Consider the following 54,718-nt stretch of genomic DNA (forward strand, 5'->3'; position numbering starts at 1 on the left):
AGGAGTAGGAGCAGGAGTAGGAGCAGGAGTAGGAGTAGGAGCAGGAGTAGGAGTAGGAGCAGGAGTAGGAGTAGGAGTAGGAGTGTCTGGGAAATATACTGGAGAAATATCTTCTACCGCCCCACCTGAACACCCCGAAATGATGAGACAAAGTGCCGCTACGATGACAAGAAGGTGAGATTTCTTCATAATATACGGACTCTATGGGATGCAACAGTAATTAAAATTTTATCCCTGGATCTTAGAGATTTGAATTCAGGGGTTCCAAATTATAGATAGTACCAATAAACCGTTATTCTTCCCCCGGCGATTTCAATATGATCTGTCTCTCCCGAACCATCCCTTCCCACCTGTTATACCTGCCCATATTGCTGTTATGACCCAACTAAGAAGAAATAGCACAACCAAGCCACCAACTATGAAAATAATGGAGGTGACAGGATTGCTCATATAGAGATAGAAATATGGCAGATGTGGGAATAAATACGGGGCTATAACGTACAACACGTACAACAAAGCCGGAAATGAGATCAAAAACACAAATGGATGTTTCCGAATAATTGATGGATCTTCAGTTTGGTATGGATCTGACTTTGTCACCATTTGCTGCCTCCCAACTTCTTCTCTATCGTGATTTCCATTGGATGGAATAGTTTTCCCTGGTTTATAATTTTACTCCCAACAAGTTGTTGCAGGGGGTTTATCGGTCACATCGATAACAAAAGAACCAACACCTTCAATCTTTGAAATTTTTTCCTTTATGTCACCTAGATCTTCCCTTATATTTTCTGTTGCCTTCTTTATGTACCGTTTGAAAATTCCTTCTTCTATATCGTCTATTTGCGACGCAAAAATTGTGTGCTTACAGTGCTCTGACCATGTTTGTGCGATTGACTCTAGTTCTATGTCTGTAGGTTTTCGTCCTTCCTTTTCATAATATTCTTTTATAGCTTTCAAATAATCTATGCTCAATGCAAGTGGACCTCTTCTCACATTTGTTTCAGGATCGAATATTCCTTTTTTCCCCAACTCTCTCAATTCCTCTTCATCCACGTCTAGATCTATCTCTAAAACTCCCATACTTTGTTTCAGATGAACTGTTGGAATTGTTTTGTCCATTCCTCCGTCTTCAAAATATGTTGTATGTGACTTGATGTGGTGCCGCTCGGTCAGAACGTTTGTGAGTCCTAATGCAATTTTTTTTATATTTTCTTTTGTGACGTTTCCTGATATAAACAAGAGTTTAGATGAGAAGACTTTGTTTCTCCCAATTTCGGTCTTGAACAAATCATTTATTATTTCAGTAGTAGTGTTCGCGACGTTATCTGTTACTCCCGGTAGTAATCCCAATTCAAGCACAAAATCAAACTTCTTGTCTGCAGGCTCATTTATTCGTGGAAACTCTGTAATTGGGTTGTGAAGGGCCGCAGCTATCTGTTTAAATTGTCCCTCTGAAAAATCATACTCAACCGTGTAAACCTTGGAGGTTTCTATCGAAACTTCATGCCCCTCTATTGCAAGTGCATTCTCCAGTACTTTTGCTTCTGGACTTTTTTTCGTCGAGTCAATTTCTATTCTACAAATGTTACTCATTTCTATTCAAAAAACCCTTAACTTTTTACTTATAGTATCGCAGAGGGGAAAAATCATAATATTTGGAAAATCATAAGAGTTAACCTCGCGACTTTTTTAAGTGAAAGTAATATGTCTCAAAAAGCATTATTTCTTTCTGGCAAAGATGTTGCCGGATTAGCAACAATGGAAGAATTTATTGAAGCCATTCGGGATGGATACCGTCAAAGAGGAGAAGGTGCGTCTGCAAAACCATCGCAAGTAATCTCAAGCGATGCCGGTCCAACACCTCGATATGGAAAAGCAGCTAGTCTTGTCACATATGGGGCTAGTATGCCCGACTCGAATGTCATGGGTATGTACACAATGTGCCCTTCCTCTGCAACCGAGGGGTGGTATTTAAATCAATTGTATAGCAGTATTGGAGAACCACTAGCAGTAATTGATGGGGCTAGCTGGAATCCTCTCAAAACAGGTGCAGTTGGTGCAGTTGGTGTGGATGCTTTAGCAAGAGAAGATTCTTCAGTTGTTGCCCTAATTGGAAGTGGAGAACAATCAAAAGGTCAACTAGTCGCCATCGAACACGTTCGTGATATCGAACATGCATATGTCTATTCTCCCAACAAAGAGCATAGGGAAAAGTTTGCTAAGACAATGCAAGATTTCGTTAAATGCGATATAATTTCCGTAGATTCTAGCGACGCGGCAATTGAAAATGCTGATATTATTGTCACTGCAACAAAAGCGTCAGATCCTGTATTCGATGGGTCCAAAATGAAAGAAGGTGTTCATGTAAATGCAGTAGGGCAGGGAAGTGAAGCCGACAAACGAGAAGTAGATGAGGTAACTGTCAAACAAGCCAAGTGGGTCTCTGATATAAAAGCAAGAACTCTACGATCCCAAGGTGCCTATATCTATGCCGCAAACCACGGATTCATTGATTTTGATACCCACTACTATGCAGAACTGGGTGAAGTTCTAGCAGATAAATATCCTGGCCGAGAATCTGAAACTGAGGTAACTCTATTTGATTCAACAGGATCTGGACCCGAAGCGGTCGCTGGTGGAAAACTATTGTATGAAAAAGCTGTTAAAGCAGGAATAGGAACTGAGATCGAGTTCTACTCTGCAGAAGAATCATTTGGATTCACCGATTACATCGCAACCGACTGGTAATCTTATTTATATTTTTCCAGTTCCGGGGGTGGCATTTTTATAGGATGTCATTGGAAGCTCAATGCCCAATCCCTCTTTTATCGCCTTTTCATATAACATGGCCGCAGATGCAACAGTTTCAACACCCACTCCTGTACTGTCAAAAATTGTAATTTCTTCTGCACTTGTTCTTCCTGGAATACGCCCTGAAATTATATCTCCTATTTCTGCATATATGTGATTTTCACCCACTCGACCAGCATTATATGCTGCCAGAAATCCCCCTGCCATTCGAAGTCGTTCTTGTACACCATGTGCAAAAACTCGCTCTCTAAGATCTGGGACATATTTATCCGCTTTACAAATCGCTTCTATATCCAGCTCTCTTTCGTGCCCCGATTGACCCATTGCATTCACATGGATTCCTGGACTGAGCCTTGATCCATCAAAAACGGGATCAGAAGCAACCGTCGCCGTAACCAAAATATCCACATCATCAACAGCACCATCACTGGAATCGACAGGTTTTGCATCAAACCCCATGTCCTTTTCAATTGTTTTACAAAATGCTTCTCGATTGTCAGACTTTCTAGAATATACTTTCACACTAGTGATATCTCGAACGACAGCTAGTGTTTGGAGTGCACCATATGAAACACGACTAGTCCCGATTATCCCCACACTTTCAGAATCTTCTCTTGCGAGCACTTCAGAAGCAATTGCACTTGATGCCCCTGTTTTAAGAGGATTCCAATACGATCCATCTAATATAGCGAGCATTTTTCCAGTTTTTATGTCCCATAATGGGCATGTGAACCAACCATCTCTCTCAGGACCTCCAACAGAGTACACATAGTACCCCATGTATCCCATTTCTGGCAACATAGACATATACCCAGTTAAATCCGTATTTGGATCTTCTGTTGCTAGTGCTGAAGGCGCATTCGACGGGGCACCATGCCCACGTTCTCTGTAGGCATCCCTTGTCGCATTAACATAATCTTCTGGATCTGCCAAATCTATCAAATCTTCTGTGGTCAAATACAATATCGTATCAATCATTATTATTCCTTTTTAGCAGTAAAAGTAGATAATTGTCTTGATCATTAACCACTAGCAATTTCGACATCAATTTCTACCAAATATGCCTCCTGAACTAGCTGATGCACTCCAATTAATGTGTGGCATGGATATGGTTCTTCTGTAAAAACTTCTTTCCAAACATCACTATACTCTTGAAGATGTTTTCGAGGCTCGATTAAATAACTAGTTACCTTTGAAATGTCACTTAAATTTTTATCCATTTCTGCCAATATAGTTTCAATATTTGCAAATGCCTGCCTGGCTTGACTCGTCATGTTTGCCCCAACTGGTTTAAATTCCCCAACTCTTCCTACCATTCCCGAAATGGATATGTGTCCTTTATCTATTCTAGCCTGGCTATAGCCCCTTGATACGGTATCTGGCATATTTTTTGGATGTATAACTACAGTCATACTATGAAAGTCCACTTCAGAGAAAATAGCACTTACCAATAGTCCAATCCGAACTTATATCTTGGGCAACTGCGTTTTCTTAGTTATAATGTTATACGACCTAACACTTCCTCTCAATGATGACACGATATTAATTCCTGGTGGGGGAAATGCATTTAAAGCAGAAACAATACTGAGCATAGAACAAGGACATGCAGCTGCCGTTCATAGTTTCAGCCAAAGTACACACGTCGGTACTCACATGGATGCTGCAGCACATTATATTGGAGGTGGGAGAACCATCGACCAAATAGAACTTGATGTGCTTATCGGCCCTGCACAAGTAATAGATCTTCGTGAGTATTCGGGAGAATATATTACTTCAGATATACTCGAAAAAGAGGCATCCCATATTGAAAAAGGAGACCGACTTCTTATGATTACGGGAGACGTTGACAAATACTTCCACCGTGCAGAAAATCCCCAAATTAAAACTTTATTCGAAGAAGGAGCCTGTTTCTCTGTAGATGGGGCAAAATGGTTAGTTGATAAAGGGGTCCGAATGGCTGCAAATGATTTTGTAACCGAATCAACTAAAGATGCAAAAACTAAAACATTCGACGCCGACCGACCAGTACACAATCTCTTGTGCGGTGCAGACATAGCCATACCCGAGTATCTGTGCAACACAGACAAGGTTGTTGAAGAGAAATCAATTGATTTATTCTGCTTGCCGCTTCCGATCACTGGATTTGAAGCAGCACCTACTCGGGTCATTGCTAGGACTTACGACTAGTAAAATCCCATATAGCATTATTTTGTTTATATGTTTTAAATAAAACAAATGAAAAGCCTATTTGTATTCAGACGGGACTTGAGATTGGAGGATAATACTGCTTTAATCCAAGCACTTTCAGATAGCGATGAAGTAATTCCTTGTTTTATACTCGACCCCCGGCAATTAGAATTCAATGAATATCGGAGCTTAAATGCGATTCAGTTTATGTTTGAAAGTTTACGAGAACTCAATTCTGAACTTTTAAAAAATGATTCTTTATTATATTTATTTAAAGGAAATGGCGAACAAGTAATTTCTCAATTATTGGCTCACGTGGATGCAGTATATCTCAATAGAGACTATACACCTTTTAGCATTAATCGGGACAATTCGATTCAAAATTTATGTTTAGAATCTGGTAAAAAATTTGTTCTCTGCGACGATTTGTTGTTACACCGTCCTGAAAATGTATCTACTAAAACTGGAGGAACTTATCAAGTTTTCACTCCATTTTATAAAAATGTAATTCAAAAGAAGATACCAATTCCCATTTCTAATAACCATTCCAATTACTCTAAAATAGACCTTGACAATCTCCCTATCACCACGTTAAAAACTAACAATAATGAAGATATTTTCGTTAGAGGCGGTCGAAAAAAAGCTATCCGTATACTTGACGGTATAACTCAATTCAAAAACTACTCCGACAAACGTAATTATCCATTCTTATCTTGTACTACCGGCCTCTCTGCACACAATAAGTTCGGCACAATCAGCGTCCGAGAACTTTATCACGCCATTAAAAACCAATTTGGAAAAAATCACGCATTGATAACTCAATTAATATGGCGCGATTTTTACACCCACATAGCATTTCACCACCCCCACGTTTTTGGTAGCAATTTCCGTAAAAAATATGACCAAATCCAATGGTCAACCAATGCAGACCACTTTGAAAAATGGTGCACTGGGCTTACTGGATTCCCAATAGTGGATGCAGGAATGAGGCAGTTGAACACCACTGGGTGGATGCACAACCGTATGCGAATGGTAGTTTCTAGTTTCCTAACAAAATCACTACGTATCAATTGGCAATGGGGTGAAAAATATTTTGCACAAAATCTAATTGATTATGATCCCTGTGTAAATAATGGAAGTTGGCAATGGGCTGCCAGCACCGGATGTGACGCACAGCCTTATTTTAGAATATTTAATCCCTGGAGGCAGCAAGAACGATTCGATAAAGAATGTAAGTATATCAAAGAATGGATTCCAGAACTTAGGGATTATTCTTCTAAAAAAATACATAACTGGAATGGGTGTTCTACTTACCCTGAACCTATCATAGACCATAAAAGCGAAGTTAGAAGAACATTGGAGCTCTTTAAATCAGCATCATGAAGTTAACAGTAGGATGTAAAGATTACGAATGGCTAGAACCACTTATTCATGGTTATGTAAAATCTGACGATCTAGAGTTGCAATTTTTTACAGATGCACCTAGCAACCGAATACACGATCGAACAGTTGGGGGAGATTTTGATGTCGCAGAATTTTCTCTAGCTAAACATATCATAGGGTATCCCAATTGGGAATTCATTGGGTTACCCGTGTTCCCTCGTCGCTTTTTTCCACATTCTCATATCTTTGTCAATCAAAATTCAAATATAACTGAACCAAAAGATCTAGAAAATAAACGGGTCGCAATATATCAATACCAAAATACATTGGCACTCTGGGCAAGAGGAATTCTTTCAGAATATTATGATGTTGATTTAGAATCAATTGAGTGGGTCACTTCGCGCCCCGAAACATTTGAAGTTCCCTACGATCCGGAAATTGTTGACCATAAAACATTACCAGAGCAATTATCTCAAGGAAAAATAGACGCCCTATTTCTACCAACAACAAATAGGATCTACCCACTTCCCAAAAATGTAGCTCGGATGTATTCGGATCCTCGTGAGGCAGAAAAAATATATTTTCAAAAATCAGGTTTCTGTCCACTTATGCACGATATAGTCATTAGAAACGAAATTGTTGAAAATGATCCCTGGGTTGCCACTGAATTATATGAGCTATTTCAAAAATCGTATGCTTCATATTTAACTAGAATCACTGACGATACTAAATGGCCCTTGGCCTGGTGGACTATGTATATCGAAGAAGAGTTAGAGGTGTTCGGAGATATATGGGCCAGATCCTTTGATTTTAATTCAAATGTGAAAGCTGAATTAGAAACCATGATTCAATATGCCTATGATCAACATTTGATATCTGATATCTTCGATCCACAGGATTTGTTCTATAAAGTTTAGTAAATCTATTTATTATCGTTGAATATAATTTATAAATATACTTATCAACGAATTTAGATAAATAAAAGAAAAATATACCTGTATAAAAAACGATAAATATTATTATCGTCAAATTTAAGTTATTTGGGAATATATCCTGATAAGATGGAACTTGAAACCTCAAACGATACTCGTGTGACAATCAATACATATGTCCCAGAATATCAACGGGATTTATGGAAACAGCACGCAGGACTTTTAGACATGAATCTGAGTGAATTTGTACGGGCGATGGTTCAGGCAGGTAGGCGTGATTTTGACATTGGAACTAAAAATAATGAAAATATATTGAAAGTCAATTTTGATAACAAAACCCCCGGGGTATCGGGAGTAAAAATACAACTTCTAAATTTTCTCCAAAACGACGAGTGTTTGGGTTGGGACAAACTAGTGCAAAAACTCACAGTAGATTTGGAAGATGAAATGGAACTTGCATTAACACAACTCCAAGAAGAAAATATAATTAGGTATAATGGGAGGCTAGGTGGCTATACACTTTTGCGAGATTAACTATGGTAAAACCAAATCTCAATCGTAGTGATCCTATTGCCTATTTCATACAGGACATGGAATACCATGGTAGATCTAAAAGAACTCAAGATGCATATTTTCGAGTACTCACCGACTTTCAATTGTTTTTGAACAACGAATGTGGTACTAAAATCAATAACGCTACTCATAGAGATTGCATGGCTTGGCTACATGGCATTCGTAAAATATCTTCTCCAAGTACTATTGCAACATATGCGTCGTATGTCAATCGATTCTATAGGTATATGTCCAATGTAGGGATATTAAATTCAAACCCCATGCTGCTAGTCGTTGAAGAGTTGACAGAATCAATAGAATCAAACCCAATACGAAGGGATATTTCATTAAAAAGTATGCAGAAATTTTTAAAAAATATTTCACACCCTTTGGATCGGGCAATTATTGTTACTTTACTAAAAACAGGAATGAGGGTTGGAGAGCTTTGTAACCTAGACTTAAGAGATTTAAATTTAGTGGACCAAGATGTAACTTTCACATATAAAATAAAACCAAGAGGTGCAATTGGGGACCGATCAAAGACTTTGTATATCTCAAAAGAACCCACTCGAGGAGAAATCTACAACGGCGAGGTAAGAACTGCATCAAATAAACGGAAACGTGACACCATAGTGCCTATTGATAATGAATTATATCATACTTTAAAAGTATGGCTTTCCATTCGGCCAGATTCCAATTCTCCGGCAGAACCTGTGTTCCTTAGCACTTCAAAATGGGGGCATAGGATCACCCCTAGTATCGTTCGTTCCAGACTTTTAGAATATACTAAAACCACCGGATGGCATTCCCCTGGGGCAGGGGCAGAAGAGAATGTAACTCCTCATTATTTCCGTCACTTTTTTACTACCAATTTAAGAAATGAAACAGGAGACCGAGGTATTGTTAAATATCTACGTGGAGACGTCGCAGACGATATTATTGAAACTTATACTCATAATTGGGGCGATAGAGTTAGAATCGTTTATGAAAAAAATATTTATTCATTGTTAGTTTAAAAAAAAATTCTGTTTTATTTGAAACAGACAAACAAAATATTGCAATATGCCAATTCACAAATTGTTTAATATGGAACATTTAAACAAAATACTGCTATACGCGTATATTTATGTTTTATTTGGAACAGATAAACAAAATACTGCTATACTTTCAAATCCACTTATATTTAATCGATATGAGTAGATGGGAACCAGGCCAATTTCCCTTCAGATTCTATTGACACACACACAAATGAGTTAAGAGGCATGTTCGAATTGGTCGGGGCAGAACATTGTATTATCTCTCCGTTCAACAAAGCCACTTTGTACAGTACTTTCTCACCTAGATAGCGTTGATATGTAATGGTCCCATTGGCATCTTTTGGATTGCACAAGTCTATTTTAAGATCTTCTGGTCGAAACAAAATTTCCATATTTAGATTATCATATTCTTTAGAAAGCCCATATATATTTTCTCGATTGATATCACCTACCATTGTCGAAATAGTATCTCCGTCTAGGAATCCCGAAATGAAGCTTGCATGTCCCAAAAAACTTGCCACGAATCTGGATCGGGGATAATTAAATAATTCTTGGGGGGATCCAGATTGCTCTATTCTGCCGTTTTTGAGGATTAGAACTCTATCTGAAATGGATAATGCCTCCTCTTGATCATGAGTAACAAATATAGTGGTTGTCCCCGTAGTTTTTAAAATCGTTCTAAGTTCTTCTCTCATTTCAATTCTAAGTCCTGCATCAATACTAGAAAATGGCTCATCTAAAAGTAAAATTGAGGGGTTGGGTGCCAATGATCTTGCAAGAGCAATCCGTTGCTTTTGTCCACCAGAAAGCTCGTTTGGGTAACAATCCTTCTTGTGAGAAAGGCCCACCAATTCTAATAAGTCATCTACTTTTTCGGGGTATAATTCTAGGTCGTATTTGTTTATCCCAAAAGAAACATTTTGGCTAACAGTCAAATGAGGAAATAGGGCCAAATTTTGAAATACAATCCCAACTCCTCGTTTTTCGGGAGGAACTAGTACTTCGGGACTACTCACTAATTCATCATGGATCTTAATTGTTCCTCCGTCTATTTCTTGTAATCCTGCTATGCACCTTAGTATCGTGGTTTTTCCACTTCCTGAAGCACCCAAAAGTGTTAATAATTCCCCTTTTCCAACAGAAAAAGATAAGTTTGAAAGTATTCGGTTTTTTCCAAAGTTTTTAAACATATTTTCTATTTCTAGAATTGGATTTTTCGGACCTTCACCTCGAAGGGGGGGCCATACATCAAATGACTTGGAATTATCCATGGCCATTTGAATCCTCCTGCATCAAGAGTAGGACCATCGAAAGGCCAGATACTATTAACAGCATTACTATTGGTAATGCGGCATCACCATAAAAATTTGCGTCTTCTGCCATCCAAATCAATGTGACCAGCGTTTCAAACCCCGTGGGTCGTAGCATCAATGTTATCGGAAGCTCTTTCATAACTGTCAAAAATACCAAACAAAACCCTGCAAGCCAACTCGGGGTAACCAAGGGGAATGTAACTTTAAGGAACGATCTTATTGGACCCACACCTAGTGTTCTCGATGCGTGAACCAATCCAATGTCTACACTAGAAATTGCAGCGGTATTGGATCCAATTGAAAGTGGGAAGAAACGAATGGCATATGCAAAAATTAAAAGAGGTAATGTCTGGTAATAAGAGCCAAGGTATCTAGATCCAAAGAAAATTAAAGCCAGACCTATGACCACGCCGGGCATCGCATAGCCAATATAGGAGGATTTTTGAATAATACCATACCAAGGTGGTATCTTTCTAACAATGAGATGTGACACAGGGGTACTAGCCAATGTTATCACCGTGGCCGCTGCAAACGATACTAAAACCGAATTGAATATGTGCTTATACGGGATCGTGAAAACACTTCCATAAACGGGATCTAAACTAAACCAACCAAAAAATGTTATTAGGGGGATGGCAATTCCAAAAAAAGCCACTAATAGTGGAAATACCGTAGATAAACCTTTCCACTTTCCTAATTGGATCTGAAGTGTCCCTTTAAAATCAATGGTTTTTCGATCGATAACTGACTTATGAGCTCTAGATTCCATCGACAAGATCACAATTGCAAACAATAATAAGATCAATGACAATATCGCGGAGAACCCCAAATCAAACCTTTTGATATATATCGCACGTGTAAATACATCATATCTCATTATTGCAGGAGTTCCAAAATCGGATAGACAATAAAGCGAAACTAATAGTGCCCCTGCAATCACTGCAGGGTATATTTGTTTCCAAATAACTCTACTAAATGTTATCCACCGATTGACTCCAAGGGTCCTAGAAACATCGATCGTTTGAGGATCAATGGTTTTTAACGCAGCCCTAGTGGTAAGGTACACGTAAGGGTAGGTATACAATGTGAGTACAATTACAGTCCCAGAAAGGCCATATATGGATGGCAATTCTTCCACCCCTATGGGCAAAAGCATCTTTTGGAGCGTACCATTTGGGCCAAATGTCGAAACATAGGCGAATGCACCTATGTAGCTTGGAATTACTAGTGGCAAACAAACCATGGCGGTCCAAAACCGTTTGTATGATATGTCTGTACAAGTCGTTATGAATGCAAGAGGGACTGCAATCAAAATAGTGCACAGGGTTGTCAATGACACCATCACAATGCTATTAATCAGTATTTGAATCGTTTTTCCCCGGGAAAGTATAGTAATTAAGTCTGCAAATGGAACTGTTATCGCAGTTATCACTAACCACACTGAAGGTATTAGGATTAAACCTGCAATAGTTGAGGAAGCAATTATGGAAAACAGTATCGTCCGGGGATATTTTTTCACGTTAGATGTATGCAGTACGGATTGAAATAGTCATTGAACAAAATTGAAATTAAAGATATTATCGCTGTATATTATCTTTAATAATTTTAGAGAGTGTAGATACCCATTCATCATCATCATTTAAACAAGGAATCAGTGTGAATTCCCTACCTCCATTTTCTATGAAAATCTCATTTCCCCGGATCCCAATCTCCTCCAATGTTTCCAAACAATCTGCTATAAACGAAGGGCAGCAAATGGCTAGTTTTTGTACTCCATTTTTAGCCAGGCGTTTAATTTCATCTTCTGTCGAGGGACCAAGCCATTCATCAAATCCAAGTCTCGATTGAAAAGACCAACTCCATTTATCCCTTTCCAACGAAAGTGCATTCGCAACGCATTCTGTAGTCTGTTTGACTTGATGCGGATAACAAATGGAGTGACATTGCGGATTTGGGATATGGCAACAATCTTTATATTTAAAACAATGATCTTTGTTGGGATCCATCTTTTTAACATGTCTAACGGGAATTCCATGGTAACTAAATAATAAATAGTCTGAATCACCAAGATTTTTTTCGATAATTTTGGATAGGACTGAGATATAGTCTGGGTGATTATAAAATGGACCTACATATTGCAAAGTAAGTCTCGGGAATCTATCCCGAATTATTTGATTTGCATGCTCTATAACCGATTTTGTACTAGCCATTGCATAATGCGGATAAAGTGGACAAATGATTAGATCTCTTAAATCGGAATGCTCTAAAACCATTTTCTCAATGGTAGATTCCATACTAGGAGATCCATAGCGCATGGCAAGTTCCACCGGAATTTCTGATATGCGGGACAATTTGTCTTGAACCTTTTCGCTGATATCTATTAGTGGGGATTTATCAGTCCATATTAACGAATATGCTTCTGCACTTTGCTTTGGCCTCACATTTAAAATAATTCCTTTTATGAGGAGGTATCTTAACAAATATGGTAGGTCAATAACGTGTTTGTCCATCAAAAATTCATCTAAGTATTTCTTAACGTCAGAAGGTTCGGGCGACTCTGGAGATCCTAAATTAACTAATAAAATTGCCTCATCCATTTAAGTCTGATATGACGTTTGTATACCTCCCACATAAGCATATCTTATTTGATTCAGACGCTCCTTCCTCACAAGTGCACATTCGATCTTTCTGATTAAAATTAATTTTATGACGGTTTTTATATAGGTCCATTTTGGTTTCCTAAAGTTTGTTGATATTTTTCAGATTTTTATATGTATTATCTACCAATAAGACCCTATTGGGACCACTCGGGTTCGAACCGAGTAACAGCATTCTGCTCATGTCAGAAGCTGGTGCCTCAGGTGACACATACTATCAAATTGCACAGGTCCCTTGATATGGTTTTAGATTGATGATTTAAATTACAAAGAGAGACGTTCTCACATTTAAGTGAGAATTCCCATTTTAAATTTAAAGTACTCCTGCTTCCTCTTGCAAGGCAACAGTTTCGTTAATGTCCTGTGAAGCAAACTTAACCAGATCAACTTTAGGTGTTTTTTGTTCTGATAGTTTTGGCAGACGTGGATCTGCTTCTAGTCCAGGGATCATCGGATACTCAAATTTCATATTCCCAATGAAGAATTGTTGTGCTTCAATGGAGAGAAGATGCCTAATGAAATTGGATGCGAGTTCATAGTTTTGCCGTGGATTCTTGACGATCGTTGCTCCTGCAACATTCATGAATACTCCTGCATCGTTTTCCGTAAAGGCCAATTCTATGTGATCTCCAGATCCATAGCTATGTCCTGTTGGATCGTTCTTTACCCTCATAGGGTAGTAGTGGTTTACAGGACCAGCATGAATCTCCCCAGCTAGGATCGCTTCGGTCACATTACTTTCCTTTGCATAGTTTTTGACACCAGCTGCTTTCATGTCTTTTAACCATTGCAGCGTTTTGTCTTTTCCATGTAAATATCTCATGCATGTGATGAAATCTGCGTGGGACCCATATGTTGGTGCCCATCCCATCTTGTCTTTGAGTGCCTCAACTTTGGGGAGGTCAAAGATACTTTTAGGGATTGTAGATGCATCGACTTCTTTTGTGTTGTATGCGATGCAACGAAGCCTACCAGATGTTCCGATCCAATGTCCCTCGGGGTCGAGATAGCCTTCTCGCCCGGCACTGATTACATCTGCATTAACGGGAACTGTCATTCCTTCGTTCTTTAATAAACCAAGGGCACCTGTACTAACTGTGTAGAATACATCTGCTGGTGTGTTTTTACCTTCAACTCGTATTTGATTTGCCAAAGCTGTGGATTTGTCATATCGAATATCTAGGTTAAGTTTAGGATATTTGTCCTGAATCATCACAAATAACTCACCAACGAGCGATTCTTTCCTACCAGAGTACATCGTTAGGTCTCCTTCCAATGGAGGGAGGGCAGCCATAGATACTCCTACAGGTACTGCAGGTGCTGCAGGTGCTGCAGGTGCTGCAGGTACTGCTGCTGGTTCTGAAGCGGCAGGAGCTGCTGCTTCTTGTTGTGTTGTACAACCTGCGATAGTCATTAGTCCAACGGACCCTGCGGTCGCAAGTAATTGTCTTCGAGAGATATTTTTCAAACTCATCGAGTAGACTAAACTGCCTCTATATATAACCTAGCTTATTTAACTCTAAGATAATATTCAACTATTAATGGTTAATATTAATTCCAGGGAGTATTATTCACAGTTATTCCAACAGGTATGCCGGTAAGTAGCTCCCATATGGAACTTTCAAATGAAGTCTCCAAAGGAGGTGTTTGAATCATGTCAGACAAAATATCGTTTGTGGCTTCATGTCCACAAGTATAGTAATGTTCACCAGGGCTTGATGCGGAAATCCCTACAATCTCTTGACTGCAAATAGGGCATTTTGATGTGGGTTCTATTTTTGCCGTTTGAAGAGTCATTGTTATGCTCATGATTCAACAGTGACAGCACTGCTATTTAGACGGCCGCCTAGCATGGTGAAAGTAAAACGGCAGACTGGAGGCAGACGAGGGGCATTCTTTGGTCCTCTGATTTTACACCATTCTATTAAAAACCAACCTACCGCCGTGTGTCCGACCCAGGGCATATGGGTTCACAGACTTTGCGAAAAACTAAAGTTATGGCTAACCATCTCGCAGGTATGGATCGAATTGCAATAATAGGGGCTTCTATGACGCAATTTGGAGTTCGGGAAGGCTCTTGGATACGCGATTTACTCTCAGAGGCTGCAATGAGTTGCATAGAAACTACAGGCGTATCGCCCAGTGATATTGATCATGTATATGTTTCTAATATGGCCAGCGGGGAGTTCGAGGGGCAGACGGGAATTATGAATGCGCTGGTCCAAGATATAGGGGCAGTTCCTGCATATACTGCCCGAATTGACCAAACTAGTGCATCGGGGGGAGCGGGCATCTACGCGGCGTGGCAATCCGTAGCTAGCGGTCAAAGTGATATGACATTACTTGTAGGTGGTGAAAAAATGACTCACACATCCACTTCAAACGCAACAGACATAATCTCGACACTCACTCATCCCGTAGAATACAAACACGGAGTTACATTACCTAGTTTTGCAGGCCTCATCACTCAACTTTACTTACACAGATATAATGCATCTCGTGAATCACTTGCCAAAGTCGCCGTTAAAAATCATAAGAATGGGGTTGACAACCCTCATGCACACTTTAGAAAAGAAATAGATATAGAAACTGTACTATCTTCACCCATAATCGCAGACCCACTTAGATTGTATGATTTTTGTCCGATAACAGATGGGAGTGCTGCCTTGATGGTTTGTCCTGAATCTCGCGCAAAAAAAATTACAGACGATTACGCAGTGATTACTGGAATAGGAGGTGCAACAGATACCCACGTGGTCCACGAACGAAGAGAACCCACAACATTAGATGCAGTGGTGATTAGCTCAAAAAAGGCATACGAAATGGCAAACAAAACACCCGAGGATATAGATGTTGCAGAATTGCACGATATGTTTACAATACTTGAAATTTTGCAGTCGGAAGATTTAGGGTTTTTCAATAAGGGAGAAGGGTGGAAGGCAGTAGAAAAAGGCCTCACTGACCGGGATGGAAAACTGCCAATAAACACATCGGGGGGGTTAAAATCAAAGGGACATCCACTAGGTGCTAGTGGTGTTGCACAGGCACATGAATTATACCACCAGTTAATGGGCACTGCAGGTAAGCGGCAAGTCGACGCAAAAACTGCACTGGCATGTAACATTGGGGGATTTGGAAATTGTGTTATTACTACTATTTTGGAGTCTATATGAGTGATAAATTAATTGTGTACAAATGCTCTAATGGCCATCTTTGTTATCCAAAGCATAGCATATGTTCTGAATGTGGAGTTTCAATAGGAAATGAGATGGTAGACATATCTAATTTGAAAGGTACGGTTGTCACTTGGACAAAAAGCACGGTCCCCCCACCCGGAGTACGAAAACCAAATATTATTGCTATTGTTGAATATCATATCGAAGGTGAAACAGTAGCATTATTAGGAGGTATCGAGGGAGAATCTGTGAGTATAGGTGATATTGTCAACGCCATACCTGTTTCAAATCTCAGAGATACTGAATATTGTCAACGAGAGAAAGGAAGTCAAACCTGGTCGGGCCATCGATTTAAAATAGTGGAATAAAACCCAATCAAGAATCACTTTGCATAAGTTTTGATGTTTTTCCAAACAACTTGCATTTTCTCTCCAGTCAGCTTGACTAATTGGTCAAGGGAATCCTCGGAATCGGGAGATACCAATCCCAAGTCCCGAATGGCTTTTGTTGCAGAAACGTGGTGAACATGCACCAATCCATCTTCTGGAGACTCATATACGACAGTAGTGCAGGGTAGCATTCCTGCGATCTCTGGATCAATTTTTAAAGCACCATATGCAATTTGTGGGTGACAAACTATTATCAATGCGACCTTTGATACAGTTTCGCCCAATGTCCCTTTTATCATTTTATCGAGATGGCTAACATTTATCGTCTCAAAGTCAGCCAATTCGTGTTCTAATTGTATCGCAAGAACTGCATCTTCAAAATCCATATCAACCGTGGTGTGTAGTACTTCTTTTGCCGTGGCAGTTTCATCCATATGAATAGGTAAAAACCACTTTAAAAAACACTTGTGGTTAGCAGATGGAAAATAGTTTATCAAAAGTCACATCCGAAATTGTTTAAAGCCCGGGTGAAATCAAATAGAATATGAGTGCAGCAATGGAGAAAATGCTTTTCTGCGTTTCGTGCGGTATCAGTATTTCTGGAGTGAATGCAACATCTTTTGAATGTCCTAACTGCGACACCAACATTTCTAGATGTTCCAAATGTAAAAGACAGAGTAATAGATATCAGTGCCCGGGCTGTGATTTCGAGGGACCATAGCTACCATGGGGACTGTAGCCGCAAAAATCAAGATCATGCCAGAAACTTCAGAAATTGATATTGAAGAGCTAGAAAAAAATATTGAAGGTGCAATCCCCGATGGGGCTGAGTTAAAAGGAATTGAACGCCAGCCCATTGCATTTGGACTAGTTGCACTATATCCTACAGTTCTAATCCCCGATGGGGAGGGTGGAACTGATAAGATCGAAGAGGCTCTTTCCAAGGTAGAAGGTGTTGGTAGTGTTGCTGTTGAGGCAGTGGGGCTAATATAGAGAGTTTTAAGCTGCTTAAATTAACATTTCATATATAAGATTATGCCAAGTTCAAAGGGACCACGTAGCAAAACTCGACGAAAGTTGACAAATAAACTTCGAGATAGAGGAACTTCCCCACCTCAGCGAATAGTTCAACAGTTTGAAAATGGACAAAAAGTCCACCTCAGAATCGACCCAAGTGTACAAGATGGGAGGTTCCACCCTAGATTCAATGGGCACACAGGAGAGGTGGTTGGAAAGCAAGGATCTGCCTTTAAAGTCCAAATAACCGATGGAGGAAAGACAAAGGTTTTAATTTCAGTTGCTGCCCACCTGAAAGCCCAAAAATAACAATTATGACAATATTCCAAGAAATTATTTCAGAAGATTATTTGACCGTATCTGAGGTGAAACAACATCTGCAGAAAATAGAAAAAGAACGAGTAGAGGATGAGGAGCGGGAGTTGCCCTATGAACTTGCGAGAACAATTGAGCATGTAAATCGTTTTTCGGTGTTAAGTGCAAAAGACGCGAGAGCATTGGTGAAAAAATTGTTAGAATTAGAAAAGGTAAGTCCACAAAATGCATGTAAAATTGCGGATTTACTCCCTCAATCCCGAGATGAAGTACGTTCAGTATATGCACAAGATCGCCATAATCTGGATGGCGACGAATTGGACAAAATTATATCAATAGTGGCCGAATACGTCTAAAAAATAATTGAATTTATTGGCATTATCTATTTAAGTGTTTAAATCTATACCCATGTAGTGATAGGTCTATGTTACACGATATTCAGTTGGTAACAGTTTTGGACTATTTGGCACATGGACGGGAGGGGGACGAATCTCCACAATATCGAAAACCACAATTATTGCAAGTAATAAAAGAAGAGGGCTTTGTCTTGTGTGAACTTGTTCTTAAACAAGGTCCATTGGGAACTATAGGAGATCCACTGAATGTAAACGAGTATCCCGAATATATTGAATTCATTCGAGAGATTGGATATGAGGACCTATCTGTTGGGGCGAAAACTGAATTAGAACATATTATCCGTGAAATTATCCAAAATGATAGCCAAAAATTTGTCGACTTTTTCAACAATTCAAATCCAATAAGCATCAGATTACATCAACTAAATCTGCTCCCCGGGATTGGGGGGAAAATCAGGGACAGGATCCTCAATTCGAGAAAATATTCTTCTTTTGAAAGTTTCGAGGACCTAGAAGAGAAAATCGAGGGGTTGTACAACCCTCAAGAGATAATACTCAATCGAATTCTAGATGAACTAAAAAATCCAGATATCAAATATCATATATTCGTCAATACAAAATGAATAACAAGGTAGTTATTGGATATAATGCGGAAACCGAAAGATCTATTAAAAAAAGCAAGAACCAAAGGAAATCAAAATTTAGACCAATATTTTTTGATGGACGAAGGGGTCCTCAATAGATTGCAATCATATGCACGTGAATTTGATTGTGACCACATACTTGAAATTGGAGCAGGGATTGGGAATTTAACCGATAAACTTGTTGAGATCTCAGGAGGTGTTACTGCAATAGAAATAGATCCTCTCTTGGTGGATTTTCTCTCGCTTGAATTCAAAGAGGAAATATCTACAAAAAAATTGCATTTAATTCAAGGAGATATCTTGGAAGTTCAATTGCCCCCCTATACTGTGTCTGTATCCAATTTGCCATACGAATTATCTAGTAAAATATTATTTAGATTGCTTCCAAGTAAAATGCCACTAGTCTTGATGGTACAAAAAGAGTTTGCCCAACGTCTCGTTGCAAAACCAAACACACCAGAATATGGGAGACTCACAATAACAGCAGGGCATTATGCAGATATAGAAATTATAGAAACGGTTTCCCCCCTCGCATTCAACGTTAGACCCGCTGTGGAAAGTGCAATCGTTAAGTTGGTTCCTTCAAAACCAGATTATATTGTGGAAAATGAGGCTGCCTTTTTACAGCTAGTTACTGCAGTGTTTACACAAAGACGTAAAAAAATGGTTAATTCTATTAAAAATACCACCCATATTTCTCACATAGAAAACCCTACTATTTTAATTGAACTAGCAGATGAAGAGTTGATGAACTCTCGGCCCGGGGAATTGACACCTGCTGATTTTGCAATATTGGCCAATATTCTGGCAAACTCTACAGATGATTAATGATGGAAAAAAAATTTTACAAACCTGCAGAAGATTCGGCCCTGTTGGCTAACTGCGCAATGGAAAGTGTCGGAGAAATGGATTGTGTATTAGATATTGGTACGGGTTCTGGTTATGTGGCTTCAAAAATAGAAGGAAAGTGTTTGAGAGTCATTGGATCTGACATCAATCCCCATGCATGTACTCACGCAAAAAAGAATAACATTGACATTGTACGATCGAACTTAATGGATGCATTTGATAAAAATTCATTTGACATAGTGCTATTCAACCCTCCTTACCTACCAGAAGATGGACATGTATTTGAAGAATGGTTTGAGATGGCAACTGTGGGTGGGGAGACAGGAAGGGAAATTATAGAAAATTTCCTTGATGATTTGAAACGTGTGTTAACACCATCGGGATGTGCATTGCTACTAGCCAGTACTAAAACAGGGATATTTGAAGTTGAAATGTATGCAAAAGAAAAAGGATTTGATGCCAATACTATTGCGGAGGACACTTATCACGATGAAAAATTGGTTGTTTTTAAGATTAAACCTTATTAAAAATTTCACTTTCACATAGCTCTTCGTATTGCATTTATGGTGCCCTTTGGTTCCAATGGAACAAAAATTCAATAAAGACAACTGTGAGGATATATCAATATATGCTATTCCACATAATTTGGAAAGGGAATATTAATGTGGTCACATGAACGAGTATAGTTTCATGGTTGAGATTATGTCGTCCTCATTGGGTTTATATCCACTCCCTGATTGGACGAAAGATGAATTATCTAAATTAAAAGGCCACCAAAGGGATGGACTTATTAGTGGGAATGAAAGCTCATTGATTAATGCTGTTTATGATTCTGCAAGGGAGTTTATAATAGGGGAGCAGCAAACTGCAGGTATAGACTTAATTGTGGAAGGGCAGCTTAGGTGGGACGATATGCTGGTCCACCCACTTATTGTCCACGAGTCGGTGGAAGCAAGGGGTTTGGTTCGGTATTATGACAATAATAATTTCTATAGAGAACCGGTAGTTGTGGGTGAACTTACTAGCAATGGAGATGTGGCAAGAGAACTAGAAAAAACGTCTGAATTGGTCAGCACGCCTAGTGCGATATTTCCAGGCCCATATTCACTATCAAAACTTGCTACGGATGAATACTATGGTTCAGAAACTAAGTTTCTTGAAGCAATGGGGGGATTTGTGCGAGAAGAAATTCAAGGATTCCCTGAAATGAGTTATTTAACATTGCTGGAACCATCATTGGCAGTTGACCCACCTCACGGTGACGAAAAAGAATTAATCGCCGATCTACTCAAAAAAATAAAAAGTGTGGTGAAAAAAGAACTTATTATCCAAACTTATTGGGGTGCATTCGACGAAGAAACGTATGCCACATTACTTGAATTGGGTGTGGGAATTGGTTTTGATTTTGTTACAGCAGCAGAATCCAATTTGAAATTATTAAGTGAACAAGGGGCCCCAAAAATGGCCTCTGTGGGGGCAATTAATGGGCAAAATACCAACGTCGAGTCCCCTGAGGAGGTCCAAAATCTAATTAAAGGAATGCTTGAAAAAAATCCGGACATACAACGCGTGGTTGTAAATCCCAATACGGGATTATTTTATTTGCCTGAGAATCGATTTACAGAAAAATTAACAGTATTGGGTTCTATTGCAGGTATGGAGGAGGCATTGTGAGGGACAATAGGTCTCAATTTCGTCCAGTGGATCATCCGAATGACCATTTCATACTGACAACGGTGGTTGGTTCATATCCTAAACCAAAATGGCTCAATCGAGCCCGTGAATCATATCATGTTCATTCTAACAAAGATTCAAGGGATCAATATACTGAAGCAAAAAATGATGCATCCACAATAATTATAAAAGAGCATGAAGAGGCCGGTCTAGACGTTGTGGTGGATGGAGAAATGAGAAGGAATGAAATGGTTGAGTATTTTGCAGAAAGGATACAAGGATATGAATTTAATGGGCCAGTAAAAGTCTGGGGCCATAATTATTTTGATAAACCATCCGTGGTTGAAAAGGTGTCATACAGAGAACCGTGGCTTCTTGAAGAATACAAATGCAATGTAAAGATCTCTGAAAAGCCTATAAAGGTCCCCATAACAGGGCCATACACGCTAGCAAATTGGAGTTTCAATGAATTTTATAAAGATGAAGATGCGCTGTCCTATGAATTGGCAGAACTTGTCAACATGGAAATAAAGAATCTAGTTGGTGCAGGGGTGAGATATATTCAAATTGATGAACCAGCACTAGCCACTACCCCGGAGGATCATAAAGTGGTGAGGAAGTGTTTAGAGAGAATAACAAATGGAATTGCAGATGATGTGAGAGTTGGACTTCATGTGTGTTACGGGGATTATTCAAGAATTTTTCCAAAAATATTGGATTTTCCGGTTGATGAATTTGATGTAGAACTGGCCAATGGAAATTATAGCCAGCTAGAAGTATTCAAGAAAGTTCCCTTTACGAAAGATATTGGATTCGGGGTAATTGATGTACACGATTCTAGGATAGAATCCGTGGAGGAAGTTAGAGAGCGAATTTTAAAAGGTTTGGAAGTAGTCCCTCCTGATCGGCTAACAGTTAGTCCAGACTGCGGGCTTAAGCTCTTATCGAGAGAAGTAGCTTATAAAAAGATGGTAAATATGGTCAAGGCCACGCGCATGGTTGAAGAAGAATTGGATCGGGGAGAGATAGAAGTGGTAAAATGAAATGCTATTCATAAAGCCAGGTTTCGTCTATACGCTCATACGATGAAAATTCAAGTTCATCAAAGAATAGATTTATTTCACGTTCGTTAGACCCAGGGTTGGTATCGGACCCATGAATGACGTTTCGCCCAAGATCAATTCCAAAATCGCCCCTTATAGTCCCAGGCGGTGATTCTGAAGGGTCGGTAGAACCCATCATTTGACGAACGATACTGACCGCATTTTTTCCCTCTAAAACCATGGCAAAGGAAGGACCCGAACAGATGAATTCAACCAATCCATCAAAAAAGGGCTTTCCAACATGTTCTGAATAGTGCTTTTGCGCTAGTTCTAAATTAATGGTTAAAAGCTTCGATCCCACAAGTTTGAGCCCACGTTTTTCAAATCGGGAAATGATAGTTCCTATGAGGCCGCGTTGAACCCCGTCCGGTTTAATTAACACGAAGGTTCGCTCTTGAGTCATTATTCTTCAATTAATTCCAAATCTATTTCTACGGTTTGTGCGGTTGGATTGGAAGTCTGAGGAGCTTTGCTAGCTTTGACATGCCTACCCCGAGCAGTCCAGGGGAGTCTCCTAGATTTTCTACCAAGTTTTGAGTTTTTATCACATTTTGAGGAACAAAAATAGGCAGTCCTCCCATCTGTTCGTACGAATAACAGTCCAGTGCCAGGTTCCATGGGAGATCCACAAAAATCACAAGATCTAAAATCAGGCACGGATGATCACCTTCCCCCGATAGAATCTGCTTCTCTTGCAGTTTCTCTTAGTTGAATTATATCTCCAATTCGAACGGGCCCAATGCAATTTCTAGTTATAACTTGTCCCTTATTCGATCCGTCTTTAATTCTACATTTTATTTGCATGGCTTCTCCATGCATTCCTGTCTTACCAACGATTTCCACCACCTCAGCGGGTGTGGAATCTTCAATGCTCATGCTTTACGGAGGTCCTCAAGTTTGGCAGATAGGTCTTCGACAGAATCCTTTGCACTTCCCGGATCAACAATTGCAGCTGCTGCACTTGGTACAGACAATCCCGTTGCATTTCCTATTTCTTCTTGTGTTGGTACAAATAAAAATGGAATTCCTTTCTCAATGGAGAGTTCGGGCAGGTGCATTACGATTTCTTCAGGTTGTACGTCTTCTGCTATAAAAACTAATTTTGCACTTCCACGTTCAATGGTTTTTGTCGTTTCATTCGTTCCTTTTTTAACAGACCCAGTGTCTCGTGCGGCTGCAAGTGCTTCTAGAGCAGCTTGCTGGAGATCGTCAGGTACGTCAAATGTTACGTATATTGGCATGATTGTTCACTTTGGTCCCAATAAAAGCTCACCCACAAACTCTGAGATAACTCCTTACAGAAGGTATGGATCATTGACTTTTATAGAGATTCTACGCAAGAGTAGTTAGGCCTCACATAAAAACTCCCCTATAAAGGTCACTGCGTGCGATTGTGGGCCATGCATATTGCTAGCATGGGGGTTAAAAAGAGAGGGAGGATCTGCTCAAGGGTGTGAAAAATAAGCAGCATAGACTCCAGAACTAATATCTAACTTTGCAAATCCCACCCTTTCAAACTGAATTAAATCACCAGAATTGTAGTTACAAATGGTTGATTCAACAATTCCGTTAAATTCTCCTTGAGAAGTTTTTAAACATAGTTGTTCATGGGTAGAGGGTAACCAGTGGATAATGGGCAATGACTGTGACTGGGCCGAGCTAAAATCGTTTTCAATAAACTCAAAGGAATCTCGAGTATACCTAACCGAACCAATTCCCTTTAGGTACAAAATGTCTTCAGCCCCGGGTATGTCAGAGCTGTCGATGAAAATAGAAGGCGTTATTGCAAGTTTTCTAAAGCCACGTTCGGTGTGATCGGGGTGCATGGGAATTTCTACAGTTTCGGGGAGATTCCGTCCGAATATTTGTTTCTCAGATGGATTTTTAATAAAGAACAAACGGTCTGCAACTTTATCGATGTGAGATCGATTTTTAGAATAGATCGTGGAAATGGATAATGTAATGTTATTTGTAGAAGTCCCTAGTTCAATCATGGAGGATGTAATTGCATCCCCATGTATACCTCGTTTTTTGAAATTTCTTAAGATAGGTAATTGGAGGTCAGACCACCCTGTAAAACTTCCAGATTCAATGGAATTGGACATACTAGATGTGGATAATGGAACCGAATGATCATCAATATTAATTCGCCCCCAGTGGACAACTTCGGGGTAGTTCCAATTGAAATAATTATATAGATATTGTTGGCGCTTTGCAGAATCTTGTAAATCAATCCCCCGTATTATATGAGTAATTTCGAGTAAATGATCGTCTATCGCACTTTGGAAGTCTAACAACGGCCAGCATCTATGTGTTTGTGCCACTTCACGTGGGTGGGGAACGTCGACCATTCGAAAGGCAACCCAATCGCGGAGTGCGGGGTTTGAGTTAGATAGATCAGTTCTGACACGAAGGACTACTTCTCCTGCAGAAAAATTTCCATCTATCATGTCTTGGAATTCGTTGAGTGTTTGTTCAATAGAATTTTCTCGGTGAGGGCATGGGTGACCTGAATTCTTTAAATTAGAGAAATCCGAAGAGGGACATGTACAGGTATAGGCCCCATTCAGATTAATTAATTGGAGGGCATGATCATAATAAAGATTCAATCTATCGCTTGCCATTATGACTTCATCGGGTTCGAACCCCAGGTACTGAATATCTTCCAGAATCCAATCATATGCTTCAAGAAGAGGGCGTTTAGTCGCAGGATCTGTATCGTCAAAACGACAAGCGAACCACCCATCATATAGAGATTTGTAAGTCCCAATTACAGAAGGCATCCTAGCATGTCCAATGTGCCAGGGCCCATTGGGATTGGGGGCAACGCGCATTCTAATTTGATCATAGGAATTGGCATTTGGTAGATCGGGCAATTGGCGCTTGGGCACTTCTACGAATTCTTCTTCCAATTGTTCGACTAAATTGGGAGCTAGATTTGTTAGTTTTTGGAGTTGGGCTGAATTTTCAAGAGAATTCACCTGCTCAATAAGAGGACTGATCAGGGCAGGGATTTCATTTGCAAACTTTCGGAAGTCAGGATAGTCTGCCATGAGAATTCCCATTACTGTTTTAACCTGAGAGGGACCTTGATATTTTAGTGCGTTATAGAGTGCATGTTTTTCTGCCTCAATTAATAAGATCTCTTTGAGTTCAGCGTCCATTCTTGGTGGGTTAATGGTCTCGTTGACAGAAAAAGTCGACTATGTCTGATAATAGTTCTCGAGAGGGGTTAGAAGGGAGAAGTTCCAGTTGTTGCTTGGCCTGAGTAGATAGGTCGTGGGAAAGTTCGTGTGCATATGAAATTGTTCCCGAGTCCTCAAGGGCTTCGACTAGAGAATCCATATCGGATTCAGAAGGGCACGAATTCTGATCGTTGTGGAATGAATTCAGATCAACACCGGAGTTGGTGGCGTGGATTGTAAGTATGGTTTGTTTTTGCTCAGATATATCACTTCCACGTTGCTTTCCAAGAACAGAACTAGGAGTAGTTAGATCGAGTAGGTCGTCATAAATTTGAAAGGCCTTTCCGGCGAGTAACCCAAAATTGTATAATGCATCTATGACCTCGGGAGGTTGTCCAAGAAGCTGAGCGGGTAAAGCTGCAGATTCTGCAAAAAGAACACCAGTTTTAAGTTCAATCATTCTGAGATATTCTTCAATAGATACCAGATCCATTTTTCCAAATTGAACATCTAGTGCTTGGCCCTCACAGATATCTGAGCAAACGGTTGCCAAACTTGTTAGTGCACGGGATACATTTGAAGAATGTTCTGCAGAGTTTCCTAGTGTTTCAAAGGCTTTTGAATAGAGAATGTCTCCCGCAAGTATTGCAGTATTGGTGTTAAATTTTTGATGAACGGAGGGGACCCCACGTCTGAGATCGTCGTCATCCATTATGTCATCGTGAATGAGTGTAAAAATATGAATGAGTTCTAAGCTTGATGCTGCATCGAGCATATTTACAGAGGTTCCCGTAGAATCAATGAGCCCCTGGTAAGGGAATGGTGACAGGTCTTGATTATAGATTGTTTCTGCAGCTATGAGACAAACAACTGGGCGGAGTCGTTTTCCTCCCGCAATGAAAAGGTGATTTGATGCTTCAGAAAGTTGGTCGGGTCCAATGGTATCTATGTGGCTAGTCAAACATTGGTTAACTATAGTTCTCCTACTAGAAAGAGCATCTAAAATCCGAGAAGAATCCTTTTCGTCCATAAATTTAGTTTGTCAATGAGACTCGGTTTCCGTTATAGGAAATGTGAATATCTCGCCCTAGGACGTATCCCTGTTTTCGTGCTATGTTGACATACCCTGAAGCACCAGCAATCGTTTGATGAGCAGGAATTATGTGAGTTGGTTTAAGTGTAGTTAACATCTCGTACAAGCCTTCTTGTGAGCAATGTCCAGAAACGTGAACATCGTCGTAAATTCTAGCCCCCCTCATTCGGAGGAGTGTTTCTGCCTGGTAACGCTGGCCTTCATTAGTTGGTTCAGGAATAAGTCGTGCAGAGAAAATGACTTTGTCACCTTCACTTAATTCGTATGGAGTCTCTCCTTTTCCCATTCGAGTGAGCATTGCATTTGGTTCACCCTGGTGCCCCGTGACGATAGGAAGGTATTTTTCTTTTCCTTCTTTCATGATTCTAGAAAACGTTCTGTCCACTGATTTCCGGTGTCCATACATTCCTAGATCTCCGGGGAATTCAACAAAATTTAGTCGTTCTGCAGTTCCAGAGTATTTTTCCATGGAACGTCCGAGTAAAACAGGTTGTCTACCGATTTCTTGGGCAAATTCGACAATACTTGCTACCCTAGCTATATGGCTAGAGAACGTGGTTGCAACAATTCCACCTTTGTAATCTGCCATAGAGAACATCACATCTTTGAGATGTTGTTTTGCTACCGCCTCACTAGGAGTTCTACCTTTCACGTTTGCATTTGTGCAATCTTCAATATAACACAAAACCCCTTCATTTCCTAGTTCTTTAAAACGTTTCATGTCAATAGGATCCCCTAGTGTGGGGGTGTGATCCATCCGTTTGTCAAGTCCGTAAATGATTGCACCTTCAGGGGTATGAAGAACGGGATTGATTGCATCAATGATAGAATGAGTCACATTGACAAATTCTAGTTCTAAGGTGTCACTTAGAGGTATTCTTTCGCCCGCATTCATGGCTACCAAATCGTTGTTCACTTTGAATTTTTCTTCGGATTGTATCAGCTGCCTGACAAGTTCAAGTGTAAAGGGGGTTGCAATAATGGGAGCATTATACCGGTGGGCGAGCTTAGTTATCGCCCCTATGTGGTCTAAATGTCCATGGGTAGGGACAATCGCTTTGACATCTCCGGGGAGATTCGACATTACACGATCATCGGGGATCGCACCCATGTCAATTAGATCTAGGCTGTGCATTCTTTCGGTTTCAATATCATCGTGAAGGAGAATCTTAGAAAGGTCCAGACCCATATCGAAGATAACGATATCAGAGCCTACACGAACGGCGGTCATTTGCCGTCCAACTTCTTCGAATCCACCTATTGTGGCAATTTCAATTTCCATAGTTAACCCTCCGAGTAGAACCACCTTTTAAACTGCCTGTGATAAAGTTTGGCGTCAGACGCCTCACAATAGGACATGTTCGAAGGTAGTGTGACTACCGGTTGGTACATGTTATGGTTCGCAGGGGTAAAAGTCAACTGAATTTGATCTGAGCGTCTGACAAAGTGGACAATGGGGATTCCGAGTAGCTGTGTTAATGCACCAAAGTTCCAGGGTTTGATCCTTTTAAGAAAGCTTCTAAATTAGGGAGATCAAAGATTGAAACTGGAGCATTTGCATTTGCTAATTCTTTGATTTTTCCGGCCATCCCTCCAGTGACATCGGTTGCAGAAGAATGTGTGATTGAACTATTTTCTTTTTGTTGGGAAGAAAGGCGAGGTATGACATTTCCGGAGGGGTCTAAAACGCCAGGTGTTGAGGTACAAAATCCAATGCGCTTGGTAGGGATTGAGTTGGATAGATTGGTTACTAGTTCATCCCCACTAACTATGGTTGCTCCTTTTTCTGCAGTGGTGACAATATCTCCATGAATCACAGGTACAAATCCAGATTCTAGAAGTGATAAAACGTGCTGAGAAGGAAAATGAAGTAGTGAATCTGAATCTCTCCATGCAACGGATAATGGATGTATAGGGATTGCAGGTATGTCTAAGGAGTGAAACGCGTGGACTACGGCATCGCAAAGGCAGATCATAGAAGAATGTATGGTATCCACCTCGGCTACATCATGAGTCCCATTCTCAATGGTCACATTAAAATTGGAAGCGTGGAAATGGCCAAAACTCCCACCTCCATGGACCACAATGAGATTTTTTGGACGGTGGTTGGAAATGATTGTTGCCGCGGTGTCAATATGGGTTTCGTTCAGCGTCTCTGGTTGGTCTTTTTTGGTGATTACACTACCCCCAAGTTTTAATAAAGTGACCGGTTCAATCGAAGTCATTTTCGGATTAACCCCTTTTCAGAGATGTCCACTGAAAATGCAGATTTGCAGCTATCGGTGGAAAGTAGAGATGGAATGGAAGACATATCAGGATCTAATGCAACAATGCATCCAGAACCTCCTGCCCCAGTGAGTTTTGCACCGAAAGCCCCTGAATTTCTTGCCGCCCACACCATCTCATCCAAAGAATTGGAAGAAACGCCTAGAGAGGATAGCAAACCGTGGTTAATATTCATTAAATCCCCTATAGTAGCCAGGTTCTGATTTTCTAGAGCAACCATTCCAAGTTTCGAAATACGGCCAATAGAAGTTATAATAGACTCTATAAACTCATAATTTTCTTTGTTAGTCCGCACCATTGAGACTAATTCTTTTGTAGACCCGAAACCACCGTCGTACCCGATTGTAAGGGGTAATTGTGAAAAAGGTAATTTATTACATTTCTTTCCTTCTACGCAAACAAACCCCCCCATCGTAGAGCAAAAGGTATCTGCCCGAGATGCGCGGCCTTGGACGGTTTGTTCTACTTCATGGGCGAGAGTGGCTATTTGTTCTAAAGGGTGGATTACGTCACAGGTTCTAGACACTGCATCCACAGTAGCAACAGAAACGGCTGCAGAAGATCCAAGCCCCGCCCCTAAGGGGATATCACTTTCAACAACTATTTCTAATCCATTAAAAGTAGTTTCAGAAAAATTCAAAGATAGGCCAATTGCTGTGAGAATATAGTGAAGATGAGGTTCCACTTTTGATAGATTCGATTTCAGAGAGGATTCAGAAAATTCTATGCTGAAATCGTTTGTACCTATTTGGGGAGCTTGAATGGAAATTAAATTATCATTTGATTTGGTACAAGAAACAGTTATCCTCCTATCTATTGCACATGGGACCGCGGGCTCGCCATAAACTACTGCGTGTTCTCCGAACAAATAGACCTTCCCTGGAGCAGATGAGGATGGCATTATATTACAAATTGTATGGAATGGATAAAAACATAGAGTTGACTCTATAACTCTAAATCGAAGTCGGATAATGATAAATCCGGAGTTACGCCGCGGTTGTCTAATGTTTCATTTGCAAGAAGCCAGTAAACAGTAGCGAGGGCCTTTCTGCCTTTGTTGTTAGTAGGAATAACTAGGTCTACGTGACTAGTTGCATTGTTTGAATCGCACATGGCGATGACAGGGATTCCAATAGCAATTGCCTCCCCGATTACTTGTGCATCTCCGATTGGATCGGTTACAACTGCGATGTCAGGTTCTATGAATCCGGGGTAAACCGGATTTGTAAGTGTTCCAGGTATAAATCGCCCGGTGGAAACCATAGCCCCAATAGATTCTGCAAAGGTTGTGGCGGGGTGATGGCCGTACTGCCGGGACGAGGAAACAATAACTCGTTCGGGGGGATAACGAGATAACAGGCGGGCTGCTTCTCTAATACGTTTATCAGTTTGGACGAGATCTAGAATGTACAATCCATCTGCCCTGACACGGTGGATAAACCGAGACATGTCTTTCGTTTTTTGTTGAGTTCCAATATGCACTCCTGCAGAAAGATAATCTTCCACAGGTAAGAGAAGATCCACCCCCTCATCGTCGAAAGTGTCTTCATAGTCCACGACTCCTGGTGCAGAATCTATGTCCACGAAATGGGTAGTATCTTCAGGAACTTCCCCGTCGAGAGGAGTAGTTTCTTGTTTTTCGTTTGTCAATTCAGGAGTTTCTGTGTCAATAGTTTCCGTATCAGTCATAGTGTTTTTATCTCTTGTTCAATTCTTATCAATTCATTTAATTTTGTAGTCCTCTCGCCTCCAACGGCTCCGGTCTTAATGTAGGGAGCATGGGTTGCAAAGGCTATATGAGAAATTGTGGTATCTTCAGTTTCCCCACTTCGGTGGGAAACGACTGGAGTGATATTATTTTTCTTGGCGAGGTTAATAGCTTCCAAGGTTTCTGTCAAAGTCCCTATTTGATTGGGTTTAATCAAGATGGAATTTGCTGCTTTGAGGTCGATTCCTTTCTTTAATCGTGTGACATTTGTTGCGAATAAATCATCTCCGCAGACTAGAGAGCTCTCCCCAATGGAATTTGTGAGTTTAGAAAACCCTTCAAAGTCATCTTGGTCGAGTGGATCTTCAATATATGCCAAGGAATAAATACGAGAGAGGTCCGAAACGTAGTCGATTTGTTCGTCTACAGATCTGGAAATGTCTCCGTAATCATAACAATCTTGAGTGGAGTCATAGAGTTCGGATGCGGCCATGTCCACACCCATTTTAATTTCAAAGCCAACTTTGTTTGAAATATTAGAGATCGATTCGGACATGACGTCGAAAGCTACCTCATCAGAGATAGGTGCTGCCCACCCGCCTTCGTCTCCTTTGGCACGAATATACCCACGATCTGACAACAGCGTTCCAGTCAATTTGTGTACCTCTGTGTTCGCGAAAATCGCATCGAAAACGCAGGGAGCACCTACAGGAACTGAAAGAAATTCTTGTATATATGTAGAGTCTGCCGCGTGGGCCCCACCACCGATTACATTTCCTAGAGGAATGGGGAAGGAATCCTTTTTGGAAGGAGATCCTATGTGTTGATAGAGAGGAACATTCAAGGAATTAGCTGCAGCTTTGGCGTTGGCCAAAGAAATTGCAACTGCACTATTTGCCCCAATGACTGAAAAATTTTCAGTCCCGTCTGCAGATCTAAGAGTGTTATCAACCAAAGTTTGGTTGGTAGAATCCACTTTTCCTTCTAGCATGTGCAAAGCATGTTTTTTTGCAGCAGAAATAGCATCTGAAGTAGGTAATTCAATTGCCTCGTATTCTCCAGTACTAGCTCCACTTGGGGCAATTGCCCTTCCAAATCCACCATTTTGTGTTTGGATGGATGCTTCCACAGTCAAGTTTCCCCTGGAATCGAAAACGCGGCCGAGGTGTATTGAATTGATTATTGACACTTTATTCGGGGGCCTCCTCTTTTGAGAGTATCCGTCTTTGAACTGAGAATGGTAGTACATCAGCATCATATTCTGCAGCTGCTACTATGATGGGCTGTGAGTGGTTGGTGTCTATGAGTAAAGGAGCACCGTGGGCTATTTGCAGTGCCCTTGCACCAATGATACGGGCTTTTTCGTGTCTATTGTGTTCTAAATTTTGCATTATTGGTAGGGTGACACAACGTCTATAAGATCGATGTGTGAAACGAACATTCTTCGGCAGCAATACCGGGTGATACCAAGGTCATCAAGTACATCGGCAGGACTTTCTTCTCCGTCTTTTGTATTAGATCTTGAAACGTAGTCTTCCCAATGCTCTGAGATGACCTTTCCGCATGTGAAACAACGAACTGGAATTATCATATTTTAAGTCACCTGTAAGATTTTTGGAAGCGTGCCCTTGCACCGGGTCCACCCCACTTTTTAGATTCGCGTTGACGGACATCGTTAACTAGAAGCGTTCGATCAATAGCCATGTACAGATCCCGGAGTTCTATGTCTTCGGTGAACTCCACCAATGCCCTAGCGATGGCGGTTCGAACAGCATCTGCTTGTCCAGAGTATCCCCCACCATTAACTTTAACAGTTATGTCAATCTTGTCACGTAATTTGTCTTCTGCTATATCGAAGGGGTCTAACATTTTAAGGCGGGAGGATTCGGGTTCTACTAATTCTATTGGAATTGAATTGACTCGAACCTTCCCAGTCCCTTTTTTAATTGATGCCCTTGCTATTGCTGTTTTCTTCTTACCACTTGTATTGATAGTTTTTACCATGTTATTTTCGCTCCTAATTTTTCGGATATGAGTCCAAGTTCGACGTATCGTATTTGAGAGGGATCCTCAAGAGAAGTATTGGCGAGAACCTCACCCTCAGTTTCAAATGGATTTCCCACATAGACACGAATACGTTCGAGTGCATCTCTCCCTTTCTTTCGTTTGTATGGCAACATGCCCCGAATCGCCCTTTTGATTATTCTGTCGGGGCGTTTGGGATAGTAAGGTCCTTGGTCGGAACCAATTTCCATTCGTTTTTGGAATCGGCTTAGAATATCTTGTTCAGATCCAGTGATCACTGCACGTTCTGCATTGATAATGGCCACTTTATTCCCTTCGAGCGAGAGTTGGGCTATTTGGCTAGAAACTCTACCGAGGACACACCCACTCGCGTCGATTATGCGATCGGGTTGGAATTTTCGATGATTCATCGGAAAATCCTCACATTGGAACCATCTTTATTCCGCCCGAGAATTTGTTCTAGGCGCATTGGTTCACCATTGGCTTGTTTTATTTTCATTTCTGCACTCTTGGAAAAATCAACTGCAGCAATAGTAACACCTTTGTTAAGAATGCCACTCCCAAGGACTTTCCCAGGAACAACAATAGTCTCATTCTCCTTGGCATATCTTTCTATGTGTCCGAGATTTACTTCTGCGTAATTTCTTCGGGGGCCTTCTAATTGATGGGCAATTTCACTCCACAATTCAGTGCCTGTTTCGCGAGAGACAGCTTTTAATTCACTTATAAGACTGTTAAGTCTTGGGTCCATTTTACTCATATGCTTATTCCCTCCCCCAATGCATCGGCACGATTGCATAATGACTGGACTGAGCTGGTAATTAGTTCGTCGCTGGACATAGAACCGTCCGTCTCCACGTGGAAAACGAAAGTATTGGGCACATCCGTCACTTCTACTTTTTTCTTAGGATATTTGTTCGAGAGGTTATGTCCAAATTCACTAGTTGGGATTATTTTTCCAGAATCCTCGATGGCCCCACGAACGATTAAAGGGGTTTGTTCATCTCCTTTTTTCAGTGTGCCAAGCACATTGATTGATTGGAGATAGGTATATCCAATTGCCACACCGCCTTGGAATTTTGCGTGAGTACGTCCAGTTCCAAGAACAGCATCTGCTTCAAAGGCAAGGCGCTGGTTTTCCTTGAGGTCTACAATAGGTATTCGTTTATCGGCCGGTTCAACCAACTTTTCAGGCGAAACTAGATCGCCAGAATAAACAGTCGCGGGTCCCTGCACATCAAGGGTCAAAGTGACTACGTCCGTGTATTCAAATTCGTCTGTAGGTGTTGTAAGAGGAACAAGGCACAATCTATGGCCTATGATCTCATCGAACAAAACACTGGTATTTTCAGTCACACGGATTGTATCAATGGAAAGAGTAGGAACATCAGTTAGCATCGCTCTTCGAATGCCATTTGCAAATGCAGGAGTCAAACCTTGGACAACAAATGTGACAAACCTATCAGAGTGATCTATCATATCGATTTTTACTTTGGTTTGGGCCATATTATCTCGCCACCCGTGGAGCGCGGCACCCATCGTGTGGGCGCGGAGTTACGTCTTCTATCCTTCCAATTTCAAGTCCAGATCTAGCGAGAGTTCGTATTGAAGCCTGGGCCCCAGGTCCAGATCCCATCCTAGAAGTCCCCCCAGGACCTCGGACGCGTATATGAATGGAAGAAATCCCTGCTGCTACGGCAGCTTCAGCGATTCTTTCTGCGATTTGCATGGAGGCATATTGAGAAGCTTCATCTCTACTTTGTTTCACCACGGCACCTCCAGAACACTTAGCTAGAGTTTCGGCCCCAGTTTCATCGGTTAGTGTGATGATAGTGTTATTGAATGAAGAATATATATGGGCTATCCCCCATGTTTTATCTGCTTCGCTCATTCTTCAGACACCTCTTTTACTATTGGTTCGGGTGGTTTTCGGATGGGGTGGGATTCATCTGAAATTGAACTGTATTGATCATACTGAAGACTCGATTCCTCTTCTACTTTGACTTTATAAGAAGGAATGTCCACACAATGTCCATTTAGAGAAATATGACCATGGACGACGAATTGTCTAGCTTGTTTAATTGTGTTTGCTAGCCCGGAACGATATACGAGAGTTTGTAAACGGCGTTCAAGGATTGTGTTAACATCAAGAGTAAGAATGTCGTCTAGCTGAGAGTCTGGACCCACAATTCCATATCGTTTTAATTTAGCAAGAAACAGAGTCTCTTCTTGATTGGCTTCACCGAGTCTTGCAAGATGTTTTCGGGCTTCGCGTCGATAAGATCGAAGTTCTGATTGGGCGCGCCAAAGTTCGACTTTGTTTTTCAACCCATAGAGTGTTAGTAATTCGCGTTCTTCGGCTATACGTCCACTTTGGAATGGGTGGTTAGGGGTTTCGTAGAATTTGGTATTATTCCCGAGGGCCAAGATTAACTCCCCCCTCTATTTTTAACGCTTACTCCGACTTTTGCTCCTTTTCTTCCAGTTGATTTGGTTCTTTGTCCACGTACTTTGAGTGATTCTCGGTGTCTAAGGCCGCGGTAAGTGCCTATTTTTTTCATCCTGTTAAGATCTTGTTGATGGACTAGGTTAACGTCAGTTCCAATAAGATGACGATCTTCGCCTGTAAAGAAATCATTTTGCCGATTTGTGGCCCATGTGGGGATTCCAGAGGGGAATTCGTCTATCTTAGCGGTGAGTTTTTCGATTGAATTGTCGTCGAGTAGACCAAGTGTTGCTTTTGGGTTGAGATCGGCTTGGTTAATTATTAGGCCAGCGATCCTTCTACCAATTCCAGGTAAGCTAAGAAGAGCACGCTCTATGCTCTTCGTCCCATCAAGGTCAAAGTTTTTTATCCTGACGAAGTATCGTATTTCGTTTGTTTCAGTAGGTTCTTCTTTGGTGCTCATTTTTTCATAGTTTTGTATAGATGCAATTGACGTCGCGGCGGGGATTTGAACCCCGGAGGCGGAAATCGCCACAGGGTTAGCAACCCTGCGCCTTGGACCAGACTTGGCTACCACGACATGTTGGTTCTCGTCGCCCACTGTGGGACTCGGGGAGGGACCCCTACATCTATTACGTGGGATATGGTATTCGTGTGTGCTATTTAAGGACAACGGATTAAAATTGTATGATATTCAGACAGAAATGGCTAAGCGAGGGGAATGGGTCAGAGTAGTAGTGATAAAATTTTTTCGGGAAAAGTTTAGAAAATGGGGGGAGGGATTGCTAGGAGTCCCCGTTTCGGAAGTGGGTACAATAGTTCCAGGGTTAGTTTTGACTACTATTTTGCTAGGCTTATCGCTATTTTTAGGGCAAATATTAGAATTTAAAATAATAGACGGGTTTGACATAAACATCCCTGCAGTCATACTAGCGTTGTTACTTGGCATTATCCTTGGAAATGTATTTACAGTCCCAAATTCAGTTCGCCCAGGGATTAAATTCAGCCAAGGGGCATTGCTACGATTAGGGATTGTTCTAATTGGGATTAAACTTGCGATAGGGGATGTTTTTAAGCTAGGATTGATGGGATTGCCAATAATTATTGGTTGTATAGGGACTGCGTTGTTGGTCACATATTTTTTAAGTAATAAATTGAATCAACCGAGACGCTTGGGTTCGTTAATAGCAGTTGGGACCTCAATATGTGGCATATCTGCTATTTTAGCAACGAGTACCGCGATTGAAGCCACGGAAGAAGAAACAGCTTACGCCATAGCAGTGGTTACATTATTTGGATTGGTCGCAGTTCTCATATATCCAATTTTGGGCCACCTCCTATTTGGAGGAGATCCAACAAAAGTGGGGTTATGGTTAGGGACCTCCATTCAAGATACATCACAAGTAGTGGGGGCGGCGTTGATATATTCACAAGTGTGGAACTCCCCTATGACTATAGACATTGCAAGTCTCACAAAAGTAATACGAAATGTGTTCATGGTGATAATAATACCCATAGTTGCGATTGTCTATTCAGGGGGCCTAGAGAGGACTAGTGAAATTGGTTTGAAAGGCCATTTAAGATTGTGCAAGATTGGGCAAAATTATTTCCAATACTTCCCAAAATTTATCATAGGATTTTTAATTCTTTCCATGGTCCGGACAATAGGAGATTGGGAGATTGGAAAGGGGGGAACTGCATACTGGGTGATAGATCAAGTCGAGTGGGTTCAGATGATAAGTTCAGTTGAAATGATATCTAATGGATTGTTCATAGTGGCCTTGGCAGGAGTGGGCCTAAGCACCAAACTTCAAAAAATTAGAGATCTTGGCCCCCAATCGTTTTTGATTGGATTCATCACAGTAGTTGCAGTAGGATTGATAAGTTTTTTCGCGATAAATCTGACGGTTTAGGTATATAGGTATGGCTTTCGATCTCCGATAGAATTTTGGTACTTTTCATTGAAAACCCAATGTTCATTTTCGTTCTTAGTTAAGTATGCACCATAAAATGGTACTCTTTCAGATATGGTTTCTATTAGGGCATTTCTGATTTCTCGTTTGGTCATCTCCCCCATTGATTTTAGATCGTCGTTTCGATTCAAGCACCCTTTCAGATACCCATCATGTGTGACACGTATACGGTGACAATTGGAACAGAAATCCGAATTTCCAACAGGGTCGACTATTTCGACCATTCCTTTGCCAAACCAATATCGTTTTCTAGAATGCATATGCCGTTGTTCCACTTTATCGGCCCGGGATTCGAACCAAGCGTGGACATCGGATATGTTGACTGCCCAATCGGAATTTCCAGTTAATTCGGGCATATATTCAATGAGTTGCAGGTGGAGCCCCTCTCTTTGAGAGATGAAGTCAACCATAGACGGGATGAATCCTGCCGTTTGTCGAAAGACGACCATGTTGAGTTTTACAGGGGCGAGATTGGCTTCGAGGGCAGAATCTATCCCCAATAACACCCGGTCGAAGGCCCCACTTTTTGTTAATTTTGCAAATGATTCCCTATCAAGTGCATCCAAAGAAATATTTACACGATCGAGCCCAGCATCGGCCAGTGCTTGGGCCCTCCCGGGTAAGAAAGTCCCATTAGTTGTAAGAGAAATCTCAAAAGAGTCGGGAGTCCTACGTATGATTTCTTCTAGATCTTGACGTAGCATGGGCTCCCCTCCTGTGAATTTAACAGAATTTATCTCAAACTCCTCGCAAACTTCGAGGAATCGAACGACATCGTCAGTTGAGATTTCATCCATTTGAGGGTCTAATGGCCCCCGGGTATCCCCCAACCCTTCGTTGTGGCAATAAACGCAATCGAAATTGCATCGATCAGTTAGCGACATCCGGACGCTGTTGACCTCCCTTCCAAACGAATCTTTTAACACATGGGTATATTCTCGCCAAGAGAATTTAAGCTTAAGGGTTTAATATTACCAAATTGATCAACTAAATCTATTTAATCTTGGATTGTAGGATTTATAATCAAGTTTCCATCAGGAGTCAATCCAATTTCGGCACTGGCGGTTAATTTTCTATCGTTGAAAACATGTTTAAGCCCCCGGTTTAGAAATGCCACGAGTTCAGGTTCAGTGTAGGCCAATTTTGTATCACCGTTGTCAGCCATGGTGTAAATTCGAGATACTAGATCCCATAATTCAGTTCCTTCCTGTGCATTGAAGATGATGTTGCACTTAAGCAGTTTAGATAAAGTGATTGTTTGTTCTGCTTTAGATATGTTAACACGTGCAGAAGTTTCTATTGTGCTGATATTTGCCACACTTGTTCCAAGTTGAGACGCGATGCTTTTTTGAGTCACTCCGCGTTCCCTAAGAGACAGCACTTCGATTTGTCTTTGCGTAAGGAAGGTATCTCCGGCATTGGGTATAGTTCGAGTCATACGGATGGATAGGACCCGGTGATAAATTAAACCATCTCAAAAATATTTCATACGTTTGTAGGACTAAAGTCGAATGGTGGTGGGGATTAGCTTTCTTGGAGTAATTTGTTGAGTTGATAATGACGCATAGTGAACATTACCCAGAACAATGGGTAGCAGAAAAGGGAAAATGGGCTAAGAAATCCACCTAGATTATACTCGACCTTGTCTGTTAAAATTGTGTGATCTCCTTGGGATGAAAAACTATGAGTATGGATCCACCTTTGGAATGGTTTCCCGGACACATCGTCCCGGAAGAATGCACTATTTGATTTTTCATCGATTTCGAGTATTGTGACGTTCCAAACAATGGGAGAGCCTATTTTGAAAGGCTGAATTGTGGCTACTATTTTGGCACCTTTAGGGAGATTGCCTTGAATTTGGTTTCCTTTGGAATCTACTATAGACTCGATTTTAAGATTCATCCAAGGAGGGGTTAATTGTTCAAGTCCTGCTATATTTGAATGAAAGTTCCACACATCCTCAAATGGAGAGATTATACGAGAAGATTTAGTGAAAATAGGCATGTTTTTGATTCCTTTTAAACGAATATAAAATATATGTTTTAAATTGGGAATTGAAATAGCCAAGTTGATGTTCTCTTCTGCCTTTTTCGGGGTAAGAATGCTAACGAAACGTGCGAAGGAAACTACCCCTTTCAGAGCCATGTCTGTATTAGAACGGGCACAAAAAATGGAAGACGTGGTTCACCTTGAAGTTGGAGAGCCAGATTTTGAACCTCCGGCAGAAGTGATAGATTCGGCAATCGAGTCGATGTTGAATGGCAATTCAGGGTATACAACTTCTAGGGGGAAAATAAAACTAAGAGAAGCGGTTTCAGATTACTATCAAAGGACGTACGACTTAGATATTGGAATAGATAGAATAGTAATCACCCCCGGGACTTCGGCTGCACTTACTATGGTCTGTCTAGCTCTGCTCGAGGAGGGGGATGAGGCGATTCTTACAGATCCTTATTATGCTTGTTACCCCAATTTTATTAGACAAACTGGCGGTACTATCAACACAGTTCCATTAGATATATCTGCAGGTTTTGCGCCGAATATAAAACTTTTTGAAGAATCTATGAGCGAAAGTACCAAGGTGATGTTATTAAATTCCCCTTCAAATCCAACGGGTTCCGTGTTAAAAAATTCGGAAATAGGAGAGTTGGCAAGAATTGCACAGAGAAATAAAACAACTATCGTTTCGGACGAAGTGTACCACGGCATATACTACGATACAGAAACACACAGCATATTAGAACACACGGACGATGCGTTTGTGGTGGATGGTTTTTCAAAGAGATTTGCAATGACTGGGTGGCGCTTGGGATGGATTGTATGTCCACCCGAATGTATAGATGTGATAAACAGATTGACGCAAAATTTAGTCATCTGTGCGACTAACTTTGTACAAGACGCAGGGATAGCCGCCTTACAAATGTCAGACGATTTAGTTCCAAAAATGAGAGATGTGTATAGAAAGAGGAGAGACGTCCTCATTGAAGGGGTGGAGAAATTAGGAGTAGGAATGGGATATGTCCCAGAGGGGGCTTATTATCTTTTGATAGATGTTAGTGAGTTGGGAGATGCATTTGATATTTCCAATAGGTTGTTAGATGAAGTGGGGGTGGCCACTACACCGGGGGCAGATTTTGGAGGGTCCGTAGAAAATTGTCTTAGACTCTCATATGCCACAGGAATGGAAGATTTGAAGGTAGCAATAGAAAGAATAGGAAAATTTATTGAAGATAATCAATAGAATTTAAAGTCACTACGTGTGTCTCTTTTGAACATAGTCAAAAGACCTTTCCCAGGAGTATTTTTCATCGGTGTATCGATATGCCAAAGGATCTTTTGGCATAGATCCCCGGGCTATTTTTTCTTGCTGATAAGAAGGCCGATCGTCGATGAAATAACGTCCGGTGAGTATTTTTCCTTCGGCTAGTGAAGTTTCAGTTTCATACATCATCTGTGCCGCTTGCACGCGGTTTCGAGGGTCAAAGTCATATTCTTCTGATTTCTGAACATCGACATATGGAACATATTGTTTTGCATCTTTATTCCAAGTGGGACATTGTGTAAGGAAATCGATGTGTGCAAATCCTTCATGTTGAATTGCCTCTACAAGAATGTCCTTTGCTTGGGAAGGATTTACTGCAGCGGTTCTTGCTATATAAGATGCACCAGCTGCAAGTCCCATGGACAAAGGTCGAATGGGGTCTTTTGCACTGCCTAGGGGTTGTTCTTTGGATTTGTGTCCCTTTAATGAAGTGGGAGAAGCTTGGCCTTTTGTCAATCCAAAAACTTCATTGTTGAATACTATATATACAATATCGTGATTTTCACGAGCAGTATGCATGAAATGGTTTCCACCAATTCCATATCCATCTCCATCCCCTCCAGCGGCTATGACAAGTAAATCTGGATTCGCCAACTTTGCCGCCCGTGCAATTGGGAGAGACCGTCCATGTAAAGAGTGGAACCCATAACACTCGAAATAACTACTGATTTTACTAGAGCAACCAACCCCAGTAACAAGAAGAACTTCCTCGGGGGACCTGCCGACTTCAGAGACAGCTTTCTTCAAAGCGTTTAGTACTGAGAAATCTCCACATCCGGGACACCACGTTGGTTGGGGTTCGATTTCGGGTGTAAATTCATTTGCGTCAACGGTTCTGTGTTCTCCAATGGCACTAAAGGTAGTATTCATAGTTAATTTTCTCCCATTATTTTTTCTTCGAATCCTGCTACAATCTCAGCGGGTTCGAATGGATTCCCATCATATTTGAGCAACGCATATAATTTATCCCCGTATGCCCCAAGTTGTTGTTTCACAAGTCCTTGGAATTGGCCCGTTGCATTCATTTCCACGACTAAGATCTTGGAAACACTTTCAACGAAAGAAGTGACTTCTTGAATAGGGAATGGGCAGAGGTCACTTACAGAAAGTGCTTTTACTATAGAGGTTCCAGACGAATTAAGTCGGTCAACCGCTTCTTCAACGGTTCCTTTGTTAGAGCCCCATGTTAAGATCCCATAGGGGGAGGAAATAGGACCATACGGGGTATTATTTGACACATTTTGGTCATCTAGGTAAGTCCTTATTGCGGCTATTTTACTCCTACGTCGGTCCATTTGTAGAACTCGATTGATGGGGTCTTCAGATATGTGTCCTTCTTGAGTATGTTCATTGCCAGAAGCATGGAATCTTCCGTGTTTCTGTCCAGGTATGGATCGAAGAGATACCCCATCTTTTGCGTCATAGTTATAGCGATGATACTTGCCAGAGGGATGGTGGGGAGCATCGATTAGATCGGATTCGGGGATGGTTCCAGGCATGGAAGGATCAGGATCACGGTCGAAGAAACTAAGAGGTATGTTTCGCAATTCTGCCCCGAGTTTTTGATCGTATAAAAGAATCACAGGGATATTATACCCATACGCAATCTGGAACGCCATACGGGTTTGGTCGTATGCTTCTTTGGGGTCCCCGGGGGCCAACACTATGCGGGTGGAGTCTCCTTGGCTAGTATATAGAACGTGCTCTAGATCTGCCTGTTCAGTCTTAGTTGGCATCCCGGTTGCAGGGCCTGCGCGCTGGGCCTCTAGGAGGACTATAGGTTGTTCAACCATTTCTGCTAGGCCTAGTGGTTCAGACATTAATGAAAACCCACCTCCTGCAGATCCTGACATTGCTTTTACCCCTGCGTGGGACGCTCCAATGGCAAGTGCTGCTGCGGCTATTTCGTCCTCAACTTGTTCGGATATACCACCAACATCGGGAAGGATCCCACACATAATCGTAAATGCAGCAGTCCAAGGTGTCATAGGGTACCCTGCAATAAATCGGCACCCTTCGTCGAGGGCAGCATAAGCTATTGCGTGACTTCCCGATACGAGAGCTTGGGTTTCGTTGTGCTCGCCAGAGGGGAATCTGATGTCATGTGTAAATTCAAAGGTGTCAGCCACCATAGAGTACGTATTTCTAAGAATGGTTAGATTTTGTTCAAATATAGGCCCCTTCATTGCGGCTTTCATCAGCGCTTCGATGGGGGCCAATTCCATTTCCAATAGCGCGGCTGTGGCCCCTATACCAGCAGTATTTCGCATGATATCCCTGCCTTCTTCTTTTGCGATGGAACGCAGATCAATTGGATAGACATGCCAATTATTTTCAGCCACTTGTTCGGAGAAGTCAGGTACATCTTCTATGTCGATTATCCCCGTGTCGTATACAATTACACCACCATTGTGTAAATCGTATAGATTCTCAGTTAAGGGCTTTATTCGTTCATTTCCATAATATGCAGAATCTATCTTCTGGTTTCTGCCAAATGAATCCCCCAATGCCAAGAGGAAATTGTAACCATCGCCACGTGATTTTAATTCCGTAGGACCCGCTCTTATTTCGGCGTAGGTATGCCCCCCTCGAATGCGAGATGGGTAATGTCGGTGGGTGAAAACATTCAGGCCAGATCTCATGATTGCCTTGCCAAAATTATCACTAGTAGAAACTATGCCATCCCCGGACCCTCCCGAAATACGCCAAATGAGCTCTGAATCCATTATTTATGCACTGGAATTTGATTGGAACTTGACATGTAAAAGACTTTGCCCCAATAAATATGAATAATCATGATAGATTAATTTATAATGGTGGCATAAATGCGACTATTGGTATCGATTTCAACATATCCTAAATAATTAATCTGCACAATTATCAGAATGTAATTTTCGGGTTAATGCACCTACATTATTGATTATATTTTGGCAAACTGTCTGAAAATCTGACTGGGCTATTGAATCAGGATTGAGGACGGCAGGAAATCCGTCGTCAGATCCCTTCCTAACAAGAGGGTCCAATTGAATTCGTCCGAGGAATGGGAGTTCCAATTCATTTGCAAATATCTCGGAAGTTCCCGTTCCAAACAGGTCGTGGACGGTGTTGCAAGAGGGGCACAAAAATCCACTCATATTTTCTACTAACCCCAAAATAGGAGTTCCATGTGTATCAAACATTTTAAGGCTTTTTTCGGCATCGTCAAGGACAACCGATTGTGGCGTGGTGACTATCACGGCCCCAGTTACGGATACAATTTGAAGTAGGGTCAACTGGGCATCCCCCGTTCCAGGTGGCAAGTCTATGATTAAATAGTCCAATGAACCCCAATTTACATCCGAAAGTAACTGTGAAATTATTTTATGAACCATAGGCCCCCTCCAGATTACAGGGTCATTTTCCCCGACAAGAAGGCCTAGACTAATGAATTTTACTCCAAATTGTTCAGGAGGTTGGATTTTCCCATCTTTTGTTTCAAGGGGTTCGTCCGTGTGGCCGATCATCCGAGGAGTATTTGGGCCATAAACATCAGCATCGAACAGGCCCACTCTGGCGCCAAGTCTCGCCAATTCGGTGGCAAGATTTACAGAAACAGTAGATTTTCCTACCCCACCTTTTCCGGACGCTACTGCGATTACGTTCTTGACAGTGGGTAAAAGGTCGTCCTCGGGTGAAACATTTTTTTCGGATCGCGCAGATATTTCCACTTCAAATTTGGAATTTGAAAATAAATCTCTAATTTGTTTGGCTATTGATCGTTCTTCGGTGGAGTAAGGAGCCCCCAGAACAAGGGATATTTTGATTGTAGATTCTTCGATGGTTATAGAATTAACCAATCCGAGAGAGACTATGTCATTTCCAAGGCGCGGATCGGGAATAGAACTAAGTAAATCCTGGACTTCTTGCGCATCCATGTAGACAAATATATGTCACATGTTTGATAAGAAGTTTGCTAATTATCTAAACTAATTGGGAGAAAATCGACTTAAGTTGGAGGAAGTCCAAAGGGGGAAGTATGGGAGCAAAAAATTGTCCGGTTTGTGGTGAAGATTATGAATTTTATGAAGAAACGATAGGAGGGGATAAAGAAAAAGGAATACAGATAATGCACGATATTGACCAAATGTGGGAAGTGGAACAAAATATACGCTGGAGTCGTATCTGTCACCGAATTGGTACAAAAAATAGTGCAAATGCAGGGGAAATTCAGTTGGCAGTGGAGACTTTTAGGCACCATCACGGGGAGACGGAGTGAGGTTGGAAAATGGCTAAGATCCCAGTAGAAAACGTGAAATGGTGGCAATGGGCACTGGATGCAGTGTTTTTTCTGTTCGGCATAAACTCATTGTTGAACGGAGAATTAAGGTGGGGAATTGGATTGATTATAGTCGGGATGTTGGCGTTTGGGTACGATCTATGGAGATGGAAATTGAACGGAGGTGAATTTAGTTTTCCCGTCCGGAAAGAAAAGTGAACACAGAATAAGAAATGGGATTGGAACTTGAGAGGTATTGGGGGATTGGACCTAAGACTAGGGAAAAATTTGAAGATAAATTAGGGGTGGATGGGGCTCAACGGGCAGTTCTTTACTCGGACTTTGATTCCTTGTTGTCCACAGGAGTTGGTCTTGGAAGAATAGTGTCCATATTGAGAAGAGTGGGAGAGGGGAAGAATATAGATGCTTTTGGATCGGTGGATTCTAGAAATGGGTATAAAAATATACTTGAAATAGTGCAAAAATTTTCTGTGTCTTCGAGGGTAAAAAATAAGATAAAAATTTTAGCCCCGATGTCATCGATTGGTTTGATTAATGAACAGCTTGATTTAATTTTTGACACAGTTGAGGCATGGAAATTGCTGCCAGAAGAGAATAGAAAAATGATATTGGAGCGTTTGAAGTGGTGCGATGATGTAGAGGGAATCGGGCGAACCACGGTGGGGATTTCTACATTTTTATATGACATGGGGAATTTGGGTGGTGTTTTTCAAGAAATAGAAACTTTGAACATAGAGACTCTGAAGAAAGTTGAAAGGGCCATGAATCAGTTGAAGCAGACTCCCCTTGAAGTGGATGCTGAAAGAATAAGGCCACCTATAGAGAGTATCGAGAGTTTGGTCCAGATGGAAGAGGAGGTCTACCAAATTATAGAAGATATCAAGAAAAAGAATGTTAGTGGTTTCATAGAGTTTAAAGAAGAAGTATATGCGTCCCTAACTAGAAAAACGGGAATCGACGGGAGTCTAATAAGAGATATAGAAGTGGAAGAATTGATAGAAGCAGATGAGTTTATATTAGAAATAATTAGAAAATTAAAAACTAAATTTCGAGGTGAAATTGATGAAGAAAAAAGAAAATTGGATGAAGAGAATCGAGAATTTATTGAAAGGTCAAGGGGCGACATAAACAAATCCATTGAGACAATTGACAAAATTGCGTTTTATCTATCGTTGGCTCTCTTTGCACTGCATTTTGACATGTCTAAGCCGATAGTGAAAAAAGACATCTTGTGTGTAAAGGTCAAAAAAGGACGGAATTTATCTATGTTGAGTTCGCAGAGGGAGGAAGTAACGCCAATAAATTATACTATCGGGACGTCTGAAACTCAGCCCCAAGTGGAAAGTGAGAGACTCGCCGTGTTGACGGGGAGGGCAGGGAGTGGGAAGACCACATTGTTAGACACGGTATTTCATATCACAGTACTATCGAATATGGGACTTCCAGTTCCTGCAGAATATGCAGAGGTGGGATTATTTGATTCGATCATATTGCAAAAATGTTCGGGGAAACAGAAAATAGCAGAAGCGAGAGAAATGTTGAAGTCAATGGTCCCTCCAATTGTGGAGGAGAAAAAGACATTGTTACTAGTTGATGAAATAGAGATGGTGACTGGGATGAAGGATGCACCAGAGATACTTAGATGGGTTTTGCATCTCGCAGATCGGGGAGAATCAATGGGGGTTTTTTCCACCCATATTGCAAAGACAATAGTACCAATAGAAGGTGGAATTAGAATTGAAGGCATAGATAAAGAACAAAGTGGGGAGGAGTATCAGCCAATGCCAAATTTGATAGCAAAACCTACGATAGAATTGGCTATAGAAGAAATCATAGCTTCTACAAAAAGGAGGAGTGAGTTGGTTGCATACAGGGAGCTTGATATTAAATTTGGAGAACGAGTATTCCAACGAAAATTGAATGATCCAAAATGGAAGAAATGAGATTCAGAAAGTTTGTAAGGTTTAAGTGAAATTATAAGATATGGTCCTTTCAGAGTCGAATGAAGTACTAAAAATTGGTAGTGAAGCCCCTGCGTTTAAATTGATTGGTACAGATGGAAATCAACACACCCTAGAGGATTTTGTCTATTATAAACTACTCCTGGTTTGTTTTACGTGCAATCATTGTCCGTATGCCCAAGCAAAAATCCCGGTTCTTAACGAATTGGCAGAGGAGTATTCAGAAATGGCGGTTGTTGGAATTAGTTCAAATGATATGGAAGCATACCCTGAAGATTCGCTTGAAATGATGACCGAGTGGGTTGAAAGTGGAAAAATTTCATATGATTATTACCTATATGACGGTGACCAAACTGTTGCAAGGGATTATGGGGCAGAGTGCACTCCTGATCCATTTTTGTTTGTTGTAAAAGGGAGTAAATTCGTGCTAGTATACCATGGGAGACTGGACGATGCAACAAATCCAGATGATGTGCCAAAAAAACACGAAATGAAAGAGGTTATTGATGCATGTTTGAAAGGGAAAAAATGGAAGGGGACTGTGTCTCCTTCAATAGGGTGCGGGATTAAATGGAAGGAATAATGCCTATTAGTGACACGGTGCGATCGATAGCGGAGTCAATAAATACCAAAAAAGAAATATCTAATGATATCTAGGTGAATTGCCGGAGTTCGCCGTAAGAGGATATAGAATGAAACATAAGTTTCCAAGCATCGACGCGAGTAATATTATTTATAATCCCACGTTCGAGGATTTGCGTCGATTTTCTGAAGAATTAGAACAGGCTACAGAATATGGGAGTCCAAACTATGTTAGTGAGATTAGGTCTCGGAGTTCGAGTAAGACAAAGAACAATATAGATGATGAATTTGATAGTGATGATGAAACTCACATCTTCAATGCTGTAGAGCGAGTTTTCTCAGAGCCTTTTGTTTGTATTGATAGAAAGATGGGCAGCCATCCAAGATTATCGTTTACGTGCAGATTGTTCGTTCCTAAAAAATACGCGAGGATTGCACTTTCTTGGGCGACTTTGCTTGAACCAAGTAACGGAGAGGATCCCGATTTATGTACAGTACACATTCCAGATTGGGAAGAAACCCGAATAAGAATATTTCCAGAGGATGGTGTGACATATGTACTAGGAAGTGATTATACAGGGGAGGCAAAAAAATCATTTTTGAGGATGTTTATGTATTACGCCAAGCAGAGAAATGGGTTAGGATTGCATGCAGGGACCAAACAAGTTTGTATAAACACGAAAGTGGGGGAAAGGCGAGTTGGGCAGATCTTCATGGGCTTAAGTGCCACGGGGAAGACGACACTTACGTGCCATGGGTTTGGCCTTACTGGTGCTGAAAATGCAAATTTGGTCCAGGATGATGTCTGTGCATTGTTCCCAGATGGGTTGGTTGCAGGGAGTGAAGGGGGCGGATTATATATTAAAACTATTGGATTATCTAAAGAAGACCAGCCAGAGATCTATGACGCCACCATTTCTGATGATGCGGTTTTGGAAAACGTTGCCGTGGGAAAGTCAGGAGATGTGGATTTTTATGATGGAAATTTGACAGATAATGGGAGGGCATCTATTTTGCGTTCCGACTTGCCAAATGCCGCAGATAGTATTGATCTGGAAGAGGCGCACCAAATATTTTTCATCACGAGGAATCCATTAATGCCACCTGTAGCTAAATTGACAGAAGAAGAAGCAGCCGCCGCATTCATGCTTGGTGAGTCAATTGAGACAAGCGCGGGAGATCCTACGAAGGCTGGAGAACCCATCCGGGTTGTGGGAACGAACCCGTTCATAATTGGTTCCAAAGGAGAGGAGGGCAATAGATTTTTAGAACTGATAAAGCAAGCAGAAGTAGAGTGTTTTATAATTAATACAGGAAAGGTTGGGAATGTAGATTCGAGGTCGGTTGAAATAGAACACAGCGTGGCAATTTTACGAGAAATAGCCAAAGGGGATATAGAATGGAAAAGGGATGATAAGATAGGATTAAGCATTCCACTATATGTGAATGGAATGGATATAAAAGAGTTCTACCCACCAGATTATTTTGAGGATTACAGTGGGATTTTAGGGTCATTGAAAGAAGAGCGTAAAGAGTATCTTTCGAAGTTCTCCAAGCTTGCAGAAAATTTAACTGAAACATCTCTTTCAATGTAAAAAAAGATTCAATGGAGTTTTGGTTGCAGATGTGGAAATATTAGACAGAATATGACTAAAAATTTGCAGATAGACGATTTAAATCCCCCTACCAGAATATTGATGGGACCAGGTCCGAGTAATGTCCATCCAAGAGTATTGCGAGCTATGAGTACTCCATTAGTAGGGCACTTGGATCCTTATTTCCTTCAAATTATGGAAGAGACACAAGAATTGCTTAGATATACGTTCCGAACAAAAAATGAATATACAATCCCAGTAAGTGGTACAGGGTCTGCCGCGATGGAGGCTGCTTTTGCAAACGTAGTTGAACCAGGAGACACTGTGTTAGTTCCGACTAATGGGTATTTTGGAAAGAGAATGGAATCAATGGCAATGCGAGCCGGTGGGGAAATAGTTTATGTAGATGCCCCCTGGGGAGAGCCGCTACAAGTCGAAGAAGTTTCCCGTGCCTTTGAAGAAAATTCCCCAGATGTGTTTGCATTTGTGCATGCCGAAACGAGTACGGGGGCACTTCAACACTCCGTCGAAGAATTAACTTCTATTGCACATGAAAATGAGGCCATTGTCATTGCAGATACAGTTACATCTTTGGGTGGGGTGGAACTGGAAGTGGATAAATGGGGCATTGATGTTGCATATTCAGGGGCGCAAAAATGTCTTTCCTGCCCTCCGGGGGCAAGTCCATTAACGTTGAATGAGAGTGCTCTGGAGAAAATAGAGAAGAGAGAAACGCTTTGCAGATCGTGGTATTTAGATTTAGGTCTTTTGAATGGATATTGGGGTGACGATAGGACATACCATCACACCGCTCCGATAACAAGCATATATGCAATAAGAGAAGCACTTAGGTTAGTAAATGAAGAAGGCATAGAGAATAGATGGGAACGACATCTTGGATTGGCATCCGCGCTAAAATCAGGTGTGGAAGCAATGGGCATAGAAATGAATTCAAAAGCGGAATATTGGCTTCCAAGTCTTAACGCGATTCGAGTTCCAGAGGGTGTGAATGATATAAATGTGGTAAAGATACTTCTTCAGAAATATAACTTAGAGATTGCAAGAGGTCTCGGAGATTTGAGTGGGAAAATATTTAGAGTTGGTTGTATGGGGCATTCTGCAAATGCACATAATATTTCTTATTTCATGATGGCATTTGGGAGTGCTCTTCAAAAGGAAGGGGCCACAATAGATGTAAAAGCAGGACTGGAAGAAACATACAGAAAGTTGGAATAGAAGAGTAAAGACCGCACTCAGAGAAAGACGACCCAGGCGAGTAAAATTGCGAATAGGGATGCAGTAAGAGTTCCTATAGAGTTGATAGCCGCATACAATAGATTGTTTTCTTCAATTAGGCGGACGGTATCAAGGGAGAATGTTGAAAAGGTAGTGAAAGATCCGCAGATTCCCACCCCCACCATAAGGAGAATTCCCGAGGAGCTATTAGAAAATGTAAATGCACCCAGTATGAAACTACCAATCACATTCACTATGAAAGTGCCCACGGGAAAGTTTTGAGATGGGACAACTCGAATTACAGCATATCTTGCGAGGGCCCCAAATGCGCCGCCAATACCAACTAGAGCGAAAGTTTCTATTGAGTATAGATCGGGCATCATAATCCCCCTTGTTGTAATTTTTGACTGATAAATTTTCCAAATAATACTCCAACAAATCCCAAGATATAGGTCAGTAGAATGTTCAACATAGCAAATCGAGGGGAGAGGAAAGTTTCGAGAGCGAATGTACTATACGTAGTGAATGATGCAAGGAATCCAATTACCAAGAGAAAATGAAGCATTGGATTGGAACGTTCGGTAAAAGTACCTGTATAAAAAAGTATTCCTATGAAGAAACTCCCAAGGGTATTGACAAAAATTGTGGCAAACAGAGTGGGAAAGAGAATTGTGGAAACATATCTGGTGGTTGCTCCGAGAAATCCCCCTAAAGAGAGAAACACAATGGAATCTACGAAACGGGGAGGGATTTCTTTTAAAGGGTGAATCGAAGAGTTCATCTATAAGAAATGGAATACTTTGGTTCACTAGCATATATGCGTTTGATATCTTTTGCTAGCGCCGCTTCACCTCTATTTTTAAGTTTGGGAACCGGATTGTTTTGGAGATCCTGGCGGAGATGTATTCCTTCAATTAAAAATGAGGAATTATCCAAAGTAGTGATCTTCCCTATCTCGAAGAGATAATCCCCTGGAACTCCAAATTTCATACTCCGGCTCTGATGTCTTTCGGACCCGAGTGAATGAATGGTTACATTAACATAAACATTATCGATGGCCCGAGTCCATATGGTTTTTACATTCTGTGCAGTTGTCTTTGCAACACGTTTTGCAGAGGATAAAGATTCAAGAGAAGTTATTGTAACGACGAAAATGGCTTCTTCAGTATCAACTATGAATTCATCTCCCAGTTGAAGAATGGTGTCTTGGGAGAGCGGGATTGTAGTTGAGAGAGAATCTTCATGTTGAGAAACGATAACATTGCAATTGATTAATTTTGGAGATGGAATGTGGTTTTTATGGACATAATTGCAATTCGGACATTGTAAAGTGAGGGTGTCTTTAGTAGTATGTAATATTGTATGATCGAGTTCCATAATAGGAGAGCAAATAGGGCAGCGATTGGAGTGGGTATTAGTCATGAATTGTTACAGTTGTATTGAGGAAGAAGGTAGACTAATTTTAATTCCATCTGCATAAAGGGTGGGGTTTCGAATGATCCCATCGAGGTGCAATGGTGCTTCTACATCGCCTCCAATTCCTTTGTCATCCCCTATTGCCACATGGACAGTTCCTGCTGCTTTTTCATCTAGCAAAACGGATCCAATTAATTCAACAACATCGAGGTTGGTTCCAATTCCTAGCTCTGCCAAATTATACGCATTTTTCCCAACATCCTTTGCGGCGATTTCGACTTGGTTTTTAATGTCGTTATCAGAAATATAAGTCACATATCCACCTGAGACTTCAAATTCTATTGGTTCTTTTAAAAGTCCATGGGGCATCATAGTACCATCTACTATAAATTTTCCATCTGCACTTAGGGGACTAATATAGATCTCTCCAGCAGGTAAATTGGAAAAATCTCCGGGATTGTGATTTATACCATGGTCAGAGTGCCAACTGCGAGAACCTAGATTGAACTCAATGTCGGTTCCTGAATGGGATGTTAGACGGATTGTTTTGGAGCCCTCGAGAGTGCGGATTAAATCGTCGCACGTTGAACGGATTGCGCCATAGTTGGAACACAGACCTTTTATCATTACTTCCTTGGTTATTCCTGGCAAAGTTGCACCACGAGAGCCAGAATTGGTGGCTTCAGTTCTAGCCATAGTATGAGTGATGCTTTTACTAGTTGCAGCTAGAAAAACGTCATATTCCAGCATGGCGGCTGCCACATCAGAAGGGGGCTCTTCTCCATGTTGATTTCCAGGAGGGTAAAGTAATAGAGTGACGTCGGTGGTTAGATCTAAAGCTACCTCGTAGAGACATTCCCCTATATCTTTACAGACAGAGTCAGTGATTATGAGGCAAGATTCTCCTTGTTGGAGTCCCATGCACTGGGAAAGTGCTATGAAAGAGGCTTGTTTGAGGGACATACTAGGATAATTAATACCAACTTAGATAGCCTTTTTTAAAGAAATGTAGAAGCTAAATGCCACAAACATCGCCCCGAAATCGTTTTGTCGATAGAAATGGACATCGGACATATGATCAATGTTGCTGTTAATGGGTATGGCACGATAGGCAAACGGGTTGCTGATGCAGTGGTCCAGCAGCCAGACATGAAATTGGTAGGAGTTTCAAAAACTAGACCGAATCATGAAGCCAAAACGGCAGGGGGGAAAAAATATCCATTGTACGTGGTTAAAGAATCAAAAAAATCATTTGCAGAGGCAGGTATCGAATTCGAAGGTACTGTAGAAGAAATGTGGGATAGTGCAGATGTAGTAGTGGATGCGACCCCTTCGGGAGTGGGAGTTAGAAATTATGAATTGTATAAGGGAATGAGAACTCCGGTGATAGTACAAGGGGGTGAGGCAAAAGATTCAGTAGAGTCTAGTTTTAATGCTAGGGCTAACTTTGAAAACTCAATTGGAAAGAACTTGGTGAGAGTTGTTTCATGTAATTCAACAGGATTGGCTAGGTTGCTAACTCCTATAGAAGAGACATACGGAATTGACCAAGTGCGCGTTACATTGATTCGGAGAGGGGCGGACCCAGGCCAACCTGGGAAAGGACCAATTAATGATGTGATCTTAGATCCAGTATACCTCCCATCTCACCATGGACCGGATGTTAAGAGCGTTCTTCCGAATATAAACATAGATACACTTGCTTTGAAAGTGCCTACAACGCTAATGCACGTCCACGTGGTGAACATAGCATTGGAAAAAGATACGAGCAAGGAAGATATGTGTAGATTGTTATCAGGTGAGTCTAGAATCCACATGGTTGCAGAGGAAGAAGGAATAAAGGGGATTGCAGGACTTAAGGAGTTGGCTCTAGATCTGGAACGACCACGAGGGGATTTATGGGAAAATTGTGTGTGGGAAGAATCGGTTTCGGTTAAAAGTAAAGAGGTGTATTTATTCCAGGCCATACACCAAGAAGCAGACGTGGTTCCTGAAAATATAGATGCGATTCGGGCCATAGTTAATGAATGTGGCCAGGAGGAAAGTATGAATTTAACAGATAAGACAATGGGAATGGGACTGAGGAGGTAGATATAAATCAGAATGCAAAACTTAAGCTGATACATGACTTTTCGTAGGGTATAAAATGCGTAATTTTGACGATCCTTTCGAAGATATTTTTGAAGAGATTCAAGCAATGGTGGGCTCCATAATAGGCTCAGTGGAAGAAGAAGGGAAAATCCAAAGTGGTTCGGGGATCCAAACTGATATTCAGGAATTGGAGGAGGAGATGATAATCACAGTGGACCTACAAGGGTTTGAAAAGGAAGAGATATCGATTAAATGTAATGGATTTGTTCTCATGATTAACGCAAAAAACATAGATCTAGAAATTAATGAACAAATTGTACTTCCAAAAATTGGAAATTCAGACTTGGTGAAGGCAAAATATAGAAATGGAATTCTAGTAGTAACGTGTCCAAAAATCGAAGAAGGTTTTGAAACTAGGGAAATAGAGATAGAATAAGCGTACAAAAAGATAGTTTCGCGAAAGTTGCAGAGGGATCTCCTGGATTGAAAAAAGAGATAGTAGAAAAATGGTCCGACGTTTTGTTGGGTAATGAGTGAATAAAGTTGGCACTTTAGAAGGTAGAAACGGTGCCAATAAGATCAGCCATGATTTGCTGTATGTGGCACCCACTCCCGCTGTTCCTGTTGTCGAGGCGAACAGTGGTTGTGATAACCGCTGCGATGGGTTTTAAGCAGGAGTATAAGATTTTGAGTTCTGTAACTACATAAAGGTGCGTCAGACCTTGTCTGACAGATGTCACTCGATGGGGGAAAATATATATAACGTGGAGAAATCTGGTGTGAAAGGATAAGAACGGTTCGGAGCCTTTATGCAGAGGTGAGAGCTTCTTTCTGGTAACTATGGCCCGAAAGCCTGCTTCCATGTATAGGAAAAAGAATAAAGTCGCCTATACACGGAGAGACTACGTAACTGGAATTCCTGGATCGAGAATTGTACGACATATCATGGGGGATGTGCATAAATCCCATGAAGATTATCCTGTTAAAATTTGCTTAAAAGTGGAAGAGTCATGTCAATTGAGGCATACTTCCCTTGAAGCGGCACGTTTGACTTCCAATCGCCACTTGGCTGCAGAATTGGGAGAGGGGAACTACACATTTTTACTTAATAAATTCCCGCATCAAATT

The 54,718-nt window shown here is 41.1% G+C and carries 66 protein-coding genes and 1 tRNA gene (1 of these 67 cut by a window edge); 27 read left to right on the forward strand and 40 right to left on the reverse strand.

Annotated features, from left to right (window positions below; translation table 11 throughout):
- Positions 1-672: 672 nt before the first annotated feature.
- Positions 673-1,593 carry a hypothetical protein gene (locus ACM9H2_RS03485; protein WP_415488239.1) on the reverse strand — a complete coding sequence of 307 codons (921 nt, stop codon included), beginning with the start codon at positions 1,591-1,593 and terminating at the stop codon, positions 673-675.
- A gap of 111 nt (positions 1,594-1,704) precedes the next feature.
- Here ACM9H2_RS03485 and ACM9H2_RS03490 point away from each other — a divergent pair, with 111 nt between their 5' ends.
- Positions 1,705-2,748 carry an ornithine cyclodeaminase family protein gene (locus tag ACM9H2_RS03490; RefSeq protein ID WP_415488241.1) on the forward strand — a complete coding sequence of 348 codons (1,044 nt, stop codon included), beginning with the start codon at positions 1,705-1,707 and terminating at the stop codon, positions 2,746-2,748.
- A gap of 6 nt (positions 2,749-2,754) precedes the next feature.
- Here the strand turns inward: ACM9H2_RS03490 and ACM9H2_RS03495 are convergent, their stop codons facing one another.
- A complete protein-coding gene (locus tag ACM9H2_RS03495; protein ID WP_415488243.1) occupies positions 2,755-3,789 on the reverse strand; it encodes an ornithine cyclodeaminase family protein in 1,035 nt (344 codons plus the stop codon).
- Positions 3,790-3,833: 44 nt separating this feature from the next.
- Positions 3,834-4,223, reverse strand: a complete 390-nt coding sequence (locus tag ACM9H2_RS03500) for a RidA family protein (protein WP_415488245.1) — start codon at positions 4,221-4,223, stop codon at positions 3,834-3,836.
- Positions 4,224-4,311: 88 nt separating this feature from the next.
- Here ACM9H2_RS03500 and ACM9H2_RS03505 point away from each other — a divergent pair, with 88 nt between their 5' ends.
- The 5 genes from ACM9H2_RS03505 to ACM9H2_RS03525 all read left to right on the forward strand — a co-directional run bounded on the left by ACM9H2_RS03505 (position 4,312) and on the right by ACM9H2_RS03525 (position 8,881).
- Entirely contained in the window at positions 4,312-4,998 is a 687-nt protein-coding gene (locus ACM9H2_RS03505) for a cyclase family protein (protein ID WP_415488247.1), read from the forward strand.
- A gap of 48 nt (positions 4,999-5,046) precedes the next feature.
- Complete coding sequence (locus tag ACM9H2_RS03510) at positions 5,047-6,381, forward strand: cryptochrome/photolyase family protein (RefSeq protein ID WP_415488249.1); 1,335 nt, start codon at positions 5,047-5,049, stop codon at positions 6,379-6,381.
- Positions 6,378-7,298 (forward strand): hypothetical protein, encoded by a 921-nt coding sequence (locus tag ACM9H2_RS03515; RefSeq protein WP_415488251.1) that lies wholly within the window; start codon positions 6,378-6,380, stop codon positions 7,296-7,298. The genes ACM9H2_RS03510 and ACM9H2_RS03515 overlap by 4 nt, the downstream gene beginning before the upstream one ends.
- A 144-nt stretch (positions 7,299-7,442) precedes the next feature.
- Complete coding sequence (locus ACM9H2_RS03520) at positions 7,443-7,847, forward strand: DUF5805 domain-containing protein (RefSeq protein ID WP_415488253.1); 405 nt, start codon at positions 7,443-7,445, stop codon at positions 7,845-7,847.
- A 2-nt stretch (positions 7,848-7,849) separates the two neighbouring features.
- On the forward strand, positions 7,850-8,881 hold the full coding sequence (locus ACM9H2_RS03525; RefSeq protein WP_415488255.1) for a tyrosine-type recombinase/integrase: 1,032 nt from the start codon (positions 7,850-7,852) through the stop codon (positions 8,879-8,881).
- A 167-nt stretch (positions 8,882-9,048) separates the two neighbouring features.
- Here the strand turns inward: ACM9H2_RS03525 and ACM9H2_RS03530 are convergent, their stop codons facing one another.
- From ACM9H2_RS03530 to ACM9H2_RS03550, 5 genes are all read right to left on the reverse strand, one after another.
- Complete coding sequence (locus ACM9H2_RS03530) at positions 9,049-10,173, reverse strand: ABC transporter ATP-binding protein (protein ID WP_415488264.1); 1,125 nt, start codon at positions 10,171-10,173, stop codon at positions 9,049-9,051.
- Positions 10,166-11,734 carry an ABC transporter permease gene (locus ACM9H2_RS03535; RefSeq protein ID WP_415488266.1) on the reverse strand — a complete coding sequence of 523 codons (1,569 nt, stop codon included), beginning with the start codon at positions 11,732-11,734 and terminating at the stop codon, positions 10,166-10,168. Before ACM9H2_RS03535 ends, ACM9H2_RS03530 begins: the two co-directional genes overlap by 8 nt.
- Before the next feature lie 58 nt (positions 11,735-11,792).
- Positions 11,793-12,812: a ferrochelatase gene (gene hemH / locus ACM9H2_RS03540; protein WP_415488268.1), complete on the reverse strand. Its 1,020-nt coding sequence runs from the start codon at positions 12,810-12,812 to the stop codon at positions 11,793-11,795.
- A 373-nt stretch (positions 12,813-13,185) separates the two neighbouring features.
- Positions 13,186-14,346 (reverse strand): ABC transporter substrate-binding protein, encoded by a 1,161-nt coding sequence (locus tag ACM9H2_RS03545; RefSeq protein WP_415488292.1) that lies wholly within the window; start codon positions 14,344-14,346, stop codon positions 13,186-13,188.
- A 77-nt stretch (positions 14,347-14,423) separates the two neighbouring features.
- Positions 14,424-14,681, reverse strand: a complete 258-nt coding sequence (locus tag ACM9H2_RS03550) for a hypothetical protein (protein WP_415488294.1) — start codon at positions 14,679-14,681, stop codon at positions 14,424-14,426.
- A gap of 209 nt (positions 14,682-14,890) precedes the next feature.
- Between ACM9H2_RS03550 and ACM9H2_RS03555 the strand changes: the two genes are divergently transcribed.
- Positions 14,891-16,045 (forward strand): thiolase C-terminal domain-containing protein, encoded by a 1,155-nt coding sequence (locus ACM9H2_RS03555; protein WP_415488296.1) that lies wholly within the window; start codon positions 14,891-14,893, stop codon positions 16,043-16,045.
- Positions 16,042-16,416 carry a Zn-ribbon domain-containing OB-fold protein gene (locus ACM9H2_RS03560; protein ID WP_415488298.1) on the forward strand — a complete coding sequence of 125 codons (375 nt, stop codon included), beginning with the start codon at positions 16,042-16,044 and terminating at the stop codon, positions 16,414-16,416. Before ACM9H2_RS03555 ends, ACM9H2_RS03560 begins: the two co-directional genes overlap by 4 nt.
- Before the next feature lie 14 nt (positions 16,417-16,430).
- On the opposite strand, the gene ACM9H2_RS03565 is transcribed toward ACM9H2_RS03560, so the two are convergent.
- Complete coding sequence (locus ACM9H2_RS03565) at positions 16,431-16,871, reverse strand: DUF302 domain-containing protein (protein WP_415488300.1); 441 nt, start codon at positions 16,869-16,871, stop codon at positions 16,431-16,433.
- 110 nt (positions 16,872-16,981) lie between these two features.
- Between ACM9H2_RS03565 and ACM9H2_RS03570 the strand changes: the two genes are divergently transcribed.
- The 9 genes from ACM9H2_RS03570 to ACM9H2_RS03610 all read left to right on the forward strand — a co-directional run bounded on the left by ACM9H2_RS03570 (position 16,982) and on the right by ACM9H2_RS03610 (position 22,335).
- Positions 16,982-17,158, forward strand: coding sequence for an HVO_2753 family zinc finger protein (locus ACM9H2_RS03570; RefSeq protein WP_415488302.1), 177 nt, complete (start codon positions 16,982-16,984; stop codon positions 17,156-17,158).
- A 5-nt stretch (positions 17,159-17,163) separates the two neighbouring features.
- The gene (locus tag ACM9H2_RS03575) at positions 17,164-17,430 is read left to right on the forward strand and encodes an elongation factor 1-beta (RefSeq protein ID WP_415488304.1); all 267 of its coding nucleotides are present in this window, start codon (positions 17,164-17,166) and stop codon (positions 17,428-17,430) included.
- A 42-nt stretch (positions 17,431-17,472) separates the two neighbouring features.
- A complete protein-coding gene (locus tag ACM9H2_RS03580; RefSeq protein ID WP_415488306.1) occupies positions 17,473-17,763 on the forward strand; it encodes a 50S ribosomal protein L21e in 291 nt (96 codons plus the stop codon).
- Between the two features lie 5 nt (positions 17,764-17,768).
- Complete coding sequence (locus tag ACM9H2_RS03585) at positions 17,769-18,125, forward strand: RNA polymerase Rpb4 family protein (RefSeq protein ID WP_415488308.1); 357 nt, start codon at positions 17,769-17,771, stop codon at positions 18,123-18,125.
- Positions 18,126-18,193: 68 nt separating this feature from the next.
- The gene (locus tag ACM9H2_RS03590) at positions 18,194-18,748 is read left to right on the forward strand and encodes a DUF655 domain-containing protein (protein WP_415488310.1); all 555 of its coding nucleotides are present in this window, start codon (positions 18,194-18,196) and stop codon (positions 18,746-18,748) included.
- A gap of 24 nt (positions 18,749-18,772) precedes the next feature.
- Positions 18,773-19,597, forward strand: a complete 825-nt coding sequence (gene rsmA / locus ACM9H2_RS03595; RefSeq protein WP_415488312.1) for a 16S rRNA (adenine(1518)-N(6)/adenine(1519)-N(6))-dimethyltransferase RsmA — start codon at positions 18,773-18,775, stop codon at positions 19,595-19,597.
- 2 nt (positions 19,598-19,599) lie between these two features.
- Positions 19,600-20,145, forward strand: a complete 546-nt coding sequence (locus tag ACM9H2_RS03600; protein WP_415488314.1) for a HemK2/MTQ2 family protein methyltransferase — start codon at positions 19,600-19,602, stop codon at positions 20,143-20,145.
- A gap of 163 nt (positions 20,146-20,308) precedes the next feature.
- Positions 20,309-21,292, forward strand: a complete 984-nt coding sequence (locus ACM9H2_RS03605; protein WP_415488316.1) for a 5-methyltetrahydropteroyltriglutamate--homocysteine methyltransferase — start codon at positions 20,309-20,311, stop codon at positions 21,290-21,292.
- A complete protein-coding gene (locus tag ACM9H2_RS03610) occupies positions 21,289-22,335 on the forward strand; it encodes a methionine synthase (RefSeq protein WP_415488318.1) in 1,047 nt (348 codons plus the stop codon). The genes ACM9H2_RS03605 and ACM9H2_RS03610 overlap by 4 nt, the downstream gene beginning before the upstream one ends.
- Before the next feature lie 4 nt (positions 22,336-22,339).
- On the opposite strand, the gene ndk is transcribed toward ACM9H2_RS03610, so the two are convergent.
- The 21 genes from ndk to ACM9H2_RS03715 all read right to left on the reverse strand — a co-directional run bounded on the left by ndk (position 22,340) and on the right by ACM9H2_RS03715 (position 35,718).
- Positions 22,340-22,801, reverse strand: coding sequence for a nucleoside-diphosphate kinase (gene ndk, locus ACM9H2_RS03615; RefSeq protein ID WP_415488405.1), 462 nt, complete (start codon positions 22,799-22,801; stop codon positions 22,340-22,342).
- Positions 22,798-23,052, reverse strand: coding sequence for a 50S ribosomal protein L24e (locus tag ACM9H2_RS03620; protein WP_415488320.1), 255 nt, complete (start codon positions 23,050-23,052; stop codon positions 22,798-22,800). The genes ndk and ACM9H2_RS03620 overlap by 4 nt, the downstream gene beginning before the upstream one ends.
- 6 nt (positions 23,053-23,058) lie before the next feature.
- Positions 23,059-23,271, reverse strand: a complete 213-nt coding sequence (locus ACM9H2_RS03625; RefSeq protein WP_415488322.1) for a 30S ribosomal protein S28e — start codon at positions 23,269-23,271, stop codon at positions 23,059-23,061.
- Entirely contained in the window at positions 23,268-23,636 is a 369-nt protein-coding gene (rpl7ae, locus tag ACM9H2_RS03630) for a 50S ribosomal protein L7Ae (protein ID WP_415488324.1), read from the reverse strand. Before rpl7ae ends, ACM9H2_RS03625 begins: the two co-directional genes overlap by 4 nt.
- Positions 23,637-23,840: 204 nt before the next feature.
- On the reverse strand, positions 23,841-25,559 hold the full coding sequence (locus tag ACM9H2_RS03635) for a glutamate--tRNA ligase (RefSeq protein WP_415488326.1): 1,719 nt from the start codon (positions 25,557-25,559) through the stop codon (positions 23,841-23,843).
- A 10-nt stretch (positions 25,560-25,569) separates the two neighbouring features.
- A complete protein-coding gene (locus ACM9H2_RS03640; RefSeq protein ID WP_415488328.1) occupies positions 25,570-26,610 on the reverse strand; it encodes a polyprenyl synthetase family protein in 1,041 nt (346 codons plus the stop codon).
- Between the two features lie 4 nt (positions 26,611-26,614).
- Positions 26,615-27,955, reverse strand: a complete 1,341-nt coding sequence (locus tag ACM9H2_RS03645; RefSeq protein ID WP_415488330.1) for an RNase J family beta-CASP ribonuclease — start codon at positions 27,953-27,955, stop codon at positions 26,615-26,617.
- Positions 27,956-28,148: 193 nt separating this feature from the next.
- On the reverse strand, positions 28,149-28,898 hold the full coding sequence (locus ACM9H2_RS03650; protein WP_415488332.1) for an isopentenyl phosphate kinase: 750 nt from the start codon (positions 28,896-28,898) through the stop codon (positions 28,149-28,151).
- Positions 28,895-29,860, reverse strand: coding sequence for a mevalonate kinase (gene mvk / locus ACM9H2_RS03655; protein WP_415488334.1), 966 nt, complete (start codon positions 29,858-29,860; stop codon positions 28,895-28,897). The genes ACM9H2_RS03650 and mvk overlap by 4 nt, the downstream gene beginning before the upstream one ends.
- A 44-nt stretch (positions 29,861-29,904) precedes the next feature.
- Entirely contained in the window at positions 29,905-30,648 is a 744-nt protein-coding gene (gene rpsB / locus ACM9H2_RS03660; RefSeq protein ID WP_415488336.1) for a 30S ribosomal protein S2, read from the reverse strand.
- Positions 30,645-31,856, reverse strand: coding sequence for a phosphopyruvate hydratase (gene eno, locus ACM9H2_RS03665; RefSeq protein ID WP_415488338.1), 1,212 nt, complete (start codon positions 31,854-31,856; stop codon positions 30,645-30,647). The genes rpsB and eno overlap by 4 nt, the downstream gene beginning before the upstream one ends.
- A gap of 1 nt (position 31,857) precedes the next feature.
- Positions 31,858-32,058: a DNA-directed RNA polymerase subunit K gene (locus ACM9H2_RS03670; RefSeq protein ID WP_415488340.1), complete on the reverse strand. Its 201-nt coding sequence runs from the start codon at positions 32,056-32,058 to the stop codon at positions 31,858-31,860.
- Positions 32,058-32,258 (reverse strand): DNA-directed RNA polymerase subunit N, encoded by a 201-nt coding sequence (locus tag ACM9H2_RS03675; protein WP_415488342.1) that lies wholly within the window; start codon positions 32,256-32,258, stop codon positions 32,058-32,060. Before ACM9H2_RS03675 ends, ACM9H2_RS03670 begins: the two co-directional genes overlap by 1 nt.
- 8 nt (positions 32,259-32,266) lie before the next feature.
- Positions 32,267-32,671 (reverse strand): 30S ribosomal protein S9, encoded by a 405-nt coding sequence (locus ACM9H2_RS03680; RefSeq protein ID WP_415488344.1) that lies wholly within the window; start codon positions 32,669-32,671, stop codon positions 32,267-32,269.
- Complete coding sequence (locus ACM9H2_RS03685; RefSeq protein ID WP_415488346.1) at positions 32,665-33,102, reverse strand: 50S ribosomal protein L13; 438 nt, start codon at positions 33,100-33,102, stop codon at positions 32,665-32,667. Before ACM9H2_RS03685 ends, ACM9H2_RS03680 begins: the two co-directional genes overlap by 7 nt.
- On the reverse strand, positions 33,099-33,452 hold the full coding sequence (locus ACM9H2_RS03690; protein ID WP_415488348.1) for a 50S ribosomal protein L18e: 354 nt from the start codon (positions 33,450-33,452) through the stop codon (positions 33,099-33,101). The genes ACM9H2_RS03685 and ACM9H2_RS03690 overlap by 4 nt, the downstream gene beginning before the upstream one ends.
- A complete protein-coding gene (locus ACM9H2_RS03695) occupies positions 33,449-34,198 on the reverse strand; it encodes a DNA-directed RNA polymerase subunit D (RefSeq protein WP_415488350.1) in 750 nt (249 codons plus the stop codon). Before ACM9H2_RS03695 ends, ACM9H2_RS03690 begins: the two co-directional genes overlap by 4 nt.
- 1 nt (position 34,199) lies before the next feature.
- The gene (locus ACM9H2_RS03700; protein WP_415488352.1) at positions 34,200-34,583 is read right to left on the reverse strand and encodes a 30S ribosomal protein S11; all 384 of its coding nucleotides are present in this window, start codon (positions 34,581-34,583) and stop codon (positions 34,200-34,202) included.
- A complete protein-coding gene (locus ACM9H2_RS03705) occupies positions 34,580-35,119 on the reverse strand; it encodes a 30S ribosomal protein S4 (RefSeq protein ID WP_415488354.1) in 540 nt (179 codons plus the stop codon). The genes ACM9H2_RS03700 and ACM9H2_RS03705 overlap by 4 nt, the downstream gene beginning before the upstream one ends.
- A 2-nt stretch (positions 35,120-35,121) precedes the next feature.
- On the reverse strand, positions 35,122-35,601 hold the full coding sequence (locus ACM9H2_RS03710) for a 30S ribosomal protein S13 (protein WP_415488356.1): 480 nt from the start codon (positions 35,599-35,601) through the stop codon (positions 35,122-35,124).
- A gap of 30 nt (positions 35,602-35,631) precedes the next feature.
- Positions 35,632-35,718: transfer RNA gene (locus ACM9H2_RS03715), tRNA-Ser, on the reverse strand.
- 124 nt (positions 35,719-35,842) lie between these two features.
- On the opposite strand from ACM9H2_RS03715, the gene ACM9H2_RS03720 reads away from it, so the two are divergent.
- Positions 35,843-37,051, forward strand: coding sequence for a YeiH family protein (locus ACM9H2_RS03720; RefSeq protein WP_415488358.1), 1,209 nt, complete (start codon positions 35,843-35,845; stop codon positions 37,049-37,051).
- On the opposite strand, the gene moaA is transcribed toward ACM9H2_RS03720, so the two are convergent.
- The 3 genes from moaA to ACM9H2_RS03735 form a co-directional block, all read right to left on the reverse strand.
- Positions 37,048-38,037: a GTP 3',8-cyclase MoaA gene (gene moaA / locus ACM9H2_RS03725; protein ID WP_415488360.1), complete on the reverse strand. Its 990-nt coding sequence runs from the start codon at positions 38,035-38,037 to the stop codon at positions 37,048-37,050. The two genes, ACM9H2_RS03720 and moaA, sit on opposite strands and share 4 nt — an antisense overlap.
- Positions 38,038-38,108: 71 nt before the next feature.
- Complete coding sequence (locus ACM9H2_RS03730; protein WP_415488362.1) at positions 38,109-38,549, reverse strand: Tfx family DNA-binding protein; 441 nt, start codon at positions 38,547-38,549, stop codon at positions 38,109-38,111.
- A gap of 86 nt (positions 38,550-38,635) precedes the next feature.
- The gene (locus ACM9H2_RS03735; protein WP_415488364.1) at positions 38,636-39,115 is read right to left on the reverse strand and encodes an SRPBCC family protein; all 480 of its coding nucleotides are present in this window, start codon (positions 39,113-39,115) and stop codon (positions 38,636-38,638) included.
- Between the two features lie 67 nt (positions 39,116-39,182).
- Here ACM9H2_RS03735 and ACM9H2_RS03740 point away from each other — a divergent pair, with 67 nt between their 5' ends.
- Positions 39,183-40,352, forward strand: coding sequence for a pyridoxal phosphate-dependent aminotransferase (locus ACM9H2_RS03740; RefSeq protein WP_415488366.1), 1,170 nt, complete (start codon positions 39,183-39,185; stop codon positions 40,350-40,352).
- Positions 40,353-40,364: 12 nt separating this feature from the next.
- Here the strand turns inward: ACM9H2_RS03740 and ACM9H2_RS03745 are convergent, their stop codons facing one another.
- The 3 genes from ACM9H2_RS03745 to ACM9H2_RS03755 form a co-directional block, all read right to left on the reverse strand.
- Positions 40,365-41,303, reverse strand: coding sequence for a thiamine pyrophosphate-dependent enzyme (locus tag ACM9H2_RS03745; RefSeq protein ID WP_415488368.1), 939 nt, complete (start codon positions 41,301-41,303; stop codon positions 40,365-40,367).
- A gap of 2 nt (positions 41,304-41,305) precedes the next feature.
- On the reverse strand, positions 41,306-43,162 hold the full coding sequence (locus tag ACM9H2_RS03750; RefSeq protein WP_415488407.1) for a 2-oxoacid:acceptor oxidoreductase subunit alpha: 1,857 nt from the start codon (positions 43,160-43,162) through the stop codon (positions 41,306-41,308).
- Between the two features lie 135 nt (positions 43,163-43,297).
- Positions 43,298-44,347, reverse strand: a complete 1,050-nt coding sequence (locus ACM9H2_RS03755; protein WP_415488370.1) for a P-loop NTPase — start codon at positions 44,345-44,347, stop codon at positions 43,298-43,300.
- A 101-nt stretch (positions 44,348-44,448) separates the two neighbouring features.
- Between ACM9H2_RS03755 and ACM9H2_RS03760 the strand changes: the two genes are divergently transcribed.
- The 5 genes from ACM9H2_RS03760 to ACM9H2_RS03780 all read left to right on the forward strand — a co-directional run bounded on the left by ACM9H2_RS03760 (position 44,449) and on the right by ACM9H2_RS03780 (position 50,083).
- Positions 44,449-44,688: a hypothetical protein gene (locus ACM9H2_RS03760; RefSeq protein ID WP_415488372.1), complete on the forward strand. Its 240-nt coding sequence runs from the start codon at positions 44,449-44,451 to the stop codon at positions 44,686-44,688.
- Between the two features lie 233 nt (positions 44,689-44,921).
- Positions 44,922-46,652 carry a MutS-related protein gene (locus tag ACM9H2_RS03765; protein ID WP_415488374.1) on the forward strand — a complete coding sequence of 577 codons (1,731 nt, stop codon included), beginning with the start codon at positions 44,922-44,924 and terminating at the stop codon, positions 46,650-46,652.
- A gap of 40 nt (positions 46,653-46,692) precedes the next feature.
- On the forward strand, positions 46,693-47,253 hold the full coding sequence (locus ACM9H2_RS03770) for a thioredoxin family protein (RefSeq protein WP_415488376.1): 561 nt from the start codon (positions 46,693-46,695) through the stop codon (positions 47,251-47,253).
- Positions 47,254-47,362: 109 nt separating this feature from the next.
- Positions 47,363-48,847 carry a phosphoenolpyruvate carboxykinase (ATP) gene (locus ACM9H2_RS03775; RefSeq protein ID WP_415488378.1) on the forward strand — a complete coding sequence of 495 codons (1,485 nt, stop codon included), beginning with the start codon at positions 47,363-47,365 and terminating at the stop codon, positions 48,845-48,847.
- Between the two features lie 51 nt (positions 48,848-48,898).
- Entirely contained in the window at positions 48,899-50,083 is a 1,185-nt protein-coding gene (locus ACM9H2_RS03780; RefSeq protein WP_415488380.1) for a pyridoxal-phosphate-dependent aminotransferase family protein, read from the forward strand.
- 17 nt (positions 50,084-50,100) lie between these two features.
- Here the strand turns inward: ACM9H2_RS03780 and crcB are convergent, their stop codons facing one another.
- The 4 genes from crcB to ACM9H2_RS03800 are packed head-to-tail and all read right to left on the reverse strand — an operon-like array spanning position 50,101 to position 52,462.
- Positions 50,101-50,466 carry a fluoride efflux transporter CrcB gene (gene crcB, locus ACM9H2_RS03785; protein ID WP_415488382.1) on the reverse strand — a complete coding sequence of 122 codons (366 nt, stop codon included), beginning with the start codon at positions 50,464-50,466 and terminating at the stop codon, positions 50,101-50,103.
- Complete coding sequence (locus ACM9H2_RS03790; protein ID WP_415488384.1) at positions 50,463-50,864, reverse strand: fluoride efflux transporter FluC; 402 nt, start codon at positions 50,862-50,864, stop codon at positions 50,463-50,465. The genes crcB and ACM9H2_RS03790 overlap by 4 nt, the downstream gene beginning before the upstream one ends.
- Positions 50,861-51,505: an HVO_0476 family zinc finger protein gene (locus ACM9H2_RS03795; RefSeq protein ID WP_415488386.1), complete on the reverse strand. Its 645-nt coding sequence runs from the start codon at positions 51,503-51,505 to the stop codon at positions 50,861-50,863. Before ACM9H2_RS03795 ends, ACM9H2_RS03790 begins: the two co-directional genes overlap by 4 nt.
- Positions 51,506-51,511: 6 nt before the next feature.
- Positions 51,512-52,462: an aminopeptidase gene (locus ACM9H2_RS03800; RefSeq protein WP_415488388.1), complete on the reverse strand. Its 951-nt coding sequence runs from the start codon at positions 52,460-52,462 to the stop codon at positions 51,512-51,514.
- A 111-nt stretch (positions 52,463-52,573) separates the two neighbouring features.
- Between ACM9H2_RS03800 and ACM9H2_RS03805 the strand changes: the two genes are divergently transcribed.
- The 3 genes from ACM9H2_RS03805 to ACM9H2_RS03815 form a co-directional block, all read left to right on the forward strand.
- Entirely contained in the window at positions 52,574-53,590 is a 1,017-nt protein-coding gene (locus tag ACM9H2_RS03805) for a type II glyceraldehyde-3-phosphate dehydrogenase (protein ID WP_415488408.1), read from the forward strand.
- A 55-nt stretch (positions 53,591-53,645) separates the two neighbouring features.
- Complete coding sequence (locus ACM9H2_RS03810; protein WP_415488390.1) at positions 53,646-54,026, forward strand: Hsp20/alpha crystallin family protein; 381 nt, start codon at positions 53,646-53,648, stop codon at positions 54,024-54,026.
- A gap of 404 nt (positions 54,027-54,430) precedes the next feature.
- Positions 54,431-54,718: the 5' portion of a 50S ribosomal protein L16 gene (locus tag ACM9H2_RS03815; protein WP_415488392.1), read on the forward strand. It continues 240 nt past the right edge of the window; 288 of the gene's 528 nt are visible here — the first part of the coding sequence; its start codon is at positions 54,431-54,433; its stop codon lies off the right edge, out of view.

The organism is Candidatus Hikarchaeum yamanae (assembly GCF_009889665.1).
Taxonomy (GTDB): Archaea; Halobacteriota; Halobacteria; order Halobacteriales; family Hikarchaeaceae; genus Hikarchaeum; species Hikarchaeum yamanae.

What these genes read in the sequence shown, in the direction of transcription:
- ACM9H2_RS03635 (WP_415488326.1), bottom strand. Translation starts at nt 25,559, where the DNA reads ATGGACGCTGAACTCAAAGAGATCTTATTAATTGAGGCAGAAAAACAT.
- ACM9H2_RS03505 (WP_415488247.1), top strand. Translation starts at nt 4,312, where the DNA reads ATGTTATACGACCTAACACTTCCTCTCAATGATGACACGATATTAATT.
- ACM9H2_RS03760 (WP_415488372.1), top strand. Translation starts at nt 44,449, where the DNA reads ATGGGAGCAAAAAATTGTCCGGTTTGTGGTGAAGATTATGAATTTTAT.
- ACM9H2_RS03700 (WP_415488352.1), bottom strand. Translation starts at nt 34,583, where the DNA reads ATGAGCGAAGCAGATAAAACATGGGGGATAGCCCATATATATTCTTCA.
- ACM9H2_RS03530 (WP_415488264.1), bottom strand. Translation starts at nt 10,173, where the DNA reads ATGGATAATTCCAAGTCATTTGATGTATGGCCCCCCCTTCGAGGTGAA.
- ACM9H2_RS03500 (WP_415488245.1), bottom strand. Translation starts at nt 4,223, where the DNA reads ATGACTGTAGTTATACATCCAAAAAATATGCCAGATACCGTATCAAGG.
- ACM9H2_RS03800 (WP_415488388.1), bottom strand. Translation starts at nt 52,462, where the DNA reads ATGTCCCTCAAACAAGCCTCTTTCATAGCACTTTCCCAGTGCATGGGA.
- ACM9H2_RS03495 (WP_415488243.1), bottom strand. Translation starts at nt 3,789, where the DNA reads ATGATTGATACGATATTGTATTTGACCACAGAAGATTTGATAGATTTG.
- ACM9H2_RS03735 (WP_415488364.1), bottom strand. Translation starts at nt 39,115, where the DNA reads ATGCCTATTTTCACTAAATCTTCTCGTATAATCTCTCCATTTGAGGAT.
- ACM9H2_RS03770 (WP_415488376.1), top strand. Translation starts at nt 46,693, where the DNA reads ATGGTCCTTTCAGAGTCGAATGAAGTACTAAAAATTGGTAGTGAAGCC.
- ACM9H2_RS03600 (WP_415488314.1), top strand. Translation starts at nt 19,600, where the DNA reads ATGGAAAAAAAATTTTACAAACCTGCAGAAGATTCGGCCCTGTTGGCT.
- ACM9H2_RS03640 (WP_415488328.1), bottom strand. Translation starts at nt 26,610, where the DNA reads ATGGACGAAAAGGATTCTTCTCGGATTTTAGATGCTCTTTCTAGTAGG.
- ACM9H2_RS03675 (WP_415488342.1), bottom strand. Translation starts at nt 32,258, where the DNA reads ATGATAATTCCAGTTCGTTGTTTCACATGCGGAAAGGTCATCTCAGAG.
- ACM9H2_RS03745 (WP_415488368.1), bottom strand. Translation starts at nt 41,303, where the DNA reads ATGAATACTACCTTTAGTGCCATTGGAGAACACAGAACCGTTGACGCA.
- ACM9H2_RS03765 (WP_415488374.1), top strand. Translation starts at nt 44,922, where the DNA reads ATGGGATTGGAACTTGAGAGGTATTGGGGGATTGGACCTAAGACTAGG.
- ACM9H2_RS03520 (WP_415488253.1), top strand. Translation starts at nt 7,443, where the DNA reads ATGGAACTTGAAACCTCAAACGATACTCGTGTGACAATCAATACATAT.
- ACM9H2_RS03690 (WP_415488348.1), bottom strand. Translation starts at nt 33,452, where the DNA reads ATGAGTAAAATGGACCCAAGACTTAACAGTCTTATAAGTGAATTAAAA.
- ACM9H2_RS03490 (WP_415488241.1), top strand. Translation starts at nt 1,705, where the DNA reads ATGTCTCAAAAAGCATTATTTCTTTCTGGCAAAGATGTTGCCGGATTA.
- ACM9H2_RS03710 (WP_415488356.1), bottom strand. Translation starts at nt 35,601, where the DNA reads ATGAGCACCAAAGAAGAACCTACTGAAACAAACGAAATACGATACTTC.
- ACM9H2_RS03605 (WP_415488316.1), top strand. Translation starts at nt 20,309, where the DNA reads ATGGTTGAGATTATGTCGTCCTCATTGGGTTTATATCCACTCCCTGAT.
- ACM9H2_RS03670 (WP_415488340.1), bottom strand. Translation starts at nt 32,058, where the DNA reads ATGCAAAATTTAGAACACAATAGACACGAAAAAGCCCGTATCATTGGT.
- ACM9H2_RS03575 (WP_415488304.1), top strand. Translation starts at nt 17,164, where the DNA reads ATGGGGACTGTAGCCGCAAAAATCAAGATCATGCCAGAAACTTCAGAA.
- ACM9H2_RS03485 (WP_415488239.1), bottom strand. Translation starts at nt 1,593, where the DNA reads ATGAGTAACATTTGTAGAATAGAAATTGACTCGACGAAAAAAAGTCCA.
- ACM9H2_RS03805 (WP_415488408.1), top strand. Translation starts at nt 52,574, where the DNA reads ATGATCAATGTTGCTGTTAATGGGTATGGCACGATAGGCAAACGGGTT.
- crcB (WP_415488382.1), bottom strand. Translation starts at nt 50,466, where the DNA reads ATGATGCCCGATCTATACTCAATAGAAACTTTCGCTCTAGTTGGTATT.
- ACM9H2_RS03740 (WP_415488366.1), top strand. Translation starts at nt 39,183, where the DNA reads ATGTTCTCTTCTGCCTTTTTCGGGGTAAGAATGCTAACGAAACGTGCG.
- ACM9H2_RS03780 (WP_415488380.1), top strand. Translation starts at nt 48,899, where the DNA reads ATGACTAAAAATTTGCAGATAGACGATTTAAATCCCCCTACCAGAATA.
- ACM9H2_RS03645 (WP_415488330.1), bottom strand. Translation starts at nt 27,955, where the DNA reads ATGGAAATTGAAATTGCCACAATAGGTGGATTCGAAGAAGTTGGACGG.
- ACM9H2_RS03565 (WP_415488300.1), bottom strand. Translation starts at nt 16,871, where the DNA reads ATGGATGAAACTGCCACGGCAAAAGAAGTACTACACACCACGGTTGAT.
- hemH (WP_415488268.1), bottom strand. Translation starts at nt 12,812, where the DNA reads ATGGATGAGGCAATTTTATTAGTTAATTTAGGATCTCCAGAGTCGCCC.
- ACM9H2_RS03585 (WP_415488308.1), top strand. Translation starts at nt 17,769, where the DNA reads ATGACAATATTCCAAGAAATTATTTCAGAAGATTATTTGACCGTATCT.
- ACM9H2_RS03625 (WP_415488322.1), bottom strand. Translation starts at nt 23,271, where the DNA reads ATGAGCATTGAAGATTCCACACCCGCTGAGGTGGTGGAAATCGTTGGT.
- rsmA (WP_415488312.1), top strand. Translation starts at nt 18,773, where the DNA reads ATGCGGAAACCGAAAGATCTATTAAAAAAAGCAAGAACCAAAGGAAAT.
- ACM9H2_RS03555 (WP_415488296.1), top strand. Translation starts at nt 14,891, where the DNA reads ATGGATCGAATTGCAATAATAGGGGCTTCTATGACGCAATTTGGAGTT.
- ACM9H2_RS03515 (WP_415488251.1), top strand. Translation starts at nt 6,378, where the DNA reads ATGAAGTTAACAGTAGGATGTAAAGATTACGAATGGCTAGAACCACTT.
- ACM9H2_RS03680 (WP_415488344.1), bottom strand. Translation starts at nt 32,671, where the DNA reads ATGGTAAAAACTATCAATACAAGTGGTAAGAAGAAAACAGCAATAGCA.
- ACM9H2_RS03510 (WP_415488249.1), top strand. Translation starts at nt 5,047, where the DNA reads ATGAAAAGCCTATTTGTATTCAGACGGGACTTGAGATTGGAGGATAAT.
- ACM9H2_RS03755 (WP_415488370.1), bottom strand. Translation starts at nt 44,347, where the DNA reads ATGGATGCGCAAGAAGTCCAGGATTTACTTAGTTCTATTCCCGATCCG.
- ACM9H2_RS03790 (WP_415488384.1), bottom strand. Translation starts at nt 50,864, where the DNA reads ATGAACTCTTCGATTCACCCTTTAAAAGAAATCCCTCCCCGTTTCGTA.
- ACM9H2_RS03580 (WP_415488306.1), top strand. Translation starts at nt 17,473, where the DNA reads ATGCCAAGTTCAAAGGGACCACGTAGCAAAACTCGACGAAAGTTGACA.
- ACM9H2_RS03570 (WP_415488302.1), top strand. Translation starts at nt 16,982, where the DNA reads ATGAGTGCAGCAATGGAGAAAATGCTTTTCTGCGTTTCGTGCGGTATC.
- mvk (WP_415488334.1), bottom strand. Translation starts at nt 29,860, where the DNA reads ATGCCATCCTCATCTGCTCCAGGGAAGGTCTATTTGTTCGGAGAACAC.
- ACM9H2_RS03695 (WP_415488350.1), bottom strand. Translation starts at nt 34,198, where the DNA reads ATGGCCCAAACCAAAGTAAAAATCGATATGATAGATCACTCTGATAGG.
- ACM9H2_RS03775 (WP_415488378.1), top strand. Translation starts at nt 47,363, where the DNA reads ATGAAACATAAGTTTCCAAGCATCGACGCGAGTAATATTATTTATAAT.
- ACM9H2_RS03795 (WP_415488386.1), bottom strand. Translation starts at nt 51,505, where the DNA reads ATGACTAATACCCACTCCAATCGCTGCCCTATTTGCTCTCCTATTATG.
- ACM9H2_RS03525 (WP_415488255.1), top strand. Translation starts at nt 7,850, where the DNA reads ATGGTAAAACCAAATCTCAATCGTAGTGATCCTATTGCCTATTTCATA.
- ACM9H2_RS03550 (WP_415488294.1), bottom strand. Translation starts at nt 14,681, where the DNA reads ATGAGCATAACAATGACTCTTCAAACGGCAAAAATAGAACCCACATCA.
- ACM9H2_RS03730 (WP_415488362.1), bottom strand. Translation starts at nt 38,549, where the DNA reads ATGACTCGAACTATACCCAATGCCGGAGATACCTTCCTTACGCAAAGA.
- ACM9H2_RS03810 (WP_415488390.1), top strand. Translation starts at nt 53,646, where the DNA reads ATGCGTAATTTTGACGATCCTTTCGAAGATATTTTTGAAGAGATTCAA.
- ACM9H2_RS03650 (WP_415488332.1), bottom strand. Translation starts at nt 28,898, where the DNA reads ATGACTTCGATTGAACCGGTCACTTTATTAAAACTTGGGGGTAGTGTA.
- rpl7ae (WP_415488324.1), bottom strand. Translation starts at nt 23,636, where the DNA reads ATGCCAATATACGTAACATTTGACGTACCTGACGATCTCCAGCAAGCT.
- ACM9H2_RS03720 (WP_415488358.1), top strand. Translation starts at nt 35,843, where the DNA reads ATGGCTAAGCGAGGGGAATGGGTCAGAGTAGTAGTGATAAAATTTTTT.
- ACM9H2_RS03590 (WP_415488310.1), top strand. Translation starts at nt 18,194, where the DNA reads ATGTTACACGATATTCAGTTGGTAACAGTTTTGGACTATTTGGCACAT.
- ACM9H2_RS03545 (WP_415488292.1), bottom strand. Translation starts at nt 14,346, where the DNA reads ATGAGTTTGAAAAATATCTCTCGAAGACAATTACTTGCGACCGCAGGG.
- ACM9H2_RS03685 (WP_415488346.1), bottom strand. Translation starts at nt 33,102, where the DNA reads ATGAATCATCGAAAATTCCAACCCGATCGCATAATCGACGCGAGTGGG.
- rpsB (WP_415488336.1), bottom strand. Translation starts at nt 30,648, where the DNA reads ATGACTGATACGGAAACTATTGACACAGAAACTCCTGAATTGACAAAC.
- ACM9H2_RS03560 (WP_415488298.1), top strand. Translation starts at nt 16,042, where the DNA reads ATGAGTGATAAATTAATTGTGTACAAATGCTCTAATGGCCATCTTTGT.